Origin of the sequence: Kitasatospora sp. NPDC056184, from assembly GCF_042268405.1 — a bacterium.
GTDB lineage: Bacteria > Actinomycetota > Actinomycetes > Streptomycetales > Streptomycetaceae > Kitasatospora.
The window spans coordinates 1-57,087 of sequence record NZ_JBHJUI010000006.1 but is presented as its reverse complement, the minus strand read 5'-3'; the positions used below and the strand labels follow the sequence as shown (position 1 = coordinate 57,087).

Here is a 57,087-nt window from a genome sequence, read left to right as displayed (position 1 = left end):
GTTCCCGGTGGTCTTCCTGACCGGCATGGAGGACGGCATCTTCCCGCACATGCGGGCGCTCAACCAGGTCAAGGAGCTGGAGGAGGAGCGGCGCCTCGCGTACGTCGGGCTGACCCGGGCGCGGCAGCGGCTCTACCTGACCAGGTCGGTGCTGCGCAGCGCCTGGGGGCAGCCGTCGTACAACCCGGCCTCGCGGTTCCTGGAGGAGATCCCGGAGACGCTGGTGGAGTGGAAGCGCACGGGGGCGGCGTCGGCGCCGGCCTCGCGGGGCTTCTCGTCCGGGTCGTCCTGGGGCGGGAAGTCCTCGGGCGGTTCGGGCGGGTCGGGCGGTTCGTCGCGCGGCGGCGCCTCCTCGCGAGGCCAGTCGGCCGGGGCCTCGCCGAAGGCGGGCTGGGGCCAGTCGGCGCGGCGCTCGGGCGCGGCGGTGGAGCGGGAGGTGGTCGCGCTGGCGGTCGGCGACCGGGTCACCCACGACACCTTCGGGCTGGGCACGGTGGTGGCCACCACCGGGGCCGGCGACAAGGCGCAGGCCACGGTGGACTTCGGCACGGAGGGGCGCAAGCAGTTGCTGCTGCGCTACGCGCCGGTCGAGAAGCTCTAGCGGACCCGGGGCTCCCCGGCCCGCGCGGTGCTCAGCGCGGGTCGAGGCCCTGGGCGAGGAACCAGGGCAGCGGGTCGACGGGGGCGCCCCCGCCGGCCGGGCGGACCTCCAGGTGCAGGTGCGGGCCGGTGCTGTTGCCGCTGCTGCCGACGAAGGCGATGACGTCGCCGGCCTTCACCGTGCCCTTGCGGATCTTGTACGAGCGCAGGTGGCAGTACCAGACCTCGGTGCCGTCGGCGGTCTTGAGGATCGTCATGTAGCCGTACGACGCGTTCCACTGCGTGCGGATGGTGCCGTCGGTGACGGCCATCACCTGGGTGCCGCCGTCCACCGGGAAGTCGATGCCGGTGTGCCGCTTGGCCCAGTGGGTGCCGGCCGCGCCGAAGGCCTCGCCGATGCCGTGCTGGGCGACCGGCATCGAGACCGTGGGGCGGGCCGGTGCGGGTACCTGGTCGGTGGCGGCGGCCTGCGTGGCCGGCTGCCCGGCGGCGTCGGGCGCGCCCTGGGTTCCGGCGAGCGGCTGGCGGGCGTCGCCGCGGGAGGCCTGGTCGGCCTGGCCGGCGGCGAGCGCCTGCTGGGCGGCCTGCGCGGCCTCGGCGTGCGCGCCGTCCGGTACGTCGGCGGCGGTGGTCTGCTCGGGGGCCCGGCCGGCCGCCTGGGCGCGCTGCTGGTCGGCCTCGCCCTGCACGGTGACGGCCGCCGCGGCGGCGACGCCGAGCGCGGCCACCGACGGCAGGGCGACCCGCAGCAGTGCCGTGCGGGTGGCGGCCTTGGCGGCGTCGCGGCGCTGGGACCGGGACTGCTCGCGGGCGGCGAGACGCAGTTCCGCACGGGTCGGGCGGGCGGCTGCTTCGGGAGCCATCGCGGCTGCCTCCTCGGTGGCCTCGGGCGCGTCGTCGGGCGGGGACGGAGGGTGAAACGACCGTGACTGTAGCCGGAAGCCCGACGTCCGGACAAAAGTCCGGATGTCAAGGGGCTGCGGGTGTGCGGTTGCGGGGTAGAACAGGGGAGGGCGGCGGGCGGGCTGTGATTTTCCCCTCGTCTTGAGGGGCGGCGCCGCCAACCCCGGCGGGTGACGCTACCCTCCCCTCAGATTGGTTATTGCTCGTTAACCTCGCCCGTGCTCACAAAGTCCGGTGGGGGATGGACGACGAGGTCCGGGAGGCAGTGATGGGTGTGTCAGGACCGATCCGCGTGGTGGTCGCCAAGCCGGGGCTGGACGGCCACGACCGCGGCGCCAAGGTCATCGCGCGCGCCCTGCGCGACGCCGGTATGGAGGTCATCTACACCGGCCTGCACCAGACGCCGGAGCAGGTGGTCGACACCGCGATCCAGGAGGACGCGGACGGCATCGGCCTGTCGATCCTGTCCGGGGCGCACATGACGCTCTGCGCGCGGGTGCTGGAGCTGCTGAAGGAGCGCGAGGCCGAGGACATCAAGGTGTTCTGCGGCGGGATCATCCCGGACGACGACATCGTCGAGCTGAAGGCGATGGGTGTCGCCGACATCTTCACCCCGGGCACGCCGACCAGCGACGTGGTCGCCTGGGTCGAGGCCAACCTGCGCGCCGCGGGCTGACCGCCGTCGACGGGGCCGGGGCCGGACGGCGTGTCCGGTACCCGGCCCCGTCGCGTGTCAGGCCCCGTCGCGTGTCCGGGGCCGGGTGGCCCGGGCCGCGGGCGGCCGCCGGTCAGGCCGCGAGTTCGGCGAGCATCGCCTCGCGGAAGCGCAGCGTCCCGGCGAGCCGGGCGAAGGTCTCGCCCCAGGCGGTGGCGGGCGCGGACCCGGCGGCCAGCGCCTCGACCGCCCCGGCGCTCTCCGGGGAGAGCGCGCGTTCGGTCATGCCCAGCACCCCGCTGTGGCTCCACGGGTAGGCACCGGAGGCGGCGGCCCGGGCCAGTGCCTCGACCACCGCGGTGGAGAGCGGCGGCGTCCACGGGGTGGCGCAGGCGCCGAGCAGCTGGAAGGCGTCACCGAGGCCGTGCGCCTCGATGAACGCGGCCGTCCAGGCGGCCCGTTCGGCGGGCGGGAGCACCGCGAGCAGCTTGGCGGGGGCGCCGGTGGTGCGGGCGGGGCGCCCGGGGCCGGGGACGGGCGCGGGGCCGAGCAGGGCGCGCGCCCAGGCGGCGTCCTGCTGGCGGACGGCGGCCCGGGCCCAGGCCTCGCGCAGGTCGTCGGCCCAGGTGCTGCTGGTCTCGTCGATCGCGTCGCCGACCCGCAGCGTGAGCAGCCGCTCGGGCGTCAGGCCGGTGTGCCCGGACCACAGGGAGAGCGGTGCGGCGGCGATCACCTCGCCGAACCACCAGGCCCGTTCGCCGCGCCCGGTGGGCGACTTGGGGGGTATGCCGTCGCGCTGCATGGCCGGGTCGCAGGCGGTGGGCGGGGTGACCAGCACGTGCGTGCCATGGGCGGAGAGGCGCACGGCGGTGCGGGCGCGCTCGGCCATCCGGGTGGCCAGCGCGGAGCCGGGCAGGGTGGAGAGCAGTTCGGCGGCGGTGGCCCGGACGTTCTTGCTGCGGTCGCCCAGCGCGGCCTCCAGGAAGGGTTCGTCGGCGAGCGAGAGGCCCTCCTGGAGGGCGTCCAGGAACAGCAGCCGGTCCTCGGCGCGCTCGGTGGACCAGGTGCCGCGCAGCAGCGCGAGCCCGGCCGCCGGGTCGCGGCGGCGGAGCAGGGTGAGGTGGGTGACCCGTTCGGCGAACAGGCCCTCGTGCCACAGCCGGTCGCCCTCGGCGGGCGCGGTGTCCGGGGCGGAGGCGGGCTCCGGGGCGGGCACCGGCTCCGGGGCGGCGCGCTGGACGAACCGCCAGTCCGCGTTGCGCTCGGCGAGCCAGCGGCCGAGCGGGCCGGCCAGCGCGACCGCGTCGGGGCGCAGCTCGCTGCGGGCGCGGGCGGCGTCCAGCAGGGCCGGGACGCTGGCGGCGGGCGCGCGGTAGCCGCGCTCGCGGGCGGTGGCGAGCCACTGCGGGAGCAGCTCGCCGACGTTGGCGAGCACGCCGCTGCCGCCGCCGCGGGTGGAGAGCAGCAGCGAGAGCCGGCGCGCGGCGGCGGCCGGCAGCTCGGGGCGGGGGTCCTCGGCGGCCGGCCGGTCGGCCGGGGCGGCGGCCGGCACGGGCAGCGCGCCGGCCCGGCGGCGGACCGTCTCCAGGGCGGCGAGTTCGAGCAGCGCGGTGGCCGGGTCGGCGCGGTCGACGGCCTCGTCGTACGGGGCGGCCGGGCCGGGCGCGGGGAGCGGGCGGCGGTCGGTGCCCAGCAGGGCGGTGGTCTGCAGGGACTCCCAGGGGTCGGGCACGGGGCCTCCTCCTCCGGTGGAACGGGTGCGGGTGGACGTCGGGGTGTCGGCGGGCTCGCGGCGCGCGCCCGGGGCGCGGCGGGGCCCGCTCAGGGCGTGCCGAGGCCGATCGGGCGGCCGTCGGGCCCCCAGGCGGTGACCGGTGCGAAGCCGCGGTGGCCGTACTCGCCGAAGACGGTGAGCGGACGGCCGGTGGAGACGGCGGCGAGCCGCCAGAGCGCGGCCTCCGGCACGGCGGCGCGGTGCACCGGGACGGTGTGCCGGCCGTCGGTGAGGTGCCAGCCCTCCTCGGAGAGCACCGGGACGACCTCGGTGAGCACCGTCGGCCAGGCGTCCAGCCACGGGTCGTCGGCCACCGCGGTGCCGTAGCCGGCCACCGCCTCGGCGACGGCCAGGCCGGGCGGCGGCCCGTCGGGTGCCGGCGCGGGGGCGCCGTAGCGGGTGCCGAGGACGGCCCGCAGCGGGCGGGCGCCGGGGTGGAAGGCCAGCTCGGCCTCGACCACCTGGCCGGTGGGCAGGGCGAGTTCGGGGGCCTGGCCGGGGCGGCCGAAGGCGATCAGCAGGGCCGGGCGGCCGGTCTTGGCGCCGCGCAGCCAGAGCCGGCGGGTGGTCAGCCGTTCGTCGGACCCCCCTTCCATGGGCGAGGTCCGGCTGCCGAGGACCTGCCAGCGGTCCCGGACGGTCGGGCCGGCCAGCAGCTCGGCGGTCTCGGTGGTGTAGCCGACCCGGGCGCGGACGGTCGCGGCGAGCGGCGCGGGCAGCTCGTCGAGCCGGGTCGCGGCGGTGGCGAGCAGGTGGAGCATCGCGTACTCCGCCAGCAGCCCGTGCTGCGGCACCGCGTCGAGTTCGCGGACCCGGGTGGCCAGGCCGGGGGCCTGGGCGTCGACCATCCGGGCCGCGACCTCCTCCCAGGGGCCGGCGGTGGACTGGTCGGCGAGGCCGTGCCGGACCCGGTCGGCGAGCCGCAGCCGCAGCTCGGCGGCGCCGGCCGCGACCCGGGCGGAGCGCTTCTCGGCGCGGCGGCGGGCGGCGGCCGGGTCGGCCGGCGCCTCCGCTCGCACGGCCCGCTGCTCGGCGCGCTCCTGGCGGCCCTTCAGCCACTCGGCGGCCCAGTCGGCGGGCTCCGCGCCGTCCGGCACCGCGGTGGGCGAGCCGCTCCAGAGCAGCAGCAGCCCCAGGGCGTGCTTGCAGGGGAACTTCCGGCTCGGGCAGCTGCACTGGTAGGCGGGCGTGGCGAGCTCGACGACCGTGCGGTACGGCGTGCTGCCGCTGCCCCTGCACTCGCCCCAGACCGCCGCGCCGTCGGTGCCCGCGGCGGACCAGGGGGCGGGCGCGGAGAGCTTGCCCGCGGCCTTCCGCGAGGCGGCGTCGGGTGCCAGGGACAGGACGTGTTCGGTGCTCCAGCGTTCCTCCATGACCACGACGGTAGGCGGCGGCACTGACAGTCGACCGGCGGCCCGGACGGCCCGAACTGAGGTCCGGTCAGGATTGTCAGTGGTCCGGTGCATGGTGGTTCCGCAGGCCGGGACGCCGACCTGGCTCCCCCCGATCACCCCGTCGCCCGGGCATCCGTGTGCCCGGCGGCCGACCCGAAGGAGCCCCGATGACCGACGTCGTGACCGAGGTCCTGCGGCAGCACGCCGAGGACGCGTTCGCCGCCGAGCTGTCCGCGCTGGCCGCCCAGGATGACCGCCCGCGCCCGGAGCGCTGGAAGCTCTCCCCGTGGGCCGTCGCCACCTACCTGCTGGGCGGCGAGCTGCCCGACGGCACCGTGATCACCCCCAAGTACATCGGCCCGCGCCGGGTGGTGGAGGTCGCCGTCACCACGCTCGCCACCGACCGCGCGCTGCTGCTGCTCGGCGTGCCGGGCACCGCCAAGACCTGGGTGTCCGAGCACCTCGCCGCGGCGATCAGCGGCGACTCCACGCTGCTGGTGCAGGGCACCGCCGGCACCCCCGAGGAGGCCGTCCGGTACGGCTGGAACTACGCGGAGCTGCTCACCAACGGGCCGAGCCGGGAGGCGCTCGTCCCCTCGCCGCTGATGCGGGCGATGGCGGAGGGCCGGATCGCCCGGGTCGAGGAGCTGACCCGCATTCCGGCGGACGTCCAGGACAGTCTGATCACCATCCTGTCCGAGAAGACCCTCCCGATCCCGGAGCTGGGCACCGAGACCCAGGCCGTGCGCGGCTTCAACCTCATCGCCACCGCCAACGACCGCGACCGCGGCGTCAACGAGCTGTCCAGCGCCCTGCGCCGCCGCTTCAACACCGTGGTGCTGCCGCTGCCCGGCTCGCTGGAGGAGGAGGTCGAGATCGTCAGCCGCCGGGTCGAGCAGCTCGGCCGCTCCCTCCAGCTGCCGGAACTGCCCGGCGGAGCCGAGGAGATCAGGCGCGTGGTGACCGTCTTCCGCGAGCTGCGGGCCGGTATCACCGCCGACGGCCGGACCAAGGTGAAGACCCCCAGCGGCACCCTCTCCACCGCCGAGGCCATCTCGGTGGTCACCAACGGCATGGCGCTCGCCGCCCACTTCGGCGACGGCGTGCTGCGGGCCGCCGACGTCGCGGCCGGTGTGATCGGCGCGGTGGTCCGAGACCCGGCCGCCGACCAGCAGGTCTGGAGCGAGTACGTGGAGGGCGTGGTCCGCGAGCGCGACGGCTGGAAGGACTTCTACCGCGCCGCCCGTGAGAACGCCCGCTGAACGGCACGACCGTGCCCCGCACGGCCGTGCACCGTACGACCGCAAGCTCGGAACACTCGGGAGGGAGCGCGCGATGAGCGCAGAGGTGACGCTGCTCGGCGTCCGGCACCACGGCCCCGGCTCGGCCCGCTCGGTGGCCGCCGCACTGGAGCAGCTGCGACCGGACGCCGTCCTGGTGGAGGGCCCGCCGGAGGCCGACCCGATCCTCGCACTGGCGGGGGAGAAGGACATGGTGCCGCCGGTCGCCCTGCTGGCCCACGCGGCCGACGACCCGGCCCGCGCCGCCTTCTGGCCGTACGCCGAGTTCTCGCCGGAGTGGGTGGCGATCCGCTACGCCACCGAACTCGGCCTCCCGCTCCGCTTCATCGACCTGCCGGCCGGCTACGCCTTCGCCGACGCCGCGGAGGCGGAGGAGCGGGGCGGTGACGGCGCCGACGCGGCGGACGCGGACCTGCCGGGCGACCCGATCGCCCGGCTCGCCGAGGCCGCCGGCCACGACGACCCGGAGCGCTGGTGGGAGGACGTCGTCGAGCACCGCCGCCCCGGCGACGGCGAGGACGCGCTCGCGCCCTTCGCGGCCGTCGCCGAGGCGATGGCGGCCCTGCGCGAGGACGGCGGAGCGGGCCGGCGCGACGAGCGGCGCGAGGCGTACATGCGCCAGCAGATCCGCGCCGCCCGCCGGGCCGGCCACCGGCGGATCGCCGTGGTCTGCGGGGCCTTCCACGTCCCCGCGCTGGCCGCCATGCCGACCGTCGCGCACGACCGGGCGCTGCTCGCCGAGCTGCCGAAGAAGGTACGCACCGAGGTCACCTGGGTGCCCTGGACGCACCGCCGGCTCTCCCAACTCACCGGCTACGGCGCCGGGATCGTCTCCCCGGGCTGGTACCGCCACCTGCACCGCACGGACGGCGACCCGCTGCCCGGCTGGCTCACCCGGGCCGCCGACCTGCTGCGCGCCGAGGACCACCCGGTCTCCTCCGCGCACGTCATCGAGGCCGTCCGGCTGGCCCGCACCCTCGCCGTGCTGCGCGGCCGCCCGCTCGCCGGGCTCACCGAGACGCTGGACGCCGTCCGCGCGGTGATGTGCGACGGCTCGGACGTCGCCCTCGCGCTCGTCGAGGACCGGCTGGTGATCGGCGACGCGCTCGGCGAGGTGCCCGAGGCCGCGCCCGCCGTCCCGCTCCAGCGCGACCTCGCCCGGCTCCAGCGCACCCTGCGGCTCAAGCCCGACCCCGCCCCGCGCGACCTCGACCTCGACCTGCGCAAGGAGACCGACGCGGCCCGCTCCCGGCTGCTGCACCGGCTGCGCCTGCTCGGCGTCGACTGGGGCGTGCCGGTCCGCTCCGCCGTCGCCTCCACCGGAACCTTCCGGGAGAGCTGGCGGCTGTGCTGGCAGCCCGAGTTCGCGGTCCGGATCGCCGAGGCCGCCCAGTGGGGCACCACGGTCGAGCGGGCGGCCGCCGGCAAGGCGGTCGGCACCGCCCGGGCCGCCGCCGAACTCGCCGAACTCACCGGGCTGGTGGAGACCTGCCTGGTGGCCGGGCTGGCCGAGGCGCTGCCCGCCGTGATGCGGGTGCTCGCCGACTGCGCCGCCCTGGACACCGACGTCGCCCACCTGGCCGGCGCGCTGCCCGCGCTGGTCCGCGCGCTGCGCTACGGCGACGTCCGGGGCACCGACCACGGCGCGCTCGGCGAGGTCGCCGGCGGCCTCGCCGACCGGATCTGCGTCGGCCTGCCGCCCGCCTGCACCGGCCTGGACGCCGCCGGAGCCGCCGTGATGCGCGGCCACCTGGACGAGGTGCACGGCGCGATCGGCCTGCTGGACCAGCCGGACGGCTCCGCCGCCGGGCTCGCCGGACTCGCCGACCGCTGGGCCGCCACCCTGCGGGCGCTCGCCCGGCGCGAGCCGTCCGGCGGACCGGCCACCGGCGTCCCCGGCCTGCTGCGCGGGCGCGCTGTCCGGCTGCTGCTGGACGACGGCCGGCTCGACTCCGGCGAGGCCGGGCGGCGGCTCGGCCTGGTGCTGTCCGCCGCCAACAGCCCGGCGGACGCGGCCGGTTGGATCGAGGGCTTCCTGACCGGGGGCGGCGCCCTGCTGCTCCACGACCCCCGCCTGCTCGGCCTGCTCGACGACTGGCTGACCGGCGTCCCGGCGGAGGTCTTCACGGACGTGCTGCCGCTGCTGCGGCGCACCTTCGCCACCCTGGAGGCCGGCGTCCGGCACACCGTCGGCAGCCGGGTCGCGGCCGGCCCGCTCGGCCCCGGGAACGCCGAACCGGACGCGGAAACCGCCGAGTTGGACCGCCTGCGGGCCGACGCCGCACTGCCCGTGGTGGCCCTGCTGCTCGGGCTGCCGACCGGCGCCGGAGAACCCGGCGCCGGCCCGCGGATCCCCCGGCAGGCCGAGGGCCGCGACACCTGACGACACCCCCCGTCCCCGACCGCCGACCGCACGCAGAGGAGCCTCCGATGGCAGTCACCACCCCCGGCACCGCGTCCGCCGCCGACCCCGGCGCCCGCGCCGACGAGCGGCTGCGCCGCTGGCGGCTGGTCCTCGGCGGCGAGGCGGACGGCACCGGCCGCACCCTGCACGGCCGGGACGCCGCGATGGACGGCGCGCTCGCCGCGCTCTACCGGGGCGCCGCCGAGGACGGCCGGGCCGGGCAGCCGCGCTCCGGCCGCCGCAGCGCCGGCCTCGGCGGCTCGGCCCCGCAGGTGGCCCGCTGGCTGGGCGACATCCGGACGTACTTCCCGGCCACCGTCGTCCAGTTGATGCAGCAGGACGCCATCACCCGGCTCGGCCTCGAACAGCTGCTGCTGGAGCCCGAGATGCTGGAGGCGGTCGAGCCGGACGTCCACCTGGTCGGCACCCTGCTCTCGCTCAAGCACGCGCTGCCCGAGACCACCCGGGAGACCGCCCGCGCGGTCGTCGGCCGGGTGGTCGCCGACCTGGAGCGCCGGCTCGCCGACCGCACCCGGGCCACCCTGGGCGGCGCGCTGGACCGCAGCGCCCGGGTCAACCGCCCGCGCCACCGCGACATCGACTGGGACCGCACCATCCGGGCCAACCTGAAGAACTACCTGCCCGAGCACGGCACGGTCGTCCCCGAGCGGCTGGTCGGCTACGCCCGCGCCCAGCGCGCGGTGAAGAAGGACGTCATCCTCTGCATCGACCAGTCCGGCTCGATGGCGCCGTCCGTGGTGCACTCGGCGGTGTTCGGCGCCGTGCTCGCCTCGATGAAGAGCCTGGACACCCGGCTGGTGGTCTTCGACACCTCCGTGGTCGACCTCACCGAGCAGCTCACCGACCCGGTCGACGTGCTCTTCGCGACCCAGCTCGGCGGCGGCACCGACATCAACCGGGCGCTCGCCTACTGCCAGTCCCGGATCACCCGGCCGGCCGAGACGATCGTCGTCCTGATCAGCGACCTCTACGAGGGCGGCATCCGCGACGAGATGCTCAAGCGGGTGGCCGCGATGAAGGCGGCCGGCGTCCAGTTCATCGCCCTGCTGGCGCTCTCCGACGAGGGCGCGCCCGCCTACGACCACGCGCACGCCGCCGCGCTGGCCGCGCTCGGCGCCCCGGCCTTCGCCTGCACCCCCGACGTCTTCCCGGAGATCATGGCGGCGGCGATCGAGAAGCGCCCGATCCCGGTCCCGGACCAGGGGGTGTGAACCGAGCCGTCGGCGCGGCCGCCGCCCCCGGGTTCCGCCGGGCTCACCCGAACGGCGGAACCGGGGGCGCGACCGCGCGAAGCCGCCGGTCGGGGCACCCGGCGCACGCCCCCTAAGCTGTCTGTGACGGTTCTCACCAAAGACGGGCAGGCCCCGGGCGAAACACGCACGTCGTACGGGGATAACCTGCCAGACGGACGTGACGCGCGTGTTGATTGACGTGTGCGCCCGTGGCTGTGTGGGCCGCAAGGCCGTACTTCTGCGTACCCGCACCGCCCCGACGACCCGCAGCGAAGATCCTGCCGTGGCACGCTCGTAGAGACACAATCCGCGACCACGAACAAGGACAAACACGTGGACCTGTTCGAGTACCAGGCGAGGGACCTCTTCGCCAAGCACGGCGTGCCCGTGCTTGACGGCGATGTCATCGAGACCGCCGCAGACGCTGCCGCCATCGCGGAGCGCTTCGGCGGCCGCGCCGTCGTCAAGGCTCAGGTGAAGGTGGGCGGCCGTGGCAAGGCCGGCGGCGTGAAGCTCGCCGCCGACCCGGCCGACGCCGTCGCCAAGGCCGGGCAGATCCTCGGCATGGACATCAAGGGCCACACCGTGCACAAGGTGATGCTGGCCCAGACCGCGGACATCAAGGACGAGTACTACGTCTCGTTCCTGCTGGACCGCACCAACCGCACCTTCCTGGCCATGGCCAGCGTCGAGGGCGGCGTGGAGATCGAGGTCGTCGCGGAGGAGAACCCCGACGCGCTCGCCAAGATCCCGGTCGACCCCAACGTGGGTGTCACCCCGGAGAAGGCCGCCGAGATCGTCGCCGCCGCGAAGTTCCCGGCCGAGGTCGCCGACCAGGTCGCCGAGGTCCTGCAGAAGCTCTGGGTCGTCTTTGTCAAGGAGGACGCCCTCCTCGTCGAGGTCAACCCGCTGATCAAGTCCGGCGACGGCAAGATCATCGCGCTCGACGGCAAGGTCTCCCTGGACGAGAACGCCGAGTTCCGCCAGCCGGAGCACGAGGCGCTCGAGGACAAGGCCGCCGCCAACCCGCTGGAGGCCGCCGCCAAGGCCAAGGGCCTCAACTACGTCAAGCTCGACGGCCAGGTCGGCATCATCGGCAACGGCGCGGGCCTCGTCATGAGCACCCTCGACGTGGTCGCCTACGCCGGTGAGAACCACGGCGGCGTCAAGCCCGCCAACTTCCTCGACATCGGTGGCGGCGCCTCCGCCGAGGTCATGGCCAACGGCCTGGAGATCATCCTCGGCGACGCCGACGTCAAGTCGGTCTTCGTCAACGTCTTCGGCGGCATCACCGCGTGCGACGCGGTCGCCAACGGCATCGTCCAGGCCCTCGCGCTCCTGGAGAGCAAGGGTGAGGCCGTCACCAAGCCGCTGGTCGTCCGCCTCGACGGCAACAACGCCGAGCTGGGTCGTCAGATCCTGACCGACGCCAACCACCCGCTCGTCGAGCAGGTGGACACCATGGACGGTGCGGCCGACCGCGCCGCCGAGCTGGCCAACAAGTAAGGAAGGGGACTTTCACACCATGGCTATCTTCCTTACCAAGGACAGCAAGGTCATCGTTCAGGGCATGACCGGCTCCGAGGGCATGAAGCACACCCGCCGCATGCTCGCCTCCGGCACCCAGATCGTCGGCGGTGTCAACCCGCGCAAGGCCGGGACCACCGTGGACGTCGACGGCACCGAGGTGCCCGTCTTCGGCACCGTCGCCGAGGCCATCGAGAAGACCGGTGCCGACGTCACCGTCATCTTCGTCCCGCCGGCGCACACCAAGAGCGCCGTCGTCGAGGCCGTCGACGCCGAGATCGGCCTGGCCGTCGTCATCACCGAGGGCGTCCCGGTGCACGACACCGCCGCCTTCTGGGCCCACGCCGGCGCGAAGGGCAACAAGACCCGGATCATCGGCCCGAACTGCCCCGGCCTGATCAGCCCCGGACAGTCGAACGCCGGCATCATCCCGGCCGACATCACCAAGGCCGGCAAGATCGGCCTGGTCTCGAAGTCCGGCACCCTGACCTACCAGCTCATGTACGAGCTGCGGGACATCGGCTTCACCTCGGCCGTGGGCATCGGCGGTGACCCGGTCATCGGCACCACCCACATCGACGCCCTCAAGGCGTTCCAGGAGGACCCGGAGACCGAGCTCATCGTCATGATCGGTGAGATCGGCGGCGACGCCGAGGAGCGGGCCGCGGCCTTCATCAAGGAGAACGTGACCAAGCCGGTCGTCGGCTACGTCGCGGGCTTCACCGCCCCCGAGGGCAAGACCATGGGCCACGCCGGCGCCATCGTCTCCGGCTCCTCGGGCACCGCGCAGGCCAAGAAGGAGGCCCTTGAGGCCGCCGGCGTCAAGGTCGGCAAGACGCCGTCCGAGACCGCCCGCCTGGCCCGTGAGCTGTTCAAGGGCTGACACCCTTCCCGCTCGCCGACACAGCGCCCCCGACCGGACCTCCGGTCGGGGGCGCTGTGCTGTCTCCCTTTCGGCGCCGGCGCGCCCTTCGGCTCGGCGCGCTGTGCCGTCGCGTTCACCGGCCCGGTGCGCACGGGTGCAGGGCCCAGGCCGGTGCGCAGCCGGGCGGTGGTTCGGCGGCCACCGCGCCGGGCGGGGGCAGTGCCTCGGCGGCCCGCCCGCCCGTCGGCGGGCGGTACGGCCCGTCCTCGCGGGGCGGCGGCGGATCCACCACGACCGGCTCGAGCCCCGGCGTCGGCGAGCACCAGAGGCTCTGGATCCCCGACGGCGGCCCGTCCGCCAGCAGCGGCAGCGGCGCGTCCGGATCGGCGGCCGACGTCGGGAACGGCGCGCAGAGCGAGGGCGGCGGCGGGCCGGGCGGCCGGAACAGCGCGCCCGGCCCCCCGCCCGCCAGCGTCGCCACCACCGCGCCGCCGACCGCGGCCGTCAGCAGCGCCGCCGCCCCCGTCCGGCCCGCGTTCACCAGTCCGTGCCGGGCCCGCAGCAGCGGGACCGGCGGCCGGTACGGCTGCGGGACCCCGCGCACCGCCGCCCGGTGCATCAGCGCGCACAGCCGGTCGGCGAACCCGTCCGCCGCCGGATCCGTCCCGACCAGCTCCGGCACCCAGTGCGCCAGCGCCGTCCGCGCCGCCCACACCCGCCCCTCGGCGGCCGCCAGCGTCGACTCCACCTCCACCGCCACCGCGGCGGCCGGCATCCCCAGCCCGTCGTGCAGCACCAGCGCCCGGCGCTGCGGCCGGGACAGCCGCCGGAGTGCCTTGAGCAGCGCGCGGTCCCGGTCGGTGAGGCGGTCGTGGTCCGGCAGGACCGCCTGGGCCTCGTCGGCCGGCCGCACCTTGATCCGGCGGTGCGGCAGCCGCCACGTGTGCGTGCGCCGGGGGCCGCCCCGGTGCCAGGGGGACAGCGCGAGCTCGAAGGCCCGCGCCCGCACCCACGACTCCGGCTCGCCCCCGGCCACCGCCTCCGGCCACCGCCGCCGCGCCTCCCCGAACGCCCGCCCCACGCAGTGCACGGCGCGGTACTTGCACGCGGTGAGCAGGAACACCTGCTGCGCCAACCGGGTGTGCGCGGTCTCGTACACCTCCTCGAACCCCGCCGCCGGCCTCCGCTCTCCGGTGCCGTCCCCGGTCGTGTGCCGGTCGGGGGCTGCCGGTCCGGTCGCGGTCCGGTCGTCGCCGTGTCCCGGCGTGGTCGGCCGGGTGTGTGCTGCGGTCGGCCCCCGCCTTCCGGCGCCGTCCCCGGCCGGTTGTGCGGCCGCCGTCCGGTCGGCGTCGGCCTGGGCCGGGTGCCGGTCGGGGGCTGCCGGTCCGGTCGTGGTCCGGTGGTCGTCGTCCCGCCCGGTCGCTGTCTCGCCCCCGGCCCCGGCCGTGCGGGGCGGCGCCGCGCCGTTGTCGGCGGACCGGCCGGCGCGGACGCCCCGCGGCCGGTTGGCGCCGGTGGTGTCCGCCTCCGGGCGGTGGGCGGCTTCCTGCCGGTCCGGCGCGGCGGTGGCGTCGGTCCGGTCCGTGCCGCCACCGCGTCCGTCGGCCGTGCGCCGTCCGCGCCCGGCCCGGTCGCCCGGTGCGGCGGCCGGCGCACCCGACCCGGCCGCCGCGCCGCGCCGCGGCTTCGCGCCGGCGGGCTCCGGACGGCCGCCGGGCGCGGGCTCCGGGGCGGGCAGCAGGGCGGCCAGGGCGGCGATCTCGTCCTGGGTGCGGGTGCCGAGCTTGCGCAGGGCCCGGTGCCGGTAGCTGCGGGCGGTGGTGGGGGTGACGCCGAGGGCGGCGGCGGTCTCGGCGAGGTCCCGGCCCGCCGCGAGGTGGGCGAAGGCCTGTGCCTCACGCGCCGTCAGGCGGCCCAGCAGCTCGGCGGACTCGTTCCGCGCGGGCGGTGCCCCGCCCTTCCCGGGGGCGGGAGCGGTGTCGGCCCGGGCGCGTCCGGCCCCGGCCTTGGCGGGACGCCCCTTCCCGCTGCGTCGCTGCGTCGCGGGCGCGGGCTGGTTGCCGGGGTGTTCGGCGGTCGGGGGCTTGGTCATCAGACGCTCCTGGCCGGGTCGGTCGCGGCAGCAAAAGGGCATGGTCTGAAAATGCGCATAAGCCAATAATCTGGGACACCCCGGCGGTTTGCCTCTTCACGGAGCATGGCGAGTCGCCTTGGCACGATGTGGGCCATGACGCAGCTGACGGGTCGTCCGATTCTGGGAGCGCCGGGCGAACTGGGGGCCAGGCCCGTCCTGTCCGCCCTGCTCGCCGGGGTCCGGACGGCCCTGCTCGGGCTCTGCGCCGTCACCGTCCCGGTGCTCGGGCTCTGGGTGGCGACGCCGAACGCGGACGCGGGAGCGTCCGGGGCGCTGCGGCTGGCGGCGGCGCTCTGGCTGCTCGGGCACGGCGCGCCGGTGCTGCGCGGGGCGGCGGAGGCGCCGCTGTCGATCACCCCGCTGCTGCTCGGCCTGCTGGCGGCGGGCCAGTTGTCCCGGGCGGCGGGCCGGGTGGCGGCGCGGAGTGCGGGGCGTCCGGGGCGCAGCGGCGCGCGGGCGGTGTGGGCGGGCTACTGCGCGGTGGGGTGCGCGGTGGTGGCGCAGTGCGCGGGGGCGGGGGAGTTCCGGGCCCGGGTGCTGCCGGACCTCGCGGTGGTCGCGCTGGTGGCCGGGGCGGCGGTGGCGGCCGGTGCGCGGGGGCGCGCGGTGGTCCCGGCGGTGACGGGTCTGCTGGAACGGGCGCTGGCGCGGCTGCCGGAGCCGGTCCGGCCGACGGGCGGCGCGGTGGCGGTCCGGGTGGCCGCGCAGGCGGCCGGGGCCGGGCTGCTGGCGGCCGGCGGGCTGGTGGTGGCGGGGGCCGCGGTGCTGGCCGCGGCGTCCACGAGTGGCGTGCCGGGGGTGTTCGCGGGCGGGCCGGCGGCGGTGGCGGGGGTGCTGCTGGTGAGCCTGGTGCTGCTGCCGAACGCGGTGCTGTGGGGTGCGGCGTACGCGCTCGGGCCGGGGTTCGCGGCGGGGGAGGGGGCGGTGGTGTCGCCGGTGCGGACGGTACTGGGGCCGGTGCCGGAGTTCCCGCTGTTCGCGCTGTTCCCGGAGCCGGGTGCGGGCGGCTGGCGGCTGGTGGTGTGCGTGCTGCCGGCCCTGGCGGGTGCGGTGCCGGGGCTGGTGCTGGGCCGGGCGGCCGTCCTCGGCCGGGCCGGCCGGCCCGGCCCGTGGCCGCCGGCGGCCACCGCGGTGGCGGCGGTGGCGGCCGCGCTGCTGGTCGGGGTCGCGGCGGCGGGGCTCGGCGGGCTCTCCGGCGGGGCGCTGGCGGCCGGCCGGATGGCCTGGCTGGGGCCGATGCCGTGGTGGACGGGCCTGGCCGCGGCGGTCTGGACGGCGGCCGTCGCCGCCCCGACCGCCCTGCTGGCCCGCTTCCACCTCCTGCGCGAACCCGGCGTCCGCGTCCCCCTCGCCCCGAAGGCGCTCGCCCTGCCCGCGCGCCGGGGCGCGCTCCTTCTGCGCATCCGCGCCCACCGGGCCGTCACCCGCCTGTCGGGCCTCCGGGACGGTACCCCCGAAGGCGGGATCCCCGAGGGCGGGACCGGCGCGGACGGCGCCGGCCGGGCCCGCTGACCGGGTCTACTCGCTCTGCTTGGTGATGTCGACGTACCACTGCGGGGCGAGCCGCTCGCAGCCGTCGGCGCCGCTGGCGGTGAGGGAGTCCTGCACGCAGGTGACGTAGTCGTTGTAGTACAGGGCCAGGCCGAGGACGGAGGAGACGAAGACCACGGTCATGGCGCCGGTGAGGATGCCGGCCAGGGCGGCCGGGGTGAGCGGGTTCGGGGTGGCGGCGGCGACGGGGGCCGGGGTGCCGGCCGCGGCGTCGGCGGCGGGGGCCGGCTTGGGGGCGCGCATGGCGGAGACGCCCCAGGCGATGGCGAGCGCGCCGACGAACAGGGCGACGTAGTGCAGGGAGGCGAAGGCGCAGACCAGCGCGCCCATGCCGGCCAGTGCGGCGTTGCGGGCCTTGCGCTGGGCGGGGTCGGTCGGGTCGAGCCGGGGCGGCTGCGGCGCGGGCGGCCGGGGGTGCCAGCCGCCGCCCTGGTAGCCGGGGCTCCAGGGGTGCGGCGGCGGGACGAGCGGGCGTTCGTCCGGGTCGCCGTCCTGGCCCTCGGGGCGGTCGGAGCCGTCGGAGGGGTGGGGAGCGCGCGGTCGCCACGGCTGGTCGGGGGCATCCGCCGGCGGCGGCGCGAAGGGGTTGCGCTCGCCGGTGTCGTCACCGCTGCTCATGGTTCGGCCATTCCTTCTCGGTCGGTGGGGCGGGTGCCCGCGCCACCCTATGATCCCGCAGGCCCTCGTGGGGGCTCCGGGCGCGTCCGGGACGAGCCGGTCGGGGCCCGCCGGGGACCGGCGAGATCCCCGTCTCAGCTACGCGCGTAGCCCCCGACGGTGTTTCGGAGGCCGTCCGACCAGCCGTTATGGTGGTGACGGTCAGCAGCTCCCACGGGTTCCCCGGGCGCCCGCGTCGCGGCGGGTTCTCCAGGAGTTCCCCCTCGCTCGACCTGCCGTTCGTAGTGGCCCCACCGCCGGTGGACGTACCAGCGTACGGCGACCGACCTACGGAGAATCGCGCAGTGGCCGCCGCCCCCGCTCAGCTCTTCCCGCCCCGCACGCCCGGACCGGCCCGTCTGGTGGTGCTGGTCTCCGGTTCCGGTACCAACCTCCAGGCGCTGCTCGACGCCGCCGCCGACCCCGCGTACGGGGCGGAGATCCTGGCCGTCGGCGCGGACCGCGACGGCATCGCCGGCCTGGAGCGCGCCGAGCGCGCCGGGCTGCCGGTGTTCGTGCACCGGGTGAAGGACCACCCGGACCGTGCGGGCTGGGACCGCGCGCTGACCGCCTCCGTGGCCGGGTACCGGCCGGACCTGGTCGTCACGGCCGGCTTCATGAAGATCCTCGGCCCCGAGTTCATCGCGGCCTTCGCCGGGCGGATCGTCAACACCCACCCCGCGCTGCTGCCCTCCTTCCCCGGCGCCCACGGCGTCACCGACGCCCTGGCGTACGGGGTGAGGGTCACCGGCTGCACCGTCCACCTCGTCGACGCCGGCGTCGACACCGGGCCGATCATCGCGCAGGGCGTCGTGGAGGTCCTCGACGCCGACCACGCCGATGGCGGCGAGGCGCTGCACGAGCGCATCAAGACTGTCGAGCGCAAGCTGCTCGTCGACGTCGTGGGCCGGCTGGCCCGCGAGGGTCACCGCATCGAGGACCGAAAGGTATGGATTCCGGCATGAGCGCCGCCCCCACCACCACTCCCGTCTCCGAGAACGTCCGGCCGATCCGCCGCGCCCTGATCAGCGTGTACGACAAGACCGGTCTGGAGGAGCTGGCCCAGGGCCTGCACGCCGCCGGGGTCGCCATCGTCTCCACCGGCTCCACCGCGGGCCGGATCGCCGCCGCGGGCGTCCCGGTGACCGAGGTCTCCGAGCTGACCGGCTTCCCGGAGTGCCTGGACGGGCGCGTGAAGACGCTGCACCCCCGCGTGCACGCCGGCGTGCTCGCCGACCTGCGGCTGGAGTCGCACCGCGCGCAGCTGGTCGAGCTGGGCGTCGAGCCCTTCGACCTGGTCGTGGTGAACCTCTACCCGTTCAAGGCGACCGTCGCCTCCGGCGCCACCCCGGACGAGTGCGTCGAGCAGATCGACATCGGCGGCCCGAGCATGGTCCGCGCCGCCGCCAAGAACCACCCCTCGGTGGCCGTCGTGGTCGACCCGGCCCGCTACGAGGACGTGCTCACCGCCGTCCAGGGCGGCGGCTTCGACCTGCTGACCCGCAAGCGCCTGGCCGCCCAGGCCTTCGCGCACACCGCGGCCTACGACGTCGCGGTGGCCAACTGGTTCGAGGCCTCGGGCTACACCGAGACCGAGGACGCGTTCCCGGCCTTCCTCGGCTCGGCCTTCGAGCGCCAGAACGTGCTGCGCTACGGCGAGAACCCGCACCAGGGCGCCGCGCTCTACACCGACGGCAGCGGCGGCCTGGCCGGTGCGCGGCAGCTGCACGGCAAGGAGATGTCGTACAACAACTACGTCGACACCGACGCCGCCCGCCGCGCCGCCTACGACCACGCCGAGCCGGCGGTCGCGATCATCAAGCACGCCAACCCGTGCGGCATCGCGACCGGCGCCGACGTCGCCGAGGCGCACCGCAAGGCGCACGAGTGCGACCCGGTCTCCGCGTACGGCGGCGTGATCGCCGTCAACCGCCCGGTCACCGTGGCGCTGGCCGAGCAGATCGCCCCGATCTTCACCGAGGTCGTGGTGGCCCCCGGCTACGAGGACGGCGCCGTCGAGGTGCTGGCCCGCAAGAAGAACCTGCGCGTGCTGCTGGCCCCCGAGGCCCCGGCCAACCGCCAGGAGGTGCGCCCGATCTCCGGCGGCGTGCTGCTCCAGGACGCCGACCGGGTGCACGCCGAGGGCGACGACCCGGCGACCTGGACGCTGGCCACCGGCGAGGCGCTGTCCGAGGCCGAGCTGGCCGAGCTGGCCTTCGCCTGGCGGGCCTGCCGGGCCGTCAAGTCCAACGCGATCCTGCTGGCCAAGGACGGCGCCTCGGTGGGCGTCGGCATGGGCCAGGTCAACCGGGTCGACTCCTGCAAGCTCGCGGTCGAGCGGGCCGGCGAGCGGTCCAAGGGCGCGTACGCGGCCTCCGACGCCTTCTTCCCCTTCGCGGACGGCCCGGCGATCCTGATCGCCGCCGGTGTCCGGGCGATCGTCCAGCCGGGCGGCTCGATCCGCGACGAAGAGGTGATCGCGGCCGCCGCCGAGGCCGGGGTGACCATGTACTTCACCGGTACCCGGCACTTCTTCCACTGATTCCGCCGACCGGTCGGTCCGTCGACCGGCCGACGGAACGACGGAGCGGCCCGTCCCCCTCCACCGAGGGGGGGCGGGCCGCTCCGCCGTACGCGCTACTTCTTGATCACCAGGGTGCCGGCGGCACGGTCGTGCCAGCCCTGCAGCTTCCCGGAGTTGTCGAAGAACGGCGACAGGTAGACCAGCAGCGCGCCGATGTAGCAGAGGAACGCGCCGACGATCGGGATGATGAAGCGGATGAAGCCGCCGCCCAGGCCCGGGGTCTGGCCGGTGCTCTCCTTGACCACGCGCAGACCCATGGCCATCTTGCCCAGGGTGGCGCCCACGAAGGAGACCATCAGCCACTCGTAGAGCAGGTTGAACAGCGCCAGCACGCCGATCATGATCATCATGGTGGCGACGAGGCCGGTCGCGGCGTCGGTCTGCTGCTGGAGGCAGTCGTCGTAGGAGACGGTCCCGTAGGAGTACTGGCTGCAGTCGTCGGTGTCCTTGACGATGCCGAGCGAACCGGCCAGGCCGAGCGCCATGACCAGGGCTATGACCGCGCCGACCGCCAGACCGTCGATCAGCCGGGCCACGAAGCGCTGGCCCATCGACGCGATCTTCACCGTGCCGAGCTGGGCGATGTTGATGTAGCCGTTGTTCGCCTGGAGGGTGCCCGGCATCGGCTGGTACCCGTACGCCGGCTGCTGCTGCGGGTAGCCGTACCCGGCGGCCGGCGGGGCCTGCTGCGGGTAGCCGTAGCCCGCGGCCGGCGGCTGCTGCTGCGGGTAGCCGTACCCGGGCGGGGGCTGCGGCGGCTGCTGGGGCTGCTGCGGCTGCTGGTTGTACGGGTTGTTCGGGTCGGGCGGGTAGCTCATCAATGCCTCCGGGCAGATGGGGACACAGGGGGACGGGACAGCGGAGGACCCGGAACGGACCGGCGGATCGCACGGCCGGTCGGACGGGACGTTAGCGGAGCGCACTGACACCGGGAGCGGGTGCGACCGGGTGCGCGTCCCCGCTCAGGGCCGTGGGGAACGGACGAACGGAAGCCGGGACGGCCCGCCGGTGAGGGGCGTGCCGCGTCGTCGGTCGGTCGTCGGCGCGGTGCGGTCTGGTCGGCTCACTTCGCTCTTCCCCCGGGTACGCCCCCGCCGGGTCTGTCCGTCGGCCCGTCACCGGGCCGGATGCGGCGGGGAATGCCCGCATATCGTCGACCGCCCGGCGGGGGCCTGTCCAGCCGCGTCCGCGCGTGGCGCCGGACTGTGGCGCAACCGCAATACGGCCAGGACGTTCCGTGCCCGTTCGTCCACCTCCCGCACCGTCCCGCCACCGCCGGGCCGCCGTCCCGCCGCGGGCCCGGCCGCCGCCGCGCCGCCGGCTCCCTCCGCCCCGGGACCGGTGGCACGGAACCCGGTCCGGATCCGGGAGAATGGATCCATGACTGCCCAGATTCTCGATGGCAAGGCCACCGCGGCCGCGATCAAGTCCGAACTCGCCGCCCGCGTGGCGGCCCTCCAGGCGAAGGGCGTCGTGCCCGGCCTCGGCACCGTCCTGGTCGGCGACGACCCGGGCAGCCGCTGGTACGTCAACGGCAAGCACCGGGACTGCGCCGAGATCGGCATCGCCTCGATCCAGCGCGAGCTGCCCGCCACCGCCACCCAGGAGGACGTCGAGAACGTCGTCCGCGAGCTCAACGCCGACCCGACCTGCACCGGCTACATCGTCCAGCTGCCGCTGCCCAAGGGCCTCGACCAGAACCCGGTCCTGGAGCTGATGGACCCGGACAAGGACGCGGACGGCCTCCACCCGACCTCGCTCGGCCGCCTCGCGCTCGGCATCGAGGGCCCGCTGCCCTGCACCCCGCTCGGCATCGTCGAGCTGCTGCGCCGCCACGACGTGCCGATCGACGGCGCCGAGGTGGTCGTGGTCGGCCGCGGCGTCACCGTCGGCCGCTCGATCGGCCTGCTGCTCACCCGCCGCAGCGAGAACGCCACCGTCACCCTCTGCCACACCGGCACCCGTGACCTCGCCCACCACCTGCGCCAGGCCGACATCATCGTGGCCGCCGCCGGCGTGCCGCACCTGGTCAAGCCGGAGGACGTCAAGCCCGGCGCGGCCGTGCTGGACGTCGGCGTCAGCCGCAGCGAGGGCAAGATCGTCGGCGACATCCACCCGGGCGTGGCCGAGGTGGCCGGCTGGATCTCCCCGAACCCCGGCGGCGTCGGCCCGATGACCCGCGCCATGCTGCTGAACAACATCGTGGTGGCGGCCGAGCGCCGCGCCGGCGTCTGACCCACCCCCGATCGACGAACGACGATCCCGAAGGACGGGAAGCCATGACCGAACCGCGGCGGACCCGGCGCAGGCCCGTCAAGACCACCGGCACCATCCCTCCCGAGGGATCGGCGGCCGCGCTCGGGCGCGACCACGCGCTGCCGGTCCGGCAGTGGCCGATAACGGTGGTCCTGCTGGTGGTCGGCGCCGGGCTCGCGGTCACCTGGTTCGCCGACTTCAAGGACGGCTTCAAGTACGGGCTGCTGATCGTCGGCGGCGGGGTGCTGCTCGGCGCGCTGCTGCGGCTGATCCTGCCGGAGGTCGGCATGCTGGCGGTGCGCAGCCGCTTCACCGACGTGATCGTGCTGACCTTCCTGGGCGTCTCGATCGTGCTGCTGACCCTGATGGCCCAACCCAATCCGTGGCTGGACCCGCCGCTGCTGGACAATATCGGCCAGCTGATCGGCCGGCCGCGCCGCTAGCGCGCGCCGCCGAACGGCCCCCGCCCCGGTCCGGGGCGGGGGCCGTCATCGTCTGTGACCAACCAGTCACGACCTCGCCCGAGGCGTACGCTTCCCTTTGCGATACCCTGACGCCGGTTCTCTCGATGTCGAGAGACCGTCCGCGGCTCCGGCGCGCCGAACGTGCCTGGGGCACCTGGCGATCTTGCTGGAGAAGGTAGAAATGACCCGCACCCCCGTCAACGTCACCATCACCGGAGCCGCCGGCCAGATCGGCTACGCGCTGCTCTTCCGCATCGCCTCGGGCCACCTGCTCGGCGCCGACGTCCCGGTGAACCTGCGCCTCCTGGAGATCCCGCAGGGTCTCAAGGCCGCCGAGGGCACCGCCATGGAGCTCGTCGACTGCGCGTTCCCGCTGCTGCGCGACATCACCATCACCGACCAGCCGAACGTGGCCTTCGACGGCGCCAACGTCGCGCTGCTGGTCGGCGCCCGTCCGCGCACCGCCGGCATGGAGCGCGGCGACCTGCTGTCGGCCAACGGCGGCATCTTCGGCCCGCAGGGCAAGGCGATCAACGCCCACGCCGCGGACGACATCAAGGTCCTGGTCGTCGGCAACCCGGCCAACACCAACGCCCTGATCGCCCAGCGCAACGCCCCGGACGTGCCGGCCGAGCGCTTCACCGCGATGACCCGCCTGGACCACAACCGCGCGGTCGGCCAGCTCTCCGCCAAGACCGGCGCCCTGGTCTCCGACATCAAGCGCGTCACCATCTGGGGCAACCACTCCGCCACCCAGTACCCGGACATCTTCCAGGCCGAGGTCGCCGGCAAGCCGGCCTTCGAGGCCGTCGGCAGCGACCAGGCCTGGCTGGAGAACGACTTCATCCCGACCGTCGCCAAGCGCGGCGCGGCCATCATCGAGGCCCGTGGCGCCTCCTCGGCCGCCTCGGCCGCCAACGCCGCCATCGACCACGTGCACACCTGGGTCAACGGCACCGCCGAGGGCGACTGGACCTCCATGGGCGTCGTCTCCGACGGCTCCTACGGCGTCCCGGCCGGCCTGATCTCCTCCTTCCCGGTCACCACCAAGGACGGCAAGTTCGAGATCGTCCAGGGCCTGGAGATCTCCGACTTCTCGCGCGCCCGCATCGACGCCTCGGTCAAGGAGCTGACCGAGGAGCGCGACGCGGTCCAGGAGCTCGGCCTCATCTGAGCCGCCGCGCCCCGGCGCCCCACGACGGCCCGCCGTCCCCTTCCCGGGGGCGGCGGGCCGTCGTGGGACCGGCCCCCGGGTGCCGGCCGGTCCTACACTGACCCGCTGTGAGCGAAACCATCGAGGACGCCGCGCTCGTCCTCGTCTTCATCGTCCTGGGCGGTCTGTTCAACGTCGCCGAGATCTCGCTGATCTCGCTGCGCGAGGGCCAGATCCGGACGCTGGAGGCGCGCGGCACCCGGCGGGCGGCCCGGGCCGCGCACCTCGCGGCCGACCCGAACCGCTTCCTGGCGGCCGTCCAGGTCGGCGTCACGTGCATGGGTTTCCTCTCCGCCGCGTTCGGTGCCGACACGCTGGCCGGCAAGGTCGCCCCGCTGTTCGTGCGGGCCGGGCTCTCCGAGGGCGTCGCCGACGCCACCGCGCTGGTCGGCCTCACCCTGGTGATCAGCTACGTCTCGCTGGTGCTCGGCGAGCTCACCCCCAAGCGGATCGGCCTCCAGCGGGCCGACGCCATCGCGGTGCTGGCCGCCCCGGTGGTCGACGTCATGTCGGTGGTGCTCCGCCCGGCGATCTGGCTGCTCGGCCGCTCCACCGACCTGATGGTCCGGCTGCTCGGCGGCGATCCGAGCGCCGGGCGCGGCTCGATGAGCTCCGAGGAGCTCCGCGGCCTGGTCGCCGCCAACACCGAACTCGGCAGCGACGAGCGGACGCTGATCGCCGACGTGTTCGCCGCCGGGGAGCGCCAGCTGCGCGAGGTGATGGTCCCGCGCACCGAGGTGACCTTCCTGGACGCCGAGCGCCCGCTGGCCGAGGTGCGCGCCCAGGCGGACTCCTCGCCGCACTCCCGCTACCCCGTGATCGAGGGCAGCTACGACGCGGTGACCGGCTTCGTGCACGTCCGCGACCTGTACGGGGCGCGCGGCGAACGGGCCGCCAAGGTCCGCGACCTGGCCCGCCCGGTCAAGCTGCTGCCCGGCACCAAGCGGGTGCTGGAGGCGATGGGCGAGATGCGCCGCGAGGGCCACCACCTGGCCATCGTGGTCGACGAGTACGGCGGCACCGCGGGCATCGTCACCCTGGAGGACCTCGTGGAGGAGGTCGTCGGGGAGATCCGCGACGAGTACGACACGCCCGAACCCGCGCCCACCCGGCGGCTGGCCGGCGGCGGGGTGGAGCTCGACGGCCTGCTCAACCTGGCCGACTTCGCCGAGGAGACCGGCGCCACCCTTCCGGAGGGCCCCTACGAGACGGTGGCCGGCTGCCTGGTGGCCGCGCTCGGCCGGCTGCCCGCCGACGGCGACCGGGTGCGGATCCCGGCCGGTCCCGGCGTGGAGGTGCTGCTGACGGTGGCCAAGCTGGAGGGCCGGCGGATCGCCCGGGTCGGGGTGAGTGCGGTCACACTGGCTCAACCGCCGGGGCCGGAGGTTTCCTGACCGGTCGGTGGAACTGGAACAATGGCCCGCATGGTCAACGCAGCGGTCACCGGTCCGGTCAAGGACCGTCCCCGGGTGCTCTCCGGCATCCAGCCCACCTCCGGCTCGTTCCACCTCGGCAACTACCTGGGCGCGGTGCGCCAGTGGGTCGACCTGCAGAAGGAGAACGACGCCTTCTACATGGTCGTCGACCTGCACGCGATCACCGTCGAGCAGGATCCGGCGACGCTGCGCCAGAACACCCGGATCTCCGCCGCCCAGCTGCTCGGCGCGGGCCTGGAGCCGGAGCACTGCACCCTGTTCGTCCAGTCGCACGTGCCCGAGCACGCGCAGCTGGGCTGGGTGATGAACTGCCTCACCGGCTTCGGCGAGGCCTCCCGGATGACCCAGTTCAAGGACAAGTCGGCCAAGCAGGGCGCCGCCGGCACCTCGGTGGGCCTGTTCACCTACCCGATCCTCCAGGTCGCCGACATCCTGCTGTACCAGGCGGACGCCGTCCCGGTCGGCGAGGACCAGCGCCAGCACGTGGAGCTCACCCGCGACCTGGCGGAGCGCTTCAACACCCGCTACAGCCCGACCTTCACGGTCCCGAAGCCGTACATCCTCAAGGAGACGGCCAAGATCCAGGACCTCCAGGACCCGGCCATCAAGATGAGCAAGTCCGCGTCCTCGACCAAGGGCCTGGTGAGCCTGCTCGACGAGCCGAAGGCCAGCGCCAAGAAGTTCAAGAGCGCCGTCACCGACACCGGCACCGTGGTCTCCTACGACGAGCAGGAGAAGGCCGGCGTCTCCAACCTGCTGCGGATCCACTCCGCGCTGAGCGGGCAGTCGATCGAGCAGCTGGTGGCGCACTTCGAGGGCAAGATGTACGGGGCCCTGAAGACCGAGCTGGCCGACCTGTTCACCGAGTGGGTGACGCCGTTCCAGGAGCGCACCAGGACCTTCCTGGACGACCCGGCCGAGCTGGACCGCGTCCTGGCGCTGGGCGCCGACAAGGCCCGCGCGGTGGCGTCCGAGACGCTGGCCCAGGTGTACGACCGGATCGGCTTCCTCCCGGCCGCCAAGCGGTGACTCCGCTGACGAGCCTGCCCGGTGGTGGGGGTCTCCCGGAGACCCTCACCATCGGCGTGTCCGTCAGCGTCCCGGATCCGTACGGCGCGGCGATCCAGGACGCGCGGGCCGGGCACGGCGATCCGCTGGCCCGGTCGATACCCACGCACGTCACGCTGCTGCCGCCCACCGAGGTGCCGGCCGAGGCGCTGCCGAAGATCGAGGAGCACCTGGCGGCGGTGGCCGCCGCGCACCGGCCGTTCCGGATGGTGCTGCGCGGCAGCGGCAGCTTCCGCCCGGTCTCCCCGGTGGTGTTCGTCCGGGTCGAGGAGGGCGAGCGGGAGTGCCGGCTGCTGGAGGCGGACATCCGCTCCGGCCCGCTGGCCCGGGAGCTGGCCTTCCCGTACCACCCGCACGTGACCGTGGCGCACGGACTCGCGGACGACGTGCTGGACCAGGCCCACGAGCAGGCCCGGTCCTTCCACGCGGCCTTCCCGGTCCCCGGGTTCGGCCTCTCCCGGTTCGACGCGGACGAGGTCTGGCGGCCCTGGCGGGCCTACGGCTTCTCCTGACCGGCGCGCCCGGCCGCGCCGCCGAGCTCCAGCATCCGGTCGACCACCCGGGAAGCGGCGGCGCCGTCGTCCAGCGCGCAGTGCACGGCCCGGAAGCGCCGGTAGCGCTCGGCGTACCCGGCGGGCACGGCGCCCCCGGTGTCGGCGACCTCGCGCAGCGCCGCGACCAGCGCGGCCGAGTCGTCCAGCAGCGGGCCGGGGGCCTGCGCCTCGAAGTCGAAGGCGAAGCCGCGCAGGCTGTCCCGGTAGTGCGCCAGGTCGTAGGTGAAGAACAGCACCGGACGGCCGGTGATGGCGAAGTCGAACAGGATCGACGAGTAGTCGGTCACCAGCACGTCGGCGACCAGCAGCAGCTCCTGCACGTCCGGGTAGTCGGCGCAGTCGACGGCGAAGCCGTCCCCGGTGCCGGTCAGCGGCTCGCGGACGTGCGCGTGCGGGCGCAGCAGCAGGACGTGGTCGCCGCCGAGCGCCCGCCGGGCCCGGTCGAGGTCGAGCCGCAGGTCGAGCCGGAAGCCGTCGCCGTCGGGGCGCGGCCGGTCCTCCCGCCAGGTCGGCGCGTAGAGCACCACCCGGCGGCCCTCGGGGATGCCGAGCCGGCGGCGGACGGCGGCCGCCCGGCGCGGGTCGGGGCGGGCCAGCACGTCGTTGCGCGGGTAGCCGGACTCCAGGATCTCGCCCCGGTAGCGGAAGGCCCGGCGCAGGATCGGGGTGGCGAACGGACTGGGGGAGAGCAGCAGGCTCCAGTGCGGGGTCTCCCGGTCGAGGGAGGCGAGGTAGCCGTGGTCGGCGAGCCAGGGGTTGTCGACGTCGTGGGCGATCCGCTTGAGCAGGGCGCCGTGCCAGGTCTGGACGACGACCTGGCCGGGGCGGCGCTGCAGGAAGTCCGGGAAGTGGGTGTTGCCGACGAGGTAGCGGCTGGTGGCCAGCGCCCGGTACCACTCGGGGCTCCAGACCCGGACCGCGCGGACCCCGGGCGGCAGCTCGGCCTGGGCGTCGTCGACCACCCACAGGTGCTCCAACGGCGTGCCGCGGCGGGCGAGTTCGGCGTGCACGGCGCGCGGTGAGTCGGCGTAGCCGCGGCCGCCGAAGACGTCGTACAGCACGGCCTCGCGCAGCGGCTCGCGGCGGGCGGCGGGGTAGCCGGCGGTGCGCTGGCGGGCCTGGGTCCAGGCGCTGCGCTCGGTGGGGCTGAGGACGGGCGTGGAGTCCAGCACCAGGGTGTCGTGCCAGCGGCGCTCCAGCACGATCCGCTTGCCGCCGGCCAGGGTGGCGGCGGGCAGCGCGGCCAGGACGGCGGGCGCGGCGGTCAGCGGGCGGGCCGGGCCCGGGCGGCCGGCGGGGTGCAGCGAGACCTCCCACAGGCCCTTGCGCAGCGGCAGCGCGGTGCCGTCGGAGCCGGTGCGGGTGGCGGGCAGCCGGACGGTGAACCGCAGGCCGGGGCCGAGCCGGACCGGGTGGCGGACCTCGGTGCCGCTGCCGCTGTGCCGCAGGACGAGGTCGAGCGGGCCGGGCGCGGGGCAGCGGCCGGCGAGGTCGAAGCCGCCGGCCCGGGGGGTGAGCCGCTCGATCCAGCCGGCGGCGGGCCGCACGCACAGCTGGAGCCGGCCGTCGGCGAGGTGTTTGAGGTGCAGCACCCGGTCCGCGCCGCCGGGCAGCGGGTGCTGGCCGGTGACCGGCGCGCCGCGTTCGTCCAGGACGAGCCGGTCGACGGCGCCGTCGGGGTCGACGAGTTCGGCGTCCCAGTGCTCCAGCTCGCCGGCGCCGCGGCCGTCGGCGGTGAACAGGGCATACGGCAGACGTGCGGTGACGGTCCGTCCGGTGCGGTGGGCGGGCTCGGTGCGGACGGTTCCGCTCTCGCGGTGGCGCAGCCGCAGGACGGTGCGGGCCTGGCCGGGGTCGGCGGTGGCGAGGTGCAGGCCGATCCCGTCGGGGTCGGGCACGGCCCGGGTGAGGCGGACGGCGGGGCGTTCCAGCCGCAGGGCGAGCCGGCCGTCGGCGAAGTGCGGCAGGAGGCGGACGTCGTGGTCCACCCAGCGCGCGGGCGGGTACTCGCCGGAGCCGCACCAGTGCGGGGCGAGGCCGCCGTACTGGCGGCGCAGCCGGGTGGGGCGGGGGAGGGTGAACAGGGTGGCCTCGACGCTCCAGTCGCCGAGCAGCCAGCCGTCGGCGGCGCGCAGCCGGCGCGGTTCGACGAGGGCGGTGAAGCCGGCCCAGTCGTGGTTGTGCTCGGGCTGGGCGCTGTCGTCGGTGACCTCGGGGAGCCGGCGGGGGCGGGTGGGGACGTGGACCGGCACCTGGCGGTCGTCGCGGCGCAGGGTGAGCCAGGTCCAGGCGGAGCCGGGGCGGGCGGTGGACCGGTCGTCGGGGCGGGCGAAGCCGGTGAGTTCGAGGCCGCGGCCGGTCCAGCGGGCGCGCAGCAGTCCGAAGGCGGCGTTCCCCTCCTCGCCCGGCAGCGGGGCGCCGAAACGGGCGTCGCCGAAGCGGGGCGCGGCGTGCGGGAGGACGAACCGGGTGAGGACAGCCATTTCCACGGACCTTTCTCGGCGAGAATTTCCATCTCACCCGGAAAAGCATCCGAGGTCAATTCTGTAATGTCCTGCAAATTAGTCGGTGAGTTCCCTTCGGAAACTTCTGTTCGAAATTCCGGAATGGCGCGCGGAGCCGTCCGGAAGTCGTCCGGAAGCCGCCCGGAAACGCCGGAGGCGCCCGGCGCGGTGTTCGCGTCGGGCGCCTCCGGCACCGGCGGGCGGGCCGGTCAGGCCTCGCGGCTCAGCATGGCGTCCACGGCCCGGGCGGCGGCACGGCCGTCGTCCAGGTCGCAGTACTTCGCGCGGAACGCCGCGTACTTCCCGGCGTACTCCTCGGCGACCTCGTCCACCCGGCCGAGCGCCGCGACCAGTTCCTCGGAGGTGGCCAGCAGCGGGCCGGGCGCGTCCGCCTCGAAGTCCAGCGAGAAACCGCGCAGGTTGTCGCGGTAGTGCGCCAGGTCGTAGGTGAAGAACAGGATCGGCTTGCCGGTCGCCGCGAAGTCGAACGTCGACGCCGTGTAGTCCGTCACCAGCACGTCGGTGACCAGCAGCAGCTCGTTCATGTCCGGGTAGCTGCTGACGTCCCAGACGTAGCCGTTGCCGGCGCTCTCGATCTGCTCGCGGACGCTGGTGTGCCGGCGGACCAGCAGCACCTGGTCGTCGCCCAGCGCGGCCTGCGCCGCCTCCAGGTCCAGCTGGAGGTTCAGCTGGTAGCCGCCGTAGTGGCGGCGCCGGTCCTCGCGCCAGGTCGGGGCGTACATCACGACCTTCTTGCCCTCGGGCAGGCCGAGCTGCTCGCGCACCCGCTCGGCGGTCTTCTCCTTGTCGGGGGAGAAGAACACGTCGTTGCGCGGCAGGCCGCTCTCCAGGATCTCGCCCTTGAAGGCGAAGGCGCGGCGCAGCACCGGGGCCGCCCAGGTGCTGCCGGCCAGCAGGATGCTCCAGTTCGGAACCTCCTGGGCGAGGCCCTTGAGGTAGTTCGCGTCGGTGAACCAGACCTTCTCGAAGTCGTGGCCGAGCTGCTTCAGCGGCGAACCGTGCCAGGTCTGCAGGACGATCTGGCCGGGCCGGCGGACGAAGAAGTCCGGCAGGTGCGCGCTGGTGACGACGTACTTCGCGGTGGCCAGCGCCTCGAACCACTCCGGGCTCCAGAGCCGGACGGAGCCCGCCGACTGCGGCAGGTCCGCCTGCAGGTCGTCGGTGCCCCACAGGTGCTCCAGCGGCAGGCCGCGGCGCACCAGCTCCTCGTGGACCGCCCGCGGCGAGTCCGCGTACAGGCCGCCGAGCGCGGCGTTGTAGAGCACGGTGTCGCGCAGCGGCAGCCGACGGGCGGCCGGGTAGTCGACCGTCCGCAGCTGGCGCTGGCGCCAGCCGCTGCGCTCCTCCGGAAGCAGTATGTTCTCCGACTCCAGCTGCAGGCCGTCGTGGTGGCGGCGCTCCAGCACGATCCGCTTGCCGCGGGCCTCCACCTCCAGCGGCAGCGTCTCCCAGCACTCGGGGGCGATCAGCGCGTAGGAGGCCATGTCCGGGTGGTAGGCGACGCCGACCGGCCGGAACGAGACGTTCCAACCGCCCTGGGCCAGCGGCACGTTGCCCGCGAAGGACGCGGTCGGCACGGCCGGCAGCGCGGTGCGGAAGCGGCCGTCCGCGATCTCCACCGGGTAGATGTGCTGCTCGTCGCCCCAGTGGTGGCGGACCACCATCTCCCAGCGGTGGGTGCCGGGCAGCGGGAAGGTGCCGCTGAGCAGGAAGCCGTCCGTGCCGCGCGAGGTGACCTCGTGCACGACCGGCTGCAGCAGCTGGTCCAGGAACTGCAGGTAGCCGCCGGGGGAGGGCTTGGTGTAGAGCGCGCGCCGCAGCACGGGCTCGGCGCCCGCGTTGAGCACCAGGTTGAGCTGCTCCGGCGCGTTCCGGTCGTCCCAGGCCAGCGGCACGGAGGTGCCGTCGGTCAGCTCCAGGGTGGTGTCCCAGCGGTCGCGGGCGCGCTCCTCGGCGACCGGGTCCAGCTCGGCCCAGCTCTCGCGGACCGCGGTCAGCTCGGCGATCGGGAAGGAGGCGCTGAAGGACTGCAGGCCGCCGGCCGGGCTGCCCGCGGACACCGGGAAGGACAGCTCGCGCTCCGACTCGACGTGGGTCAGCCGCAGCCGCGCCCCGGACAGCCGGACGCCGGAGTGGGCCGCGCCGGACACCTCGACGGTGCCGCCCTGCGAGGCGAGCCCGGTGACCCGGACCCGCACGTTCTCCACCCGCAGGTAGACGCTGCCGTCGCGGACGAACGGCACGATCCGCACGTCCGGCTCGACCCAGTGCGCGGGGAGGTAGGCCGCGCTGTCGGCCCAGCCGGCCCAGATCCGGCCCTTGTAGACGCCGCCCTTGCCCGCGCCGGCGACCAGGACGCGCCAGTTGCCGTCCTTCCACTGGCCGCGGTGCTTGAGCTTCGCCGGGTCGAGGGCGACGGTGAAGCCGGCCCAGTCGCAGTTGTAGAGGTCGTGGTGGTTGGTGGCGGTGGCCTCGGGGCTGTATGTGGTCTTCATCGGCACCGCGATGACCCGGCGGCCCTTGGCCTCGCGCAGCACCAGCGTGCGGACCATGTCGTGCTTGTTGGCCGCGCCCAGCTGCTCCGGGTACGCGTGGCCGTCCAGCCGCAGCCGGCCGCCCTCCCAGCGCGACTCGTAGAGCCGGCTGCGGATGACGGTGGAGTTGCGCAGGCTGAGCAGGCCCGGCGGCACGCTCTTGCGGCCGCCGCGCAGGAACGGGTAGTCGGCGTACGGGCGCAGCAGGCCCTTGGCGACGACGCCGCCGTTGCTCTCGCCCTCGTACTTGATCTGCTCGACGAACTCGTCGATCCGGCCCTGGAGGGTCAGGTGGTACTTCAGGCGCAGCGGCGCGCGCAGCTTCTTGACCTGCTCGGGGCCGATCGCGCGCAGCAGCCGGCTGACGCAGCGGATGTAGGCGTCCCGGTACTCCTTGTCGCCGTCCACGACGGACCAGAAGAACATCGGGATCTCCTCGACGAGGGTGTTCTCGTCGTAGGACTTCAGGTACTCGGCGAAGCGCGGCTCGGTCTGCTTCTTCAGCCAGGTGCGCACCAGTTCGACCGAGGTGACGCGGTCGATCAGGCCCTTCGGGTTGGTGCGCATCTGGGTGATCGACATCTCGCCGACCTCGCGCTCGCGCCAGTGGTAGATCGGCTCGGAGAGCACGTCCACGCTCTTGGCGAGGTAGTGGTGCGGCACGCTGACCGGGGCGTCCTCGTACAGGATGCCCTCGGGGTAGATCAGGCCGGCCGCGTCGAAGAAGGAGCGGCGGTAGACCTTGTTCCACGCGGTGCGGTCGGTGACCAGCGAGGGGATCTCGGTCACGTGCGTCTTCAGCACGGTCCTGGCGAACGGACGGCTGTGGCCGCCGGACTGGTAGTAGCCGATCGCGCGGAACCGGAGCACGTTGCCGGTGGCGAAGTCGGAGCCGGTCTCGTCCAGCGTGTTGATCATCAGCTCGTACGCGCTGGGCGGCATCGAGTCGTCGCTGTCGACGAAGCAGAGGAACTCGGCGTCCGGGTCGATGTGCCGGATACCGGTGTTGCGGGCCGCGCCGAGGCCCTTGTTGACCTGGCGGACCAGCCGGAAGCGGGAGTCCTTGGCGGCGTACGCCTCGGCGAGGGCGGCGCTGTTGTCCTTCGAACCGTCGTCGACCATGACGCACTCGAAGTCCGTGAACGTCTGGGCGGCGATCGAGTCGAGGCACTCCACGAGGTAGCGCTCGACGTTGTAGATCGGGACGACGATGGAGAGGCGGGGAGCCATCGGCTACGCAGGCCTTTCTCTGGAGGAGCGTGGCAGCCCGGTTCGGGGTCTGGCCGCACTTTGATCGGTGCGTACGTGCCCGTCGATCCTACCGTCCGGCCCACGGACCCCCGGAGCCCCCGCTCCACCGCCCCCACTACCCTGGGGGCCATGCCCCGCTTCAGTGTGATCGTCCCCGTCTACCGGGTCGAGGAGTACCTCCCCGAGTGCCTCGCCTCGGTGCTCGGCCAGGACGGCCCGGACTTCGAGCTGATCGCGGTGGACGACCGCTCCCCGGACGGCTGCGGCGCCCTGCTCGACGAGGCCGCCGGCCGCGACGCCCGGGTGCGGGTGCTGCACCTGCCGGAGAACGTCGGCCTCGGCCGGGCCCGCAACGCCGGCCTGGAGGTCGCCACCGGCGACTACGTGCTCTTCCTGGACAGCGACGACACCCTGACCCCCGGTCTGCTCAAGGCGGTGGACGACCGGCTCACGGCCGGCGGCGACCCGGACCTCCTGGTCTACGACTACGCCCGCACCTACGCCGACGGCCGGATCGTCCGGGCCGCCTCGGCCAAGGTCTTCGGCGCCCCCTCCCGGGAGGTCTTCGACCTCGCCGACCGCCCCGACCTGCTCGAACTGCTGCAGGTGGTCTGGAACAAGGCCTACCGCCGGGACTTCGTCACCGCCCAGGGCCTGACCTTCCCGGCCGGCTACTACGAGGACACCCCCTGGACGTACCCGGCGCTGCTCGCCGCCCGGAGCATCACCCTGCTCGACCGGGTCGGCGTCCACTACCGGCAGCGCCAGGAGGGCGGCAACATCCTGGCCACCGCCAGCCGCAAGCACTTCGACGTCTTCGGCCAGTACGACCTGGTCTTCGCCTTCCTGGACGGCCGGCCCGACCTGGAGCGCTGGCGCCCGGTGGTCTACGGCCGGATGCTGCACCACCTCAACACCGTGGTCTCCCGGCCGGGCCGGATCCCGCCCGGCGACCGCCGGGAGTTCTTCCGCCGTGCCGCCCGGCACTGCGCCCGGCTGCGCCCGGCCGGCTACCGGGCGGGCGGCGGGGTGGCCGGGCTGCGCACCGAACTGCTCGGCCACGGCCGGTACACCGCCTACCAGGCGGTCCGGGCGCTGGCCAGGGCCCGGCGGATGGTCCGGCGCCAGGCGGCGTAGCGGCCGAGCCTGACGGCCGTTCGGGGGATCCCCGGGTATAACCGGACGGTGGACTTCCTGACCCGTCTTCCGGTGATCGGCCCGCTCGTCGCGCGGGTGCTGCGCAGCCGCCCGTACCGCGCCTACGAGCATTTCTCCGCGCTGCGCGGCAACCGGCTGGCCGGCGCGGTCACCTTCTTCGGCTTCCTCGCGCTCTTCCCCCTGCTGACGGTGGCGCTGGCGATCGCCGTCGCGACCCTCAGCGACAGCCGGGTCGAGGACATCCAGCACCGCATCTCCGACCAGCTGCCCGGCATCTCGGACGCGCTCAACCTGCCCTCGCTGGTGGCCAACGCCGGCGCGGTCGGCCTGGTCAGCGGGGTGCTGCTGGTGCTGTCCGGGCTCGGCTGGGTGGACACCATGCGCACCTCGATCCGGGACCTGTGGCAGCTGCCCGACGAGGAGGGCAACCCGCTGCTGCGCAAGGCCTGGGACTTCGTGGTGCTCGGCGGCCTGGGCGCGGTCTCGCTGGTCTCGCTCGGCGCCTCGGCGGCCGGCACCACGCTGGCGGGGCGGATCGCCGACTGGCTCGGCCTCGGCTCCGCCGGCTACCTGCTCACCGCGGCCGGCCTGCTGATCGCGGTCGGCTCGGACATGCTGCTCTTCGCCTACCTGCTGGCACCCTTCCCGCGGATCGGCCACCAGCGCCGGCGGGACGTCCTGGAGGCCGCGCTGATCGGCGCGGTCGGCTTCGAGCTGCTGAAGATCCTGCTCTCCTCCTACCTCGGCTCGGTGGCCGGGCGGAGCCTCTACGGCGCCTTCGGCGTCCCGGTGGCGCTGCTGCTCTGGATCAACTTCGTCTGCCGGCTGCTGATGTTCTGCGTGGCCTGGACCGCCACCGCCGACCCGGCGGCCGCCCGGGACCGGGCCCGGGAGCGTGCCCGGGCGATGATCGAGGAGGCCGACCGGGAGTCCGCGGAGGAGCCGCCCCGGGACACGCCGAGGGCCCGGCCCCAGGAGGACTGAGACCGGGCCCGCGCGCGCCGGATCACCCGCCGGCGGCCCGCCGCCGGCCGATCAGCAGCAGGACGCCCGCGCCGCCCGCCGCCACGGCCAGCCCGACGGCGGCCCAGCCGACCGGCCCGATGCCGTCCCCGCCGCCGTCCCCGTCCGCGCGCGCGGCGGGCTCGGCGGAGGCGCTCGGCGTGGGGTGCGGCGGCGGGGCGGGGGCCCCGGCCGCGCCGCCGGCCTGGCCGGTCGGCGTCGGCGCGACGGTCTCGCCCTCCTCGACCAGCTTCCCGACCGGGGTGACCTTGCCGGCCGCCGCGAACCCCCAGTCCAGCAGCGCGGCCGTCTCGTCGTAGACCTTCTGATAGCTGGACGGGTGCATGACCGTCACCAGCAGCGTGCGCCCGCCGCGTTCGGCGGCGCCGACGAAGGTCGAGCCCGCGTTGGTGGTGAAACCGTTCTTCACCCCGATCAGACCGGGGTACTTGCCGAGCAGCCGGTCGGTGTTGGCGATCCCGAAGCTGCCGCGCTGCCCGGTGTTCTTGTCGACCGCGCCCGGGAACATCGCGTCCCGGGTCGCGCAGTACGTCCGGAAGTCCGGGTTGCGCAGCCCCGCCCGGGCGAACAGCGTGAGGTCGTACGCCGAGGAGACCTGGCCGTCCGAGTCGTAGCCGTCCGGCGAGACCACCCTGGTGTCCCGGGCCTGGAGCGCCTCGGCCCGCGCCTGCATCTCGACGACGGTCCGCTGCACCCCGCCGTTCATGTGCGCGAGGACGTGCACCGCGTCGTTCCCCGAGCTCAGGAACACCCCGCGCCAGAGGTCCTCGACCTTGTAGTCCAGGTCCTCCTTGATGCCGACCAGGCTGCTGCCGGCGCCGATCCCCTGGATCTCCTCGGGCGCCACCTTGTGGACCGTGTCGCGGTCGAACTTGGGCAGCACGGTGTCCGCGAAGAGGATCTTCAGGGTGGACGCCGGGGCGAGGCGCAGATGCGGGTTGCTGGCCGCGAGCACCTCTCCCGACGCCGCGTCGGCCACGATCCAGGACTGTCCGGTGAGGTCCCCCGGCAGTGCCGGGGCGCCGGCCAGCGGGCTCACCTGGACCCCCGGGAGCCCCAGGCGCTCCCCGCCGACCACGGCCTGCGGGGGCGGCGGCTCGAACGGGGCCGCGACGGCCGCCGGGGCGGCGATCAGGAGCGGGAGCGCCGCGACGGGCGCGGCGAGCAAACGTGCGAGCTTCGAGCAAGTGGGCACCACCAGACGGTACCCAGTCCCGGCCCCCGCCGTCCGCCCCCTTGCCCGTCCGGGCCGCAGGAGGGCCCCACCGTACGCCGAACGGACGCCCCCGCATACTGGGAGGGCACACCGTCTTCACCTCCCCGCCGCACCGAGGACCACCCCATGAAGCTGAGCCGCCGCACCTCCTGGTTCCTGACCGCCTTCGGCGTCTGGTCCATGATCATCTGGACCACCTTCGTCAAGAACCTGTGGAAGGACTCCGGCGGCCAGGCCTTCACCGGCGGCGACCACTCCCAGCCCACCGCCTTCTTCTGGGTCCACCTGCTGCTCGCCGTGACCTCCTTCGTCCTCGGCCTCGCGATCGGCGCCATCGGCGTCCGCGGCCTGCGCGCCTCGCGTCGGGAAACCGCCGCCGGCTGACGCGTTTTACCTGGTTGCCGGGGCCCGGGGTGTCCTGGGAGGATCCCTGTCGATCGACCGCGATCGAATCTTCGTTCGATCGCGTTGACGACCCAGGGGGGTACTCCATGAAGCCTGCTCACCTTCGCCGGCTCGGCGGCGCCGTCGCCGTCGCGCTGACGGCCGGCCTGTTCGCCGCACCGGCGGCCTCCGCCCACGGGTACGGCCCGCGGGTCACCGGGACCACCGCGTCCCCGCAGCCCCGGAACCTCTCCGCGGGCACCGCGGGCGACGCCTGCGACCGGACCACCGCGCCCGGCTGGATCGGCCTGACCCCCGGCGGCCCCACCCTGTCGGCCACGGTCGCCTCGCGCACCGCCGGCACCCTTTCCGCCCGCTTCTCGGTCAAGGACCTGACCACCGGGACGGCCGCCTTCGGCGCCACCGCCGAGGCGTCCGGCGGCACGGCCACCACGGTGGTCCCCGGCCTGGCCGACGGCCACCGCTACGCCTGGAACGCCCGCGCGCTGCAGGGCCACCGGACCTCGGCGCCCTCCCCGGACTGCCACTTCGGCGTCGACCTGGCGGCCCCCCGGGTCGCCGTCTCCTCCACGGACTTCCCGGAGTCCGGCTCCGGCCGGACCGCGACCAAGTACGCGGGCGAGACCGGCACCTTCGTCCTCACCGCCACCGACCCCGCCCCGGCGGGCGGCGAGGCCTCGGGCACCGCCTGCTTCCGCTACGCGCTCAACGGCACCATCGGGGTGTCCAGCGGCTGCGCGGACGGCACGGTCAAGCCCGGTCCGGACGGCACGGCGACCCTTGCCCTGCGGGTCCCGCAGTGGGGCACCAACATCCTGTCCGTCGAGGCCGTCGACAACGCGGGCAACGTGAGCCAGACCGCGACCTACACCTTCTACGCCCCCTCCAACCCCAACCCGCCGCAGGCGCCCGGGGACGTCGACGCCGACGGGGTGCCGGACATCCTGCTGCCGGACACCGCCGGAAACCTGCAGATCATCAGCGCGGCGGCCGGCGACACCACGCCGACCTCCGTGGTCGCCGCGCAGGCCGCGCCCAACCAGACCTCGTGGACGGGTGTCCAGGTCGTCCACCGCGGCTGGCGCGGCCACGCCCCGATGGACGACGTGCTGACGCACGAGCCCGGGTCGTCCGTGCTGTACTTCCACTACAACGACGACGCCGGCGCCTTCTCGCAGCGCCCGAGCACGGTCGACAGGCCCTTCCGCTGCGTGGACGCCGCCGACGTGCCGGCCGCCTGCCCGGCCGACTTCGCGGACGACTGGAGCAAGGCCGACCAGCTGGTGGCCCTCGGCTCGCTCAACGGCAAGCCCAACTCCGCGCTGCTGACGGTCGAGAACGGCGACCTCTGGCTGTTCCCCGACCCCGGACTGCGGTCCTGGCTCCCCGCCGCCCGCAAGCTCACCACCGGCGGCTCCTGGACCGGCTACGACCTGGTCGCCCCCGGCCCCGACGCCGCCGGCAACCTCGCCCTCTGGGCCCGCGAGCGGGCCACCGGCGCGCTGCACGCGTACCCGATCCCGAAGCTGGCCGACGGCACCTTCGACTTCGCCGCCCTCGCCGACCCCTCGGCGGGCGTGGTCGCCACCGGCTTCACCGTGGACGCCTACCCGGCGCTCGGCAGCTCCGGTGACGGCGACGGCGACACGGTGCCCGACCTGTGGGCCGTCACCGCCGACCGGCACCTGCTGACCTACCGCGGGCTCGCGAACCCCAAGGACCTCGGCGTCCTGCGCTGAGCCCGGACAGCCCGAAGGCCCCCGTCCGGAGCGGACGGGGGCCTTCGCCGTGCGGGGTGCTCCGGGATCAGAAGCGGCGGGTGACCAGGGCCCGCTTCACTTCCTGGATCGCCTTGGTGACCTCGATGCCGCGCGGGCAGGCCTCCGAGCAGTTGAAGGTGGTCCGGCAGCGCCAGACGCCCTCACGGTCGTTCAGGATCTCCAGGCGCTGCTCCGCACCCTCGTCGCGCGAGTCGAAGATGAAGCGGTGCGCGTTGACGATCGCGGCCGGGCCGAAGTACTGGCCGTCGTTCCAGAACACCGGGCAGGACGACGTGCACGCGGCGCACAGGATGCACTTGGTGGTGTCGTCGAACCGCTCGCGGTCCTCGGCGGACTGCAGGCGCTCGCGGGTCGGCTCGTTCCCCTTGGTGATGAGGAACGGCATGACGTCCTTGTACGCCTGGAAGAACGGGTCCATGTCCACGACCAGGTCCTTGAGGACCGTCAGGCCCTTGATGGCCTCGATCGTGATCGGTTTCTCCGGGTTGACGTCCTTGATCAGGGTCTTGCACGCCAGCCGGTTGCGCCCGTTGATCCGCATGGCGTCGGAGCCGCAGATGCCGTGGGCGCAGGAACGGCGGTAGGTGAGGGTGCCGTCCTGCTCCCACTTGATGGTGTTGAGCGCGTCCAGGACGCGCTCCTTCGGGTCCATCTCCAGCTGGTAGTCGACCCACACCGGCTCCGGGTGCTCCTCCGGGTTGAACCGGCGGATCCGGACGGTGACGGTGATCAGCTTGGTGCCACCGGCCTCGACCGCGTCCAGAGCGGCCGAGTGCTTCTCCACGGTCGGAGTGCTCATCAGTACTTACGCTCCATCGGCTGGTAGCGGGTCTGCACGACCGGCTTGTAGTCAAGGCGGATGGAGGTGCTGCCGTCCTCGGCGACCTCCTGGTACGCCATGGTGTGCTGCATGAACTTCACGTCGTCGCGGGTCGGGAAGTCCTCGCGGTAGTGACCGCCGCGCGACTCCTCGCGGGCGAGCGCGGAGACCGCCAGGACCTCGGCCAGGTCGAGCAGGTTGCCCAGCTCGATGGCCTCCAGCAGGTCCGTGTTGTAGCGGAAGCCCTTGTCCTGGATCGAGACGTTCTTGTAGCGCTCCTTGAGTGCGGCGACGTCCTCGACGGCCTGCTTCAGGGTGGCGCCGGTGCGGTACACCATCGCGTTGGTGTCCATGGTCTCCTGCAGCTCCTTGCGGATCTGCGCCACGGACTCGGTGCCGGTGGCCTCGCGCAGGCCGTCGACCAGGCTCTGGACCAGCTGCTCCGGGTTCTCCGGCAGCGGCACGTACTCGTTGTTCTCGGCGAACTCGGCGGCGGCGATGCCGGCGCGGCGGCCGAACACGTTGATGTCCAGCAGCGAGTTGGTGCCCAGGCGGTTGGCGCCGTGCACGGACACGCAGGCGACCTCGCCGGCCGCGTACAGGCCCGGGACGACGTCGGTGTTGTTGCGCAGCACCTCACCCTCGACGTTGGTCGGGATGCCGCCCATGGCGTAGTGCGCGGTGGGCTGGATCGGGATCGGGTCCGTGTAGGGCTCGATGCCGAGGTAGGTGCGGGCGAACTCGGTGATGTCCGGGAGCTTGGCGTCCAGCTGCTCCGGCGGCAGGTGGGTCAGGTCCAGGTAGACGTGGTCGCCGTCCGGACCGCAGCCGCGGCCCTCGCGGATCTCGGTGTAGATCGCGCGGGAGCAGACGTCACGGGACGCGAGGTCCTTCATGACGGGGGCGTAGCGCTCCATGAAGCGCTCGCCGTCCTTGTTGCGCAGGATGCCGCCCTCGCCGCGGGCGCCCTCGGTGAGCAGGATGCCCATCCGCCAGATGCCCGTCGGGTGGAACTGGAAGAACTCCATGTCCTCCAGCGGCAGGCCGCGGCGGTAGGCCACCGCCTGGCCGTCACCGGTGAGGGTGTGGGCGTTCGAGGAGACCTTGAACATCTTGCCGGTGCCGCCGGAGGCGAACACGACGGCCTTGGCCTGGAAGACGTGGATCTCGCCGGTGGCCAGCTCGTAGGCGACGACGCCGGCCGTCCTGCCCTCGTTGATGAGCAGGTCGAGGACGTAGAACTCGTTGAAGAACTCGACGCCGTGCTTGACGCAGTTCTGGAACAGCGTCTGCAGGATCATGTGGCCGGTGCGGTCGGCCGCGTAGCAGGAACGGCGGACCGGGGCCTCGCCGTGGTTGCGGGAGTGGCCGCCGAAGCGGCGCTGGTCGATCCGGCCCTGCTCGGTGCGGGAGAAGGGAAGACCCATCTTCTCCAGGTCGAGGACGGCGTCGATGGCCTCCTTGCACATGATCTCGGCGGCGTCCTGGTCGACCAGGTAGTCACCGCCCTTGACCGTGTCGAAGGTGTGCCACTCCCAGTTGTCCTCCTCGACGTTGGCGAGGGCGGCGCACATGCCGCCCTGGGCCGCGCCGGTGTGGGACCGGGTGGGGTAGAGCTTGGTCAGGACGGCGGTGCGGCTGCGCTGCGTCGACTCGATGGCGGCGCGCATGCCGGCGCCGCCGGCGCCGACGATGACGGTGTCGTACTGGTGAATCTGCATGGGGGGTTAACTCGCCTCTGGCCTCTGCCGATGTCCGATGAGGTGCGGTCGGCCTAGATGTTGGGGTCGAAGGTGAAGATCACCAGGGTGCCCAGCAGCACGGTGAAGACCGTGGCGGTACCCATGAGGCCCTTCAGCCAGAGCCGGGTGGAGTCCTTCTCGGCGTAGTCGTTGATGACCTGGCGCATGCCGTTGGCGCCGTGGAGCATGGCGAGCCAGAGCATGGTGAGGTCCCAGACCTGCCAGAACGGCGAGGCCCAGCGGCCGGCCACGAAGGCGAAGCCGATCTTGGAGACGCCGCCGTCGAGCACCAGCATGATCAGCAGGTGGCCGAGGATCAGCACCACCAGGACGATGCCGGACAGGCGCATGAACAGCCAGGCCAGCATCTCGAAGTTGGTGCGGGTGCGGCGCGGGGTCTTCTTGGTCCGCTGGCGGGCCGGCTCGATCACGAAGGCGTCGGCCGGGTTGCCCGTGCCGAGACCCTTGCCGGTGTGCGCCTGCGCGGAGGGGACCACCACAGCGTCGGAGATTTCCGTGGACATGTCTCAGATCACTTCCCGAACCAGGAGGTCAGCGTGTGCTGCAGGATCGGGTAGAAGGCGCCGGCCATGAGGACGACCCAGACTCCGACCACGGACCAGAGCATCTGCTTCTGGTACTTCGGGCCCTTGGACCAGAAGTCGACGGCGACGACGCGCAGGCCGTTCAGGGCGTGGAACAGGATGGCGGCCACCAGGCCGTACTCCATCAGGTTCACGAGCGGCGTCTTGTACGTCTGGATGACGGTGTCGTACGCCTCGGGCGACACCCGCACCAGCGCGGTGTCCAGGACATGGGCGAACAGGAAGAAGAAGATGAGGACGCCGGTGACTCGATGAGCCACCCAGCTCCACATGCCTTCCCGGCCGCGGTACAGCGTTCCAGCCGGCACGGAAAAACCCTCCGGAAGCGATTGGGGGCTCGGCCGGCTTCGGTGTCGGTCAGCCCGGCCGGGTACGGTCCACCGGCCGCGAGCATCCTATCGACGCGTTGTCGTGAACCGCCTCCGGGGGCCCTTGGTGTGATCAAACAGGCACGTCTGGCCTAGCTGGACGGGAACCGCGGCGCCAAATGACACACAGTGTGACGAATCGAGTGCGGCCGGTCGCGCTACGGTGGGCGACCCCGTCCGCGCCGACACCCCGCCGAGGCCCCCGTGCCGCATCCCGCTCCGCGCCCCTCCCGCCCCCTGCTGCTGTCCGCCGCCCTGCTGCTCGCCGCCGGCTGCGCCGCCCCCGCCGGCGGCTCGGCCGACCGGGTGCCCCCGGGCGCCCCGCCCCGCGAGCTGTCCGCCGCCGAGCTGCGCGCCGCCGCGGTGACCGACGCCGACCTCGGCCCCGGCTTCACCGTGACGGTGATCGCCCCCGGTCACGGCGAGACCGGCCCGGACGGGGGCCGGGAGGCCGCCGACAGGCCGGCCTGCCAGCCGCTGCTGGACGCGGTGGCCCCGGCCGCGGCCTCCGGCCGGGCGGGCGCGTCGGCCTCCGCCCCGCCGGTCCCGGCGGTGCCGTACACGGAGACCGATCTGAGCGTGGCGCAGGCCGCCGATCCGGCGGGCAGCCTCTACGGCGCGCTGCTCGGCTACCGGGACGACCGGGCGGCCCGGCTGCAGGAGGAGCTGGAGGGGCTGTTCGGCCCGTGCGCGGAGTTCGTCTCGACGGCGCCGCCGCCCCCGGCGGAGAAGGGCCGGGGGGTGACCCGCACCGGACACCGGCTGAGCCGCAACGACACGCCCACGCCCGAGGGAGCCGACGCGGCGACGGGTTTCACCCTGACGAATGAATCGGGCGCGGTGGTGCTCGCCCAGCGCGCCGTCCTGGCGCGGGTCGGACCGGCCCTGGTGGTGTTCAGCACGGTGGGGGTGGGCGCCGAGCCGGCCCCCGCGCCGGACGAGCGGGTCGTCCGGCGGCAGGTGGCCAAGCTGCGTGCGGCCCAGCGGGGCTGACGCCCCGGTTCGGCGCGCCCCTGCGATCAGCGGGCCCCGGCCCCCGAATGGGTGGCGACCAGGTGCTCCAGACGGGTGAGGGCGATCCGGCGCAGCTCGTCGGCGGCGACCAGGCGCTCCTCGTCGGGGTCGTTGGCGAGACGGGTGCGGATCGAGCCGAGGACGGCGTCGAGCATCTCCTCGGGGTCGATGCCCTCCAGGCAGACCACGAAGACATGGCCGAACCGTGCCTCGTACGCGGCGTGCGCCGCCCGCAGCGCGGTGTGCGCCGCCTGGCTGCCGGGTGCGCGCATGCCGAGGAGCGGCTGCGGCATCCAGCTCTCGTCCGCCAGTGCCTCGGCCAGGTCGGCCGGACGCAGGTCGTACGAGGCCTCGCTGGCGGCGGCGAGCAGGGACTCTATGTCGGGGTAGGGCCGGTGCACGGTGAGCCGCAGGGCCCAGCGGTGGCTGCCGCAGCAGGCCAGCAGGGCCTCCTCCACGGCTCCGGCGTCGGCCTCGTTGAACCGGTGCAGTCCGAGGAGTGTCGGCTCGTCCCGGGGATCGAGCCTCGGTGACGGGATGTCGCTGGCCAGCGGGTCCTCCTCGTGAGGGCGGGAAGGTGCCGGTGAAGGGTGGCGGTGGAGTGGTGGGTGAAGCGCCGGTGAAGCCAGATGAAGTATGAGGCTGCGGAATGGCGTCCATCGCCCGTCCGGCTGTGAGCCAACGGTAGTTGAGCGCTCATCAGTTGGGGAGGGCGCGCGCGGATTTCATCCGAACGAGCTATCAAGTTGTGACGTTGACACCTCGGCGTCACGCCCTCCCCGTCTTCAGCGGCTATCGCGCGTCAGGAGCACTTCGTCCCGGCGGCCGGCAGCGTGCCCTCGGTGAGGTACGCGGCGTAGGCGGCGTCGACGCAGCCGTTGCCCGAACCGAAGGCGGCGTGGCCCTCGCCCACCCGGGTCAGCAGGGTGGCGCTGGCGAAGCCCTGGGCCAGCGACTCGGCGGCGGCGTACGGGGTGGCCGGGTCGCCGGTGGTGCCGACGACCAGGATCGGCGCGGCGCCCTCGGCCCGCACGGTGTGCGGCTTCTCGGGGGTCTTGAAGGGCCAGTTGGTGCAGGAGCCCTCGCTGAAGTCCTCGACGCTGACGCCCTTGGCGAGCAGCGGGGCCTCCTGCTGGAGCTTCTGCACGGCCTGCTGGGCCTGTTCGGCGGACGGGGCGGGCGAGGCGCCGTCGGCGCAGCGGATCGCGACCAGGGCCTCCGACTCGGGGGAGTAGTGGCCCTTCTCGTCCCGGCCGTTGTAGCTGTCGGCGAAGGCGAGCAGGGCGTCGCCCTGGCCGCCCTTCATCGCCTGCAGCAGCGACAGGCGCAGGTACTGCCACATGGTCTTCTCGTCGCCGTAGAGCAGGGCGGTGACGCCGGTCCAGCCCAGGTCGCTGCCGACCTTGCGGCCGTCCTTGGTGGGCAGGGGCTTGTCGCGCAGCCCGTCGAGGAAGTCGGCGGCCTTCTTGGCGGCCTTGTCGCTGCTCCTGCCGAGCGGGCACTCGTCGGCGTGCTTCTCGACGCAGTCGACGGCGAAGCGCTCGAAGGACTTCTCGAAGCCGATGATCTGGTTGAGGCTCGTGTCCAGCGCCTGCGCGGCGGGGTCGACGGCGCCGTCGAGGATCAGTCGGCCGACGTTCTTCGGGAACTCCTCGGCGTAGAGCGCGCCGAGGTAGGTGCCGTAGGAGACGCCGAGGTAGTTGAGCTTCTGGTCGCCGACGGCGGCGCGCAGCACGTCCAGGTCGCGGGCGGTGTTGCGGGTGCCGACGAAGGGCAGCAGCTTGCCGGACTTGGCCTGGCAGGCGGCGGCGAAGTCGGCGGCGTGCTTCTCCGACCGGGCCTTGGCCTCGGCCTGGTCGAGCGGGCCGTCCTCGGCGTTGAGCGCGTCGCGCTGCTTGTCGTCGAGGCAGAGGACCGGGGAGCTCTCGCCGGTGCCGCGCGGGTCGAAGCCGACCACGTCGAAGCGGTTGTGCAGGGTGCCCTCGAACTGCTTGTCGCCGAACTTGACGGTCTCCACGCCGGAGGCGCCGGGGCCGCCCGGGTTGACGATCAGCGAGCCGAGCTTCTGGTCCGCCTTGGCCGCCGGGTTCTTGACCAGCGCGAGGTCGACGGCCTCGCCCGCCGGGTTGGCGTAGTCGAGCGGGACGTGCAGCTTGCCGCACTTCATCAGGGAGAGGTCGATCTTCTGCTCGGCGGCCTTGGCGTCCGGCGGGCAGGCGGCCCAGGCGATCTGCTGGCCGTAGAACGGTTTGAGCGCCGGGTCGTCGGCCCCGGTCGGCTTCACCGTCGGGGTGGGCGTCGGCGTCGCGGTCGGCGTCGCGGCCGCGGCGCTGCTCGCCGGTGCGGAGGCGGCCTCGTCCTGGGCCGGCTTCTCGTCCCCTCCGCACGCGGTCGCGAGGAGGAGACTGCCGGCCGCGAAGGCGGCCAGCAGGAGGCGCGGGCGGGTGGCCCGGTGAGTCTTCATCGCATGTATGTACCACTCGCGGGTGACAGTTCGGATGCGGACCCCCCGTGCGGCCACTGCCCGCGCGGCTCCCGACGCCTCAGATCTCCCGGTGGACCTTGTGGTTGGCGGCCTGCGCGCGCGGGCGGACCACCAGCAGGTCGATGTTGACGTGCGAGGGCCGGGTGACCGCCCAGGCGACGGTGTCGGCGATGTCCTCGGAGGTGAGCGGTTCGGCGACGCCCGCGTACACCGCGGCGGCCTTGTCCTCGTCGCCGCGGAACCGGGTCACCGCGAAGCCCTCGGACTTCACCATGCCCGGGGCGATCTCGATCACCCGGATCGGCTCCCCGCACAGCTCCAGCCGGAGGGTCGCGGCGATGGTGTGCGCGGCGTGCTTGGCCGCCACGTAGCCGCCGCCGCCCTCGTACGCGGCCAGCGCGGCCGTCGAGGAGAGCACCAGGACGGTGCCGTCGCCGCTCGCCCGCAGGGCCGGCAGCAGCGCCTGGGTCACGTGCAGCACGCCGAGCACGTTGACCTCGTACATGGCCAGCCAGTCGGCCGGATCGCCGGTCTCGACGCTCTCCGCGCCGATCGCCCCGCCGGCGTTGTTCACCAGGACGTCCACCCGTCCGACCGCGGCGGCGAAGGCGTCCACGGCGGCCCGGTCGGTGACGTCCAGGGTGACCGCCCGGGCCGAACCCCCGCGGCCGCCGATCTCCTCGGCCAGCGCCTCGATCCGCTCGGTGCGGCGGGCGGTCAGCACCACCTCGAAGCCCTCGGACGCCAGCCGGCGGGCGGTCGCCGCGCCGATTCCGCTGCTCGCACCGGTGACCACGGCCACCTTCTGCTCGGTCATTGCCACTCCTGAGATATCCCGGTCGGTTCAACCGATCATCTCAAGGCCGTCGGCGTTACATTGCGAGAGGAGTGGACCCGCCCGCCGACCCCGCGGAGGACCCCATGACCGCCGAACCGCCCGCCGGACCGCCCGCCGGACCGCGCCGCACCGAGTCCGGCTTCCCCTTCGCGCCGGTGTACGGCCCCGAGGCGTCGGCCGGCCCGGACCGGGCCGAGCGGCTGGGCCGTCCGGGGGAGTACCCGTTCACCCGGGGGATCCATCCGACCATGTACACCGGCCGGCCCTGGACCATGCGCCAGTACGCCGGTTTCGGCACCGCCGCCGAGTCCAACGCCCGCTACCGGCGGCTGATCGCCGGCGGCTCCACCGGCCTCTCCGTCGCCTTCGACCTGCCCACCCAGATGGGCTACGACTCGGACGCCCCGCTCGCCGCCGGGGAGGTCGGCAAGGTCGGGGTGGCGATCGACGGCGTCGAGGACATGGCCGAGCTGTTCGCGGGCATCCCGCTCGGCGAGGTCTCCACTTCGATGACCATCAACGCGCCGGCCGCCGTGCTGCTGCTCCTCTACCAGCTGGTCGGCGAGGGCCGGGGCGTCCCGCCGGCCCGGCTCACCGGCACGGTGCAGAACGACGTGCTGAAGGAGTACATCGCCCGCGGGACGTACATCTTCCCGCCGCAGCCCTCGCTGCGGCTGGTCGCCGACCTCTTCCGGTACTGCCGGGCCGAGATCCCGCGCTGGAACACCATCTCGATCTCCGGCTACCACATGGCCGAGGCCGGGGCCACGCCCGCGCAGGAGATCGCCTTCACCCTCGCCGACGGGATCGCCTACGTGCGCGCCGCGCTGGCCGCCGGGCTGGCGGTGGACGACTTCGCGCCCCGGCTCTCGTTCTTCTTCGTGGCCCGCAGCACCCTGCTGGAGGAGGTCGCCAAGTTCCGTGCCGCCCGCCGGATCTGGGCCCGGGTGATGCGCGAGGAGTTCGGCGCCCGGGATCCGCGCTCGCAGCGGCTGCGCTTCCACACCCAGACCGCGGGCGTCCAACTCACCGCCCAGCAGCCCGAGGTGAACCTGGTCCGGGTCGCGGTGCAGGCGCTCGCGGCGGTGCTCGGCGGCACCCAGTCGCTGCACACCAACTCCTTCGACGAGGCACTGGCGCTGCCCACCGAGAAGGCCGCCCGGCTCGCCCTGCGCACCCAGCAGGTGCTCGCCCACGAGACCGATGTGACCGCCACCGTCGACCCGTTCGCCGGCTCGTACGCGGTGGAGGCGCTGACCGACGAGGTGGAGGCCGCCGTGCTCGGCCTGATGGCCCGGGTCGAGGAGCTGGGCGGGGCGGTGGCCGCGATCGAGGCCGGCTACCAGAAGGCGGAGATCGAGCGCAGCGCCTACCGGATCCAGCGGGAGACCGAGGAGGGCGCGCGCACGGTGGTCGGGGTCAACCGGTTCCGGCTGGAGCCGGGGGAGTTGGCGGCCGAGGAGCCGTACCGGCCGCTGCGGGTGGACCCGGCGATCGAGGCCCGGCAGGCCGGCCGGCTGGCCCGGCTGCGGGCGGCGCGCGACGGCGCCGCGGTGGACCGGGCGCTGGGCGCGCTGCGCCGGGCCGCCGAGGGGCGGGACAACGTGCTGTACCCGATGCGCGAGGCGCTGGCCGCGCGGGCCACCGTCGGGGAGGTCTGCGACGCGCTGCGCGAGGTGTGGGGCCGGCACGTCCCGGTCGAACGGTTTTGAGCCAATGTCCGGACGGCCCGGAACCCGGGCGGAGCCCGTCCGAACGGCCGTCAACCGCCCGGTCGAGGGGGTCGTGACCTTGATCGCCAATGGTCGTTGCACAGGGCAGGCATCATGGGGAAGGCGGCTGAAACAAGATGTCATACCCACCAACGCGGCCGGTATGCGCCCATCCGGGGACTTCTTTGCGGGAAGTCGGGCCAAATCCCCCCAACAGGCCTACCCTTGTTGAGATGAACCGTCGTGAGTCCGCCCAGTCGGCCGTCACCCTCACCGCTGCCCGCCCCGCCGCCGGTCTCCGCGACCGGGTACGGGAGCTGGAGCCCGAGCTGATCGCCTTCCGGCGGGACCTGCACCGGCACCCGGAGCTGGGCCGCCAGGAGTTCCGAACCACCGGCCTGCTGCGCGACCGCCTGGTCGCCGCCGGCCTCGCCCCCCGGATCCTCCCGGGCGGCACCGGAATGCTCGTCGACATCGTTCCCGAGTCCGCCCCGCGCGGGGCGGAGTTCCTCGCCTTCCGCGCGGACATCGACGCCCTGCCCATCGACGACGCCAAGACCGACGTCCCCTACCGTTCGAGCGTCCCGGGCCGGGCCCACGCCTGTGGCCACGACGTGCACACCTCGGTGGTGCTCGGCACCGCGCTGGTGCTCGCCGAGGCGGCCCGCGGCGGCGAGCTGCGGCGCCCGGTCCGGCTGGTCTTCCAGCCCGCCGAGGAGGTCATGCCCGGCGGCGCGCTGGAGGTGATCGCGGCCGGCGGGATGGAGGGCGTCGGCCGGATCTTCGCCGTGCACTGCGACCCCAAGGTGGAGGTGGGCCGGATCGGCCTGCGGGTCGGGGCGATCACCTCGGCCTGCGACCGCCTGGTGCTCCACCTGGACGGCCCCGGCGGCCACACCGCGCGCCCGCACCTGACCACCGACCTGGTCACCGCGGTCGCCCGCACCGCCGCCGAGCTGCCGGCCGCGCTGGCCCGCCGGATGGACCCGCGCTGGGGCGTCTCGCTGGTCTGGGGCCGGATCGCCGCCGGCTCCGCGCCGAACGTCATCCCGCAGCACGCGGAGCTGGAGGGCACCGTCCGCTGCCTGGAGCTGGCCGGCTGGCGGGAGGCGCCGGACCTGCTGCACGAGCTGATCGCCCGGCTCGCCGAGACCTACCGCGCGAAGTGGACGCTCGACTACCACCGGGGCGTGCCGCCGGTGGTCAACGAGGCGGTCTCGGTCGGGCTGCTGGAGGCGGCCATGACCGCGCGCTTCGGCCGGGACGGCGCCGAGGTGGTCGAGGACACCGAGCAGTCGCTCGGCGGTGAGGACTTCTCCTGGTACCTGGAGCACGCCCCCGGCGCGCTGGCCCGGCTCGGGGTGCGGGCGCCCGGCGACACCACCGTCCGCGACCTGCACCAGGGCCGCTTCGACGTGGACGAGCGCGCGATCGCGATCGGCGTGGAGCTGTTCACCGCACTGGCACTGGAGCCCGGCACACTCTGACGCATTCCCGCTCGGACCGATCGGAACCGGACACCCGCCAAGGGTGTCCGGTTTGTCGCTGATGAGGCGCTTTTTCATGGTCCGTACACTGGATTTCCCTGATTTCCACCACCGTTCGTGAAGGGCGAAGGGGCGTCGGGGCGACACCGAGACCACGGTTTGGTAACAACCCGAATGCTCCGGCGGCCCGTAACACAACCGTGTTCTACGCGCGTTACGGTGGCGTCCGACCACGCTCATCGGGTGCGTGTGAGAAGGAGATACTCCCTTGCGCCGTTCCATTAAGCTCGCCGCGGTTGTGCTCTCGGGTTCCCTGGGCATCGCCTCGCTCGCCGCTTGCGGCGCAAAGAGCAACGACACCACCGCCTCCTCGGGCTCGTCCGAGGGCGGCCTGAAGGTCGGCATGGCCTACGACATCGGCGGCCGTGGCGACCAGTCCTTCAACGACTCCGCGGCCCGCGGCCTGGACAAGGCCAAGACCGACCTGGGCGTCGCGGTCACCGAGGCCGACGCCAAGACCGGTGAGGCGGAGGCCGACAAGGAGACCCGCCTCAAGAACCTGGTCACCGCGGGCTACAACCCGATCATCGCGGTCGGCTTCGTGTACCAGGCGGCCGTCGAGAAGGTCGCCAAGGAGAACCCGAACACCAAGTTCGCGATCATCGACTCGGCCTCCGAGACCCAGCCGTCCAACGTGACCTCGCTGACCTTCTCGGAGCAGGAGGGCTCGTACCTGGCCGGTGTGGCCGCCGCCCTCAAGACCAAGACCAAGCACGTCGGCTTCATCGGCGGTGTGCAGTCCGAGCTGATCAAGAAGTTCGAGGCCGGTTACCGCGCGGGCGTCAAGTCCGTCGACCCGCAGATGCCGGTCGAGGTCACCTACCTGAGCACCCCGCCGGACTTCTCCGGCTTCGCCGCCCCCGACAAGGGCAAGGAAGCCGCGCAGGGCCAGCTCGACAAGAAGGCCGACGTCATCTACACCGCCGCCGGCTCCTCCGGCAACGGTGCCATCGAGGCCGTCGCCAACGCCGGCGCCCTGGCCATCGGCGTCGACTCCGACCAGGCCGCCCAGCCCGCCCTGGCGAAGTACAAGAACAGCATCATGACCTCGATGGTCAAGAACGTCGACAAGGCCGTGTTCGCCTACATCGAGTCCGCCAAGAAGGGCCAGCCCTTCACCGGTGTGAAGAACTTCGACCTCAAGGCCGACGGTGTCTCGCTCGCCACCACCGGCGGCAAGATCGACGACATCAAGGCCAAGCTCGACGAGGCCGCCGCCGCCATCAAGGGCGGTTCCACCACCGTCCCGACCGACCCGTCGAAGCTGTAAGGCTCCAGGGTCCGACCGGACGTCAACGGCACTGCCGCCTGCCCGGCAGCGCCATGATGGACGCAGCATCAGGGAGGGGCCCGGCAGGGTGCGCTCAGTGCGTACCCCCGGGCCCCGTCCCGTCCCCACCTCCTTCCGCTTTTGGCCCTCCAGCGCAACGACGCGCCTCCAGACCACCAGGAGACCGCCATCACCGCATCCGACCCCGCCCCGATGACGGGCGGTAACCCCAGCGCGGGGACGGCGACACCGGCCGTCGAACTGCGCGGAATCACCAAGCGATTCCCCGGCGTCGTGGCCAACCACGACATCAACCTCACCGTCCGCACCGGCACCGTGCACGCCCTCATGGGCGAGAACGGCGCGGGCAAGTCGACGCTGATGAAGATCCTCTACGGCATGCAGAAGCCGGACGAGGGCACCATCGCGATCAACGGCGAGACCTGCGAGTTCACCACCCCGGGCGACGCGATCGCGCGCGGCATCGGCATGGTGCACCAGCACTTCATGCTGGCAGACAACCTCACCGTCCTGGAGAACGTCGTCCTCGGCGGCGAGCACCTGCACGGCATCGGGGCCAGGGCCAAGGAGAAGATCGAGCAGCTCTCCGAGCAGTACGGCCTGGGCGTGCGCCCGGACGCCCTGGTCGAGGACCTCGGGGTGGCCGACCGCCAGCGCGTCGAGATCCTCAAGGTGCTCTACCGCGGGGCCAAGATCCTCATCCTCGACGAGCCCACGGCCGTGCTGGTGCCGCAGGAGGTCGACGCGCTGTTCGACAACCTGCGCGAGCTGAAGTCCGAGGGCGTCACCGTCATCTTCATCTCGCACAAGCTGCACGAGGTGCTCTCGGTGGCCGACGCGATCAGCGTCATCCGCCGCGGCACCACCGTCGGCGACGCCGACCCGAAGAGCGTCACCGCCCGCCAGCTCGCCGAGCTGATGGTCGGCGCCGAGCTGCCCTCCCCGGAGAGCCGCGAGTCGACCGTCACCACCGCCGAGATGCTGAGCGTCGACGGCCTGCGGATCGCCAAGACCGACGCCGAGGGCATCGAGCGCGTCGTCCTGGACGACATCTCGCTGCGCATCCACAAGGGCGAGATCCTCGGCATCGCCGGTGTCGAGGGCAACGGCCAGGCCGAACTGGTCGAGGCCGTCATGGGCATGCTCCCGCTGGACGCCGGCACCGTGACCCTGGACGGCAAGGACCTCTCCGGCACCCTCACCCGGGCCCGCCGCGAGGCCGGCATCGGCTACATCCCCGAGGACCGCCACCGGCACGGCCTGCTGCTGGAGGCCCCGCTCTGGGAGAACCGGATCCTCGGCCACGTCACCGAGAGCCCCAACTCCAAGGGCGTGCTGCTCGACCCGGCCGGCGCCCGCAAGGACACCCAGCGGATCGTCGAGGAGTACGACGTCCGCACCCCCGGCATCGAGGTCACCGCGGCCTCCCTCTCCGGCGGCAACCAGCAGAAGCTGATCATCGGCCGCGAGATGAGCCACGACCCCAAGCTGCTGATCGCCGCCCACCCCACCCGCGGGGTGGACGTCGGCGCCCAGGCGCAGATCTGGGAGCACATCCGGGTCGCCCAGCGGGCCGGCCTCGCCGTGCTGCTGATCTCCGCCGACCTGGACGAGCTGATCGGCCTGTCCGACACCATCAAGGTGATCTACCGCGGCCGGCTGGTCGCCGACGCCGACCCGGCGACCGTGACCGCCGAGGACCTCGGCACCGCGATGACCGGCGCCGCCAGCGGCCACATCGAGTCCGAGCCGGAGGCCCTCGCGCAGGCGCAGGCCCTCGCGGCGGAGGGCACCGAGGCCCCGCCGTCCGACACCCCCACCGACACCGCCGACGACCAGCAGGCGGGGGAGTAGCCACATGACCAGTCCCAAGCCCGCCGCCAAGCCCTCGTCGGCGAAGCGGTTCGACGGCGAGAAGATCGTCCTCGCCCTCGCCGCGCCGGTGCTCGCCGTCGTGCTGTCCGTCGCGATCTGCTCGGTGCTCCTGGCGACCTCGGGGAAGAACCCGTTCGACGCCTGGAACGTGATGATCACGTACGCCACCAAGTCGGACGGCCAGGTGGCCATCCTCAACCGGTCCACCACGTACTACCTGGCCGCCGCGGCCGCCGCCTTCGGCTTCCGGATGAACCTCTTCAACATCGGTGTCGAGGGCCAGTACAAGGTCGCCGCGCTGTTCGCGGCCTTCGTCGGCAGCCAGGTCGACCTGCCGTCCTTCATCCAGATCCCGCTGCTGCTGATCACCGCCATGCTGGTGGGCGGCCTGTACGCGAGCATCGCCGGTCTGCTGAGGGTCTTCCGCGGCGTCAGCGAGGTCATCTCGACCATCATGCTGAACGCCATCGCGGTGGCCATCGTCGGTCTGCTGCTCGTCCCCGGCATCTTCGCGCCGGAGAAGAGCGGTTCCAGCAACGCGATCCAGACCGCCCCGGTCTCGGAGTCCAGCCACTTCTTCGCGATCAACACCGACGGCGGGCCGCTCTACGGCTTCCTCTTCGTCGCGATCCTGGTCGGCGTGGCCTTCCAGCTCACCCTGACCCGCACCCGCTTCGGCTTCGACCTGCGCGCCACCGGCCGCTCGGAGACGGCGGCGACCGCCTCCGGCGTCAACGTCAAGCGGATGATCGTCATCTCCATGGTGGTCTCCGGAGCGCTGGCCGGCCTGATCGGCCTGCCCGAGCTGCTGCAGAACTCCTACAACTTCGGCCAGAGCTTCCAGCCGGGCCTCGGCTTCCTGGGCATCTCGGTCGCCCTGCTCGGCCGCAACAGCCCGATCGGCATGGCCTTCGCGGCCCTGCTGTTCGCCTTCCTGGACGCCACCGGATCCCAGCTGCCGCTCCAGGGCGGCTTCCCGTTCGAGATCGTCCCGGTCATGCAGGGCACCATCGTCATCTGCGTCGTCGTCGCCTACGAGCTGGTGCGCCGCTACGGCCTCAAGCGCCAGCAGCAGAAGGTCGGCGCCGAGCTCGCCGCCCAGGCCGCCGCGGCCGCCGAGAAGAAGGAGGTGTCCGCATGAGCACGGCCACCGCAGCCCGCGCCAAGGCGCCGGGTGCTCCCGCCAAGAAGCGCAAGATGACCTGGCCCGTGGTGCTGCTGCTGATCGCGGGCGCCCTGGTCCTGTTCTCCGCCGTCGGCATGATCACCGACAACCACTCGCTGACCTCCTCGGGCCAGATCACCGCCGCGCTCAGCGCCGCCGTGCCGATCGGCATGGCCGGTCTGGGCGGTCTCTGGTCCGAGCGGGCCGGCGTGGTCAACATCGGCCTCGAAGGCATGATGGTCGCCGGAACCTTCTGCGGCGCCTGGGGCGGCTACCTCGTCAACCCGTGGTTCGGCCTGGTGGCCGGCATGATCGGCGGCGCCCTGGGGGGTCTGCTGCACGCGGTCATCACGGTGACCTTCGGCGTCGACCACATCGTGTCCGGTGTCGGCGTCAACCTGCTGATCCCCGGCATCTGCGCGTACGTCAACCGGATCTACTACAAGGACTACATCTCCGCCGGCGCCGGCGCGAACCAGTCCCCGCCGGCCGATCCGCTGCCGTACATCACCGTGCCCGGCCTCTCCTCGGGGCTGAAGGACATCGAGGCGCACCACTGGTTCCTGGTCTCCGACGTGGCCGGCGTGCTCGGCGGTCTGGTCACCAACATCTCGGTGGTCGTGCTGCTGGCCGGTGCGCTGATCGTGGTCAGCTACTTCGCGCTCTGGCGCACCGTGTTCGGCCTGCGGCTGCGCTCCTGCGGCGAGAACCCCACCGCGGCGGAGTCGCTGGGCGTCAACGTCTACAAGTACAAGTACCTCGCGGTCATCACCTCCGGTGCCTTCGCGGGCCTCGGCGGCGCGTACCTCTCGCTGGTCGCGGCGCACTTCTACAAGGACGGCCAGACCAACGGCCGCGGCTTCATCGGCCTCGCGGCGATGATCTTCGGCAACTGGATGCCGGGCGGCCTCGCCATGGGCGCCGGCCTGTTCGGCTTCACCGACAGCCTCCAGCTGCGCGACCCGGAGTCGGTGCACGTGCTGATCCTGGTGGTCGCCATCGCCATGGTGCTGCTGTCGGCCTGGCACCTGTACCGCCGCAAGTACACGGCCGCGGTGATCTCCCTGGTGGTCTCGGCCGGCCTGTTCGTCTGGTACTTCACCACCGACGAGGTGCAGCGCCCGCTGATCGTCGCCACGCCGTACGTGATCACCCTGGTGGTGCTCTCGCTGGCCTCGCAGCGGCTGCGGCCGCCGAAGGCCGACGGCCAGATCTACCGCAAGGGGCAGGGCAAGTGACGTCCGACGCCGAGACGGTGGACTGGGCCGCGCTCCGGACGGCCGCGCGCGAGGCGATGCGCCACGCGTACGCGCCGTACAGCAAGTTCCCGGTGGGTGCCGCCGCCCTGGTCGACGACGGCCGGGTGGTCACCGGGTGCAACGTGGAGAACGCCTCGTACGGGCTCGCGCTGTGCGCCGAGTGCGGACTGGTCTCCGCGCTGCACGCGAGCGGCGGCGGCCGGCTGACCGCGTTCACCTGCGTGGACGGCGCCGGGGCGCTGCTGATGCCGTGCGGCCGCTGCCGCCAGCTGCTGTACGAGCACGGCGGGCCCGACCTGCTGATCGAGCTGCCGTCCGGCGTGCGGCCGATGAGTGACGTCCTGCCCGACGCGTTCGGGCCGGAGCGGCTCTAGCACTGCTGTTTGTTACGCGCGTAGAGTGTCGCGAGCGGGGCCCGAGCGGCCCCTGCTCGCGACACTCTTCGCTGTTGAACCCACCTTGGAGCAATGGAGCAACCATGGACGCCATCTCCGTCATCAGGACCAAGCGCGACCGCGGAGAGCTGAGCGACGCTCAGATCGACTGGGTCATCGACGCCTACACCCGCGGCGAGGTCGCCGACGAGCAGATGTCCGCCCTGGCCATGGCCATCCTGCTGAACGGCATGAACCCGCGTGAGATCAGCCGCTGGACGGACGCGATGATCCGCTCCGGCGTCCGGATGGACTTCTCCTCGCTGGCGCAGCCCACCAGCGACAAGCACTCCACCGGCGGCGTCGGCGACAAGATCACCCTGCCGCTCGCCCCGCTGGTCGCCGCCTGCGGCGCGGCCGTCCCGCAGCTGTCCGGCCGCGGCCTCGGCCACACCGGCGGCACCCTCGACAAGCTGGAGTCCATCCCCGGCTGGCGCGCCCTGCTCTCCAACGAGGAGATGCTGGAGGTCCTGCGGGGCACCGGTGCGGTCATCTGCGCGGCCGGCGACGGCCTCGCCCCGGCCGACAAGAAGCTGTACGCGCTGCGCGACGTCACCGGCACCGTCGAGGCGATCCCGCTGATCGCCTCCTCGATCATGTCCAAGAAGATCGCCGAGGGCACCGGCGCGCTCGTCCTCGACGTGAAGGTCGGCTCCGGCGCCTTCATGAAGAACATCGACGACGCCCGCGAACTGGCCCGCACCATGGTCGGCCTCGGCACCTCGGCGGGTGTCAACACCGTCGCCCTGCTCACCGACATGTCCACCCCGCTCGGCCTCACCGCCGGCAACGCGCTGGAGGTCCGCGAGTCGATCGAGGTGCTGGCCGGCGGCGGCCCTGCCGACGTCGTCGAGCTCACCCTGGCGCTGGCCCGCGAGATGCTCGCCGCCGCGGGCGTGCACGGCAAGGACCCGGCCGACGCGCTGCGCGACGGCTCCGCGATGGACCACTGGCGCCGCATGATCGCCGCCCAGGGCGGCGACGTCGACGCCCCGCTGCCGGTCGCCCGCGAGCGGCACGTCATCCCGGCCCCGGCCTCCGGCGTCCTCACCCGGCTGGACGCCTACGCGGTGGGCGTCTGCGCCTGGCGCCTCGGCGCCGGCCGCGCCCGCAAGGAGGACCCGGTGCAGGCGGGCGCCGGCGTCGAGATGCACGCCAAGCCCGGGGACACCGTGGTGGCCGGCCGGCCCCTGCTGACCCTGCACACCGACACCCCCGAGCGCTTCGACTACGCGATCGAGGCCCTCGCCGGCGGCATCGAGGTCGCCCCGGCGGGCACCCCGTTCACGCCCGCCCCGATCGTCCTGGACCGCATCGCCTGACGGTCTTCGGGGGTCTGCTCGCGTACGCCGGATGCTCCTATAGGCGTCAAGCCGCGGGAGCGAGTTCGGTTTGAGTGATGTGTGTGGTTGGTGTGCTGGTCAGGGTGCGGTAGACCTCGCGGGC

General features: G+C 73.7%; 45 protein-coding genes (1 of these 45 only partly in view). 29 read left to right on the top strand and 16 right to left on the bottom strand.

Annotated features, from left to right (window positions below; genetic code table 11):
- A protein-coding gene (gene pcrA / locus ACFC0B_RS14205; protein WP_376086082.1) for a DNA helicase PcrA crosses the window boundary here: on the top strand, positions 1–601 show its final stretch. The gene continues 2,045 nt to the left of window position 1, outside the view; 601 of the gene's 2,646 nt are visible here — the last part of the coding sequence; the start codon falls outside the window, past its left edge; it ends in the stop codon at positions 599–601.
- Between the two features lie 31 nt (positions 602–632).
- On the opposite strand, the gene ACFC0B_RS14200 is transcribed toward pcrA, so the two are convergent.
- On the bottom strand, positions 633–1,463 hold the full coding sequence (locus ACFC0B_RS14200; RefSeq protein ID WP_376086080.1) for a M23 family metallopeptidase: 831 nt from the start codon (positions 1,461–1,463) through the stop codon (positions 633–635).
- Positions 1,464–1,771: 308 nt separating this feature from the next.
- Between ACFC0B_RS14200 and ACFC0B_RS14195 the strand changes: the two genes are divergently transcribed.
- Complete coding sequence (locus ACFC0B_RS14195) at positions 1,772–2,179, top strand: cobalamin B12-binding domain-containing protein (RefSeq protein ID WP_376086079.1); 408 nt, start codon at positions 1,772–1,774, stop codon at positions 2,177–2,179.
- Positions 2,180–2,291: 112 nt separating this feature from the next.
- Here ACFC0B_RS14195 and ACFC0B_RS14190 read toward each other — a convergent pair whose 3' ends face one another.
- Positions 2,292–3,890, bottom strand: coding sequence for a DUF5691 domain-containing protein (locus ACFC0B_RS14190; protein ID WP_376086077.1), 1,599 nt, complete (start codon positions 3,888–3,890; stop codon positions 2,292–2,294).
- Positions 3,891–3,979: 89 nt separating this feature from the next.
- Positions 3,980–5,305, bottom strand: coding sequence for an SWIM zinc finger family protein (locus tag ACFC0B_RS14185; protein WP_376086075.1), 1,326 nt, complete (start codon positions 5,303–5,305; stop codon positions 3,980–3,982).
- Between the two features lie 188 nt (positions 5,306–5,493).
- Here ACFC0B_RS14185 and ACFC0B_RS14180 point away from each other — a divergent pair, with 188 nt between their 5' ends.
- The 5 genes from ACFC0B_RS14180 (at position 5,494) to sucD (ending at position 12,694) form a co-directional block, all read left to right on the top strand.
- The gene (locus ACFC0B_RS14180) at positions 5,494–6,588 is read left to right on the top strand and encodes an AAA family ATPase (RefSeq protein WP_376086073.1); all 1,095 of its coding nucleotides are present in this window, start codon (positions 5,494–5,496) and stop codon (positions 6,586–6,588) included.
- A gap of 73 nt (positions 6,589–6,661) precedes the next feature.
- Entirely contained in the window at positions 6,662–9,010 is a 2,349-nt protein-coding gene (locus ACFC0B_RS14175) for a DUF5682 family protein (RefSeq protein ID WP_376086072.1), read from the top strand.
- 47 nt (positions 9,011–9,057) lie between these two features.
- Positions 9,058–10,263 carry a VWA domain-containing protein gene (locus ACFC0B_RS14170; RefSeq protein WP_376086070.1) on the top strand — a complete coding sequence of 402 codons (1,206 nt, stop codon included), beginning with the start codon at positions 9,058–9,060 and terminating at the stop codon, positions 10,261–10,263.
- Between the two features lie 354 nt (positions 10,264–10,617).
- Positions 10,618–11,790 carry an ADP-forming succinate--CoA ligase subunit beta gene (gene sucC / locus ACFC0B_RS14165; RefSeq protein ID WP_376086069.1) on the top strand — a complete coding sequence of 391 codons (1,173 nt, stop codon included), beginning with the start codon at positions 10,618–10,620 and terminating at the stop codon, positions 11,788–11,790.
- A gap of 19 nt (positions 11,791–11,809) precedes the next feature.
- Positions 11,810–12,694: a succinate--CoA ligase subunit alpha gene (gene sucD / locus ACFC0B_RS14160; protein WP_376086067.1), complete on the top strand. Its 885-nt coding sequence runs from the start codon at positions 11,810–11,812 to the stop codon at positions 12,692–12,694.
- A gap of 115 nt (positions 12,695–12,809) precedes the next feature.
- On the opposite strand, the gene ACFC0B_RS14155 is transcribed toward sucD, so the two are convergent.
- Complete coding sequence (locus ACFC0B_RS14155) at positions 12,810–14,768, bottom strand: sigma factor-like helix-turn-helix DNA-binding protein (protein WP_376086065.1); 1,959 nt, start codon at positions 14,766–14,768, stop codon at positions 12,810–12,812.
- Positions 14,769–14,903: 135 nt separating this feature from the next.
- On the opposite strand from ACFC0B_RS14155, the gene ACFC0B_RS14150 reads away from it, so the two are divergent.
- Entirely contained in the window at positions 14,904–16,322 is a 1,419-nt protein-coding gene (locus tag ACFC0B_RS14150; RefSeq protein WP_376086063.1) for a DUF6350 family protein, read from the top strand.
- 6 nt (positions 16,323–16,328) lie between these two features.
- Here ACFC0B_RS14150 and ACFC0B_RS14145 read toward each other — a convergent pair whose 3' ends face one another.
- Positions 16,329–16,979: a hypothetical protein gene (locus ACFC0B_RS14145; protein WP_376086061.1), complete on the bottom strand. Its 651-nt coding sequence runs from the start codon at positions 16,977–16,979 to the stop codon at positions 16,329–16,331.
- 344 nt (positions 16,980–17,323) lie between these two features.
- Here ACFC0B_RS14145 and purN point away from each other — a divergent pair, with 344 nt between their 5' ends.
- Both purN and purH read left to right on the top strand, forming a co-directional pair.
- Entirely contained in the window at positions 17,324–17,983 is a 660-nt protein-coding gene (gene purN, locus ACFC0B_RS14140; RefSeq protein ID WP_376086060.1) for a phosphoribosylglycinamide formyltransferase, read from the top strand.
- Entirely contained in the window at positions 17,980–19,560 is a 1,581-nt protein-coding gene (purH, locus tag ACFC0B_RS14135; protein WP_376086058.1) for a bifunctional phosphoribosylaminoimidazolecarboxamide formyltransferase/IMP cyclohydrolase, read from the top strand. Before purN ends, purH begins: the two co-directional genes overlap by 4 nt.
- A gap of 95 nt (positions 19,561–19,655) precedes the next feature.
- Here purH and ACFC0B_RS14130 read toward each other — a convergent pair whose 3' ends face one another.
- The gene (locus ACFC0B_RS14130; RefSeq protein ID WP_376086056.1) at positions 19,656–20,420 is read right to left on the bottom strand and encodes an RDD family protein; all 765 of its coding nucleotides are present in this window, start codon (positions 20,418–20,420) and stop codon (positions 19,656–19,658) included.
- Between the two features lie 562 nt (positions 20,421–20,982).
- Here ACFC0B_RS14130 and ACFC0B_RS14125 point away from each other — a divergent pair.
- From ACFC0B_RS14125 to ACFC0B_RS14100, 6 genes are all read left to right on the top strand, one after another.
- A complete protein-coding gene (locus ACFC0B_RS14125; protein WP_376086055.1) occupies positions 20,983–21,837 on the top strand; it encodes a bifunctional methylenetetrahydrofolate dehydrogenase/methenyltetrahydrofolate cyclohydrolase in 855 nt (284 codons plus the stop codon).
- A gap of 44 nt (positions 21,838–21,881) precedes the next feature.
- Entirely contained in the window at positions 21,882–22,301 is a 420-nt protein-coding gene (locus tag ACFC0B_RS14120) for a DUF3017 domain-containing protein (protein WP_376086053.1), read from the top strand.
- Positions 22,302–22,503: 202 nt separating this feature from the next.
- A complete protein-coding gene (locus ACFC0B_RS14115; protein WP_376086052.1) occupies positions 22,504–23,496 on the top strand; it encodes a malate dehydrogenase in 993 nt (330 codons plus the stop codon).
- Between the two features lie 107 nt (positions 23,497–23,603).
- A complete protein-coding gene (locus ACFC0B_RS14110; RefSeq protein WP_376086050.1) occupies positions 23,604–24,929 on the top strand; it encodes a hemolysin family protein in 1,326 nt (441 codons plus the stop codon).
- A 30-nt stretch (positions 24,930–24,959) separates the two neighbouring features.
- Positions 24,960–26,000, top strand: coding sequence for a tryptophan--tRNA ligase (trpS, locus tag ACFC0B_RS14105; RefSeq protein WP_376086049.1), 1,041 nt, complete (start codon positions 24,960–24,962; stop codon positions 25,998–26,000).
- A 56-nt stretch (positions 26,001–26,056) separates the two neighbouring features.
- A complete protein-coding gene (locus tag ACFC0B_RS14100) occupies positions 26,057–26,551 on the top strand; it encodes a 2'-5' RNA ligase family protein (RefSeq protein ID WP_376086047.1) in 495 nt (164 codons plus the stop codon).
- Here ACFC0B_RS14100 and ACFC0B_RS14095 read toward each other — a convergent pair.
- Positions 26,536–29,076 (bottom strand): CDP-glycerol glycerophosphotransferase family protein, encoded by a 2,541-nt coding sequence (locus ACFC0B_RS14095; protein WP_376086045.1) that lies wholly within the window; start codon positions 29,074–29,076, stop codon positions 26,536–26,538. The two genes, ACFC0B_RS14100 and ACFC0B_RS14095, sit on opposite strands and share 16 nt — an antisense overlap.
- Before the next feature lie 230 nt (positions 29,077–29,306).
- A complete protein-coding gene (locus ACFC0B_RS14090; RefSeq protein WP_376086043.1) occupies positions 29,307–32,882 on the bottom strand; it encodes a CDP-glycerol glycerophosphotransferase family protein in 3,576 nt (1,191 codons plus the stop codon).
- Positions 32,883–33,032: 150 nt separating this feature from the next.
- Between ACFC0B_RS14090 and ACFC0B_RS14085 the strand changes: the two genes are divergently transcribed.
- Both ACFC0B_RS14085 and ACFC0B_RS14080 read left to right on the top strand, forming a co-directional pair.
- Positions 33,033–34,040 (top strand): glycosyltransferase family 2 protein, encoded by a 1,008-nt coding sequence (locus ACFC0B_RS14085; RefSeq protein WP_376086041.1) that lies wholly within the window; start codon positions 33,033–33,035, stop codon positions 34,038–34,040.
- 48 nt (positions 34,041–34,088) lie between these two features.
- Positions 34,089–35,045, top strand: coding sequence for a YihY/virulence factor BrkB family protein (locus tag ACFC0B_RS14080; protein ID WP_376086039.1), 957 nt, complete (start codon positions 34,089–34,091; stop codon positions 35,043–35,045).
- 22 nt (positions 35,046–35,067) lie between these two features.
- Here the strand turns inward: ACFC0B_RS14080 and ACFC0B_RS14075 are convergent, their stop codons facing one another.
- Positions 35,068–36,252: a D-alanyl-D-alanine carboxypeptidase family protein gene (locus tag ACFC0B_RS14075; RefSeq protein ID WP_376086038.1), complete on the bottom strand. Its 1,185-nt coding sequence runs from the start codon at positions 36,250–36,252 to the stop codon at positions 35,068–35,070.
- A gap of 174 nt (positions 36,253–36,426) precedes the next feature.
- Between ACFC0B_RS14075 and ACFC0B_RS14070 the strand changes: the two genes are divergently transcribed.
- Positions 36,427–36,684: an SCO4848 family membrane protein gene (locus ACFC0B_RS14070; RefSeq protein WP_376086036.1), complete on the top strand. Its 258-nt coding sequence runs from the start codon at positions 36,427–36,429 to the stop codon at positions 36,682–36,684.
- A gap of 107 nt (positions 36,685–36,791) precedes the next feature.
- Positions 36,792–38,444, top strand: a complete 1,653-nt coding sequence (locus ACFC0B_RS14065) for a hypothetical protein (protein WP_376086035.1) — start codon at positions 36,792–36,794, stop codon at positions 38,442–38,444.
- 67 nt (positions 38,445–38,511) lie between these two features.
- On the opposite strand, the gene ACFC0B_RS14060 is transcribed toward ACFC0B_RS14065, so the two are convergent.
- From ACFC0B_RS14060 to sdhC, 4 genes are read right to left on the bottom strand one after another with little or no spacing between them, the layout of a single operon-like run.
- Positions 38,512–39,285 carry a succinate dehydrogenase iron-sulfur subunit gene (locus ACFC0B_RS14060; RefSeq protein ID WP_376086033.1) on the bottom strand — a complete coding sequence of 258 codons (774 nt, stop codon included), beginning with the start codon at positions 39,283–39,285 and terminating at the stop codon, positions 38,512–38,514.
- Positions 39,285–41,027 (bottom strand): succinate dehydrogenase flavoprotein subunit, encoded by a 1,743-nt coding sequence (sdhA, locus tag ACFC0B_RS14055; RefSeq protein ID WP_376086031.1) that lies wholly within the window; start codon positions 41,025–41,027, stop codon positions 39,285–39,287. Before sdhA ends, ACFC0B_RS14060 begins: the two co-directional genes overlap by 1 nt.
- A gap of 53 nt (positions 41,028–41,080) precedes the next feature.
- Positions 41,081–41,572, bottom strand: coding sequence for a succinate dehydrogenase hydrophobic membrane anchor subunit (locus ACFC0B_RS14050; protein ID WP_030300556.1), 492 nt, complete (start codon positions 41,570–41,572; stop codon positions 41,081–41,083).
- Between the two features lie 8 nt (positions 41,573–41,580).
- The gene (gene sdhC / locus ACFC0B_RS14045) at positions 41,581–41,961 is read right to left on the bottom strand and encodes a succinate dehydrogenase, cytochrome b556 subunit (protein WP_093861779.1); all 381 of its coding nucleotides are present in this window, start codon (positions 41,959–41,961) and stop codon (positions 41,581–41,583) included.
- A gap of 264 nt (positions 41,962–42,225) precedes the next feature.
- Here sdhC and ACFC0B_RS14040 point away from each other — a divergent pair, with 264 nt between their 5' ends.
- Positions 42,226–43,014, top strand: coding sequence for a hypothetical protein (locus tag ACFC0B_RS14040; protein WP_376086029.1), 789 nt, complete (start codon positions 42,226–42,228; stop codon positions 43,012–43,014).
- Positions 43,015–43,040: 26 nt separating this feature from the next.
- Here ACFC0B_RS14040 and ACFC0B_RS14035 read toward each other — a convergent pair whose 3' ends face one another.
- The 3 genes from ACFC0B_RS14035 to ACFC0B_RS14025 form a co-directional block, all read right to left on the bottom strand.
- Entirely contained in the window at positions 43,041–43,586 is a 546-nt protein-coding gene (locus ACFC0B_RS14035; RefSeq protein ID WP_376086380.1) for a 2-oxo-4-hydroxy-4-carboxy-5-ureidoimidazoline decarboxylase, read from the bottom strand.
- Between the two features lie 251 nt (positions 43,587–43,837).
- Positions 43,838–45,499, bottom strand: coding sequence for an alpha/beta hydrolase (locus tag ACFC0B_RS14030; RefSeq protein WP_376086027.1), 1,662 nt, complete (start codon positions 45,497–45,499; stop codon positions 43,838–43,840).
- A 79-nt stretch (positions 45,500–45,578) separates the two neighbouring features.
- Positions 45,579–46,337, bottom strand: coding sequence for an SDR family oxidoreductase (locus ACFC0B_RS14025; RefSeq protein WP_376086025.1), 759 nt, complete (start codon positions 46,335–46,337; stop codon positions 45,579–45,581).
- Positions 46,338–46,441: 104 nt separating this feature from the next.
- On the opposite strand from ACFC0B_RS14025, the gene ACFC0B_RS14020 reads away from it, so the two are divergent.
- From ACFC0B_RS14020 to ACFC0B_RS13985, 8 genes are all read left to right on the top strand, one after another.
- Positions 46,442–48,070 carry a methylmalonyl-CoA mutase gene (locus tag ACFC0B_RS14020; protein WP_376086023.1) on the top strand — a complete coding sequence of 543 codons (1,629 nt, stop codon included), beginning with the start codon at positions 46,442–46,444 and terminating at the stop codon, positions 48,068–48,070.
- 233 nt (positions 48,071–48,303) lie between these two features.
- Complete coding sequence (locus ACFC0B_RS14015) at positions 48,304–49,557, top strand: amidohydrolase (RefSeq protein WP_376086022.1); 1,254 nt, start codon at positions 48,304–48,306, stop codon at positions 49,555–49,557.
- A 268-nt stretch (positions 49,558–49,825) separates the two neighbouring features.
- Positions 49,826–50,887: a BMP family protein gene (locus tag ACFC0B_RS14010; protein ID WP_376086020.1), complete on the top strand. Its 1,062-nt coding sequence runs from the start codon at positions 49,826–49,828 to the stop codon at positions 50,885–50,887.
- Between the two features lie 213 nt (positions 50,888–51,100).
- The gene (locus ACFC0B_RS14005; RefSeq protein ID WP_376086019.1) at positions 51,101–52,762 is read left to right on the top strand and encodes an ABC transporter ATP-binding protein; all 1,662 of its coding nucleotides are present in this window, start codon (positions 51,101–51,103) and stop codon (positions 52,760–52,762) included.
- A 4-nt stretch (positions 52,763–52,766) separates the two neighbouring features.
- Complete coding sequence (locus tag ACFC0B_RS14000; RefSeq protein ID WP_376086018.1) at positions 52,767–53,924, top strand: ABC transporter permease; 1,158 nt, start codon at positions 52,767–52,769, stop codon at positions 53,922–53,924.
- Positions 53,921–55,186 carry an ABC transporter permease gene (locus tag ACFC0B_RS13995; protein ID WP_376086016.1) on the top strand — a complete coding sequence of 422 codons (1,266 nt, stop codon included), beginning with the start codon at positions 53,921–53,923 and terminating at the stop codon, positions 55,184–55,186. Before ACFC0B_RS14000 ends, ACFC0B_RS13995 begins: the two co-directional genes overlap by 4 nt.
- Positions 55,183–55,581: a cytidine deaminase gene (locus ACFC0B_RS13990; RefSeq protein WP_376086015.1), complete on the top strand. Its 399-nt coding sequence runs from the start codon at positions 55,183–55,185 to the stop codon at positions 55,579–55,581. The genes ACFC0B_RS13995 and ACFC0B_RS13990 overlap by 4 nt, the downstream gene beginning before the upstream one ends.
- Positions 55,582–55,685: 104 nt before the next feature.
- Positions 55,686–56,963: a thymidine phosphorylase gene (locus ACFC0B_RS13985; protein ID WP_376086013.1), complete on the top strand. Its 1,278-nt coding sequence runs from the start codon at positions 55,686–55,688 to the stop codon at positions 56,961–56,963.
- Positions 56,964–57,087: the final 124 nt, after the last annotated feature.

What these genes read in the sequence shown, in the direction of transcription:
- ACFC0B_RS14200 (WP_376086080.1), bottom strand. Translation starts at nt 1,463, where the DNA reads ATGGCTCCCGAAGCAGCCGCCCGCCCGACCCGTGCGGAACTGCGTCTC.
- ACFC0B_RS14195 (WP_376086079.1), top strand. Translation starts at nt 1,772, where the DNA reads ATGGGTGTGTCAGGACCGATCCGCGTGGTGGTCGCCAAGCCGGGGCTG.
- ACFC0B_RS14185 (WP_376086075.1), bottom strand. Translation starts at nt 5,305, where the DNA reads ATGGAGGAACGCTGGAGCACCGAACACGTCCTGTCCCTGGCACCCGAC.
- ACFC0B_RS14180 (WP_376086073.1), top strand. Translation starts at nt 5,494, where the DNA reads ATGACCGACGTCGTGACCGAGGTCCTGCGGCAGCACGCCGAGGACGCG.
- ACFC0B_RS14175 (WP_376086072.1), top strand. Translation starts at nt 6,662, where the DNA reads ATGAGCGCAGAGGTGACGCTGCTCGGCGTCCGGCACCACGGCCCCGGC.
- ACFC0B_RS14170 (WP_376086070.1), top strand. Translation starts at nt 9,058, where the DNA reads ATGGCAGTCACCACCCCCGGCACCGCGTCCGCCGCCGACCCCGGCGCC.
- sucD (WP_376086067.1), top strand. Translation starts at nt 11,810, where the DNA reads ATGGCTATCTTCCTTACCAAGGACAGCAAGGTCATCGTTCAGGGCATG.
- ACFC0B_RS14155 (WP_376086065.1), bottom strand. Translation starts at nt 14,768, where the DNA reads ATGACCAAGCCCCCGACCGCCGAACACCCCGGCAACCAGCCCGCGCCC.
- ACFC0B_RS14150 (WP_376086063.1), top strand. Translation starts at nt 14,904, where the DNA reads ATGACGCAGCTGACGGGTCGTCCGATTCTGGGAGCGCCGGGCGAACTG.
- ACFC0B_RS14145 (WP_376086061.1), bottom strand. Translation starts at nt 16,979, where the DNA reads ATGAGCAGCGGTGACGACACCGGCGAGCGCAACCCCTTCGCGCCGCCG.
- purH (WP_376086058.1), top strand. Translation starts at nt 17,980, where the DNA reads ATGAGCGCCGCCCCCACCACCACTCCCGTCTCCGAGAACGTCCGGCCG.
- ACFC0B_RS14130 (WP_376086056.1), bottom strand. Translation starts at nt 20,420, where the DNA reads ATGAGCTACCCGCCCGACCCGAACAACCCGTACAACCAGCAGCCGCAG.
- ACFC0B_RS14125 (WP_376086055.1), top strand. Translation starts at nt 20,983, where the DNA reads ATGACTGCCCAGATTCTCGATGGCAAGGCCACCGCGGCCGCGATCAAG.
- ACFC0B_RS14120 (WP_376086053.1), top strand. Translation starts at nt 21,882, where the DNA reads ATGACCGAACCGCGGCGGACCCGGCGCAGGCCCGTCAAGACCACCGGC.
- ACFC0B_RS14115 (WP_376086052.1), top strand. Translation starts at nt 22,504, where the DNA reads ATGACCCGCACCCCCGTCAACGTCACCATCACCGGAGCCGCCGGCCAG.
- trpS (WP_376086049.1), top strand. Translation starts at nt 24,960, where the DNA reads ATGGTCAACGCAGCGGTCACCGGTCCGGTCAAGGACCGTCCCCGGGTG.
- ACFC0B_RS14095 (WP_376086045.1), bottom strand. Translation starts at nt 29,076, where the DNA reads ATGGCTGTCCTCACCCGGTTCGTCCTCCCGCACGCCGCGCCCCGCTTC.
- ACFC0B_RS14090 (WP_376086043.1), bottom strand. Translation starts at nt 32,882, where the DNA reads ATGGCTCCCCGCCTCTCCATCGTCGTCCCGATCTACAACGTCGAGCGC.
- ACFC0B_RS14085 (WP_376086041.1), top strand. Translation starts at nt 33,033, where the DNA reads ATGCCCCGCTTCAGTGTGATCGTCCCCGTCTACCGGGTCGAGGAGTAC.
- ACFC0B_RS14070 (WP_376086036.1), top strand. Translation starts at nt 36,427, where the DNA reads ATGAAGCTGAGCCGCCGCACCTCCTGGTTCCTGACCGCCTTCGGCGTC.
- ACFC0B_RS14065 (WP_376086035.1), top strand. Translation starts at nt 36,792, where the DNA reads ATGAAGCCTGCTCACCTTCGCCGGCTCGGCGGCGCCGTCGCCGTCGCG.
- ACFC0B_RS14060 (WP_376086033.1), bottom strand. Translation starts at nt 39,285, where the DNA reads ATGAGCACTCCGACCGTGGAGAAGCACTCGGCCGCTCTGGACGCGGTC.
- sdhA (WP_376086031.1), bottom strand. Translation starts at nt 41,027, where the DNA reads ATGCAGATTCACCAGTACGACACCGTCATCGTCGGCGCCGGCGGCGCC.
- ACFC0B_RS14050 (WP_030300556.1), bottom strand. Translation starts at nt 41,572, where the DNA reads ATGTCCACGGAAATCTCCGACGCTGTGGTGGTCCCCTCCGCGCAGGCG.
- ACFC0B_RS14030 (WP_376086027.1), bottom strand. Translation starts at nt 45,499, where the DNA reads ATGAAGACTCACCGGGCCACCCGCCCGCGCCTCCTGCTGGCCGCCTTC.
- ACFC0B_RS14025 (WP_376086025.1), bottom strand. Translation starts at nt 46,337, where the DNA reads ATGACCGAGCAGAAGGTGGCCGTGGTCACCGGTGCGAGCAGCGGAATC.
- ACFC0B_RS14020 (WP_376086023.1), top strand. Translation starts at nt 46,442, where the DNA reads ATGACCGCCGAACCGCCCGCCGGACCGCCCGCCGGACCGCGCCGCACC.
- ACFC0B_RS14015 (WP_376086022.1), top strand. Translation starts at nt 48,304, where the DNA reads ATGAACCGTCGTGAGTCCGCCCAGTCGGCCGTCACCCTCACCGCTGCC.
- ACFC0B_RS14005 (WP_376086019.1), top strand. Translation starts at nt 51,101, where the DNA reads ATGACGGGCGGTAACCCCAGCGCGGGGACGGCGACACCGGCCGTCGAA.
- ACFC0B_RS14000 (WP_376086018.1), top strand. Translation starts at nt 52,767, where the DNA reads ATGACCAGTCCCAAGCCCGCCGCCAAGCCCTCGTCGGCGAAGCGGTTC.
- ACFC0B_RS13995 (WP_376086016.1), top strand. Translation starts at nt 53,921, where the DNA reads ATGAGCACGGCCACCGCAGCCCGCGCCAAGGCGCCGGGTGCTCCCGCC.
- ACFC0B_RS13985 (WP_376086013.1), top strand. Translation starts at nt 55,686, where the DNA reads ATGGACGCCATCTCCGTCATCAGGACCAAGCGCGACCGCGGAGAGCTG.